The organism is Xanthomonas sp. DAR33341 (assembly GCF_003992815.1).
Classification (GTDB): domain Bacteria; phylum Pseudomonadota; class Gammaproteobacteria; order Xanthomonadales; family Xanthomonadaceae; genus Xanthomonas; species Xanthomonas cissicola.
This window is the reverse complement of record NZ_QEYV01000030.1, coordinates 114,247-171,917: the sequence shown is the minus strand read 5'-3', so window position 1 is coordinate 171,917 and position 57,671 is coordinate 114,247. Positions and strand designations below refer to the sequence as shown.

Genomic DNA, 57,671 nt, shown 5'->3' with positions numbered 1-57,671 from the left:
CCGCATGCTGCCGGGCACAGTGGTGAGCGAGCACACGCCGCCACGCAACGCGACATCAGCGCAGCGATCGGCAGCCAAAGCCGGCATTACCGGTGCAGTGTCCCCCGGCGACAAGGTCGCCGCGCGCATCGGGCCGTATGCGGTCGTACTGGATGCGCCTGCGGGTGCTGCGCGCAGTCTTGCCACCGACGCCGAACGCCCCATCGCCGCTGCGGTGAATGAGCGCAACGGTCGTGTCGTGCTGGTCAACCCGCAGGTGAAGCTCACCGGCACGACGCCCGCCGCTGCGAAATCGCTGGCTGCCAGCACCGGCGGAACCATTGCCTACGCCTCGACGGTGGACGGCAGCGCGGTGATCACCTATGCATCGGTGGAACAGGCCCAGCGTGCACTCCCCGGCCTGCAGCGCAGCAGCGGCGTCGCGCAGGCGGCGCTGGTGGTCATGCAGGCGGTCATGCAACCGATGTAAATAGACCGGCCGCAGGCTGATCCCTGCGGCCATTCCACGTCGGGCGGCATGCAGGCCCATTTGGCCGACACCTGCATCTGCGTGCGCCCCATTACCGATACCATCCCATGACAACCTCTCCCCTGCGGCGATTGCCGCTGCTGTGCGCGTGCCTACTGGCGCTCGGACCCTTCTCGCTGACCGCCGATGCTGCGGCAACCGGTGTCGATGCATCGATCAGGACGACGCAGAACACACGCAATGCCAGCGACCCGTTGTTCCGCTACCAATGGCATCTGCTCAATCAAGGCCAGCCGGTGTTTGGCGACCAACGTCCGCGGCCAGGCGTCGATCTGGATGTGGACATCCTGCACACGCTCGGCATTCGCGGAGCCGGAGTCAAGGTGGCGGTCATCGATGATGGGCTCGAGATTGCGCATGAGGATCTCGTCGACAACATCGTTGCCGGCGGCTCGCATAACTTCTTGAATGGTTCCAACGATCCGACGCCGCCTGCGGACGAAATCGACAATGACCACGGCACCGCGGTCGCCGGCATCATCGCGGCACGTGGATGGAATGGTCTGGGTGGACGCGGTGTTGCACCAGAGGCGAATGTGGCTGGCTTCAACGCACTTTCCATACTCGATGGCAGCAAGCAATACGTGGATATCCGTTACTCCTGGGGCGATGGTGCAGAAGCTCGTGCGATGGACGTGTACAACAACAGCTTCGGCATCTCGACAGCGGTCTATCCATTCAGCGATCTCGACGAGCAGCGCTCTCTGGAGAAACTGATGCGTGCCCAGCGTGGTGGCAAGGGCGGCATCTACGTCAAGGCAGCTGGCAATGATTTCAATACGCTGCTCGATGTGGATGCACAGGGCAAGCTGATCGATCGTTGCAGCGACCAGACCCGGCAACTCGGCGTCGCCTGCAGCAGCGCCAATATCGACAACCTCAACAGTCTGACCACCATGATCGTGGTGGGTGCGGTCAACGCCAACGGCGTGCGTGCGAGCTATTCATCGCCCGGATCCGCGTTGTGGGTGTCCGGTCTCTCCGGCGAATTTGGGTTCCAGCGTCGCTTCGACCCGCATCCTGAGACTTACAGTCCGTTGTATACACTGCTCGCTGCGCAGGGCCCGCAACCATTCTTCTCACCGGCGATCGTCACGACCGACCTGAGTGGATGCGCTGCAGGCAATAATCGCGATCGCACGCGCGCGCCGCAGAATGCGCTGGATACCAGCCACTCCAAAATCGATGCCTCGTGCAACTACAGCGCACGCATGAATGGCACCTCCGCCTCCGCACCAACGGTTGCAGGCGTCGCGGCGCTGATGCTGGGCGCCAACCCGCAGCTGACGCTGCGCGATGTCAAATACATCCTGGCAACGACGGCGGTGCAGGTCGATCCCCATCAGGCCAAGGCGTTCTACAAGGACGCCGTGATCGAGCCCGCCTGGATCACCAACGCGGCCGGCCACCGTTTCAGCAACTGGTATGGCTTCGGTTTGGTGGATGCAGCCGCGGCGGTGGAGCGTGCGATGCATTTCACTCCGCTGCCGGCGATGCAAGACACCGAGTGGACCGTCTATGACGGCAAGAGCAGCACCATCGGCGGTATCGGCTCGCCTGCGCGATTAGCGATCGACGTCAAGCAGTCCTTCAAGGTGGAAGGCGTACAGCTGTACTTCGCAGGGACGCACAAGCATCCTCGCCAACTGCGCGCCGTGCTGGTATCGCCCAGCGGCACCCGCAGCACCGTGATGACGCCGTTCTCCACGCTCGACCCGGGTGATGGCTTCGTGGTCTTCCTGACCTCCAGCAATGCCTTCCTTGACGAGGCGGCAGCCGGTCGCTGGACACTGGAGGTGGACGACATGCTCGCCGACAACGGCAAGGAACAACTGCAGGAATTCGAAATGCGCGTGGTGGGCCACTGACATGAAAACTTCTCTGATCACACTGCTGTGCGTCGTTGCCGCCAGCATGTCTGCACCCGTCTCGGCACAGGTGTTCGATCGCGCCCGCCTGCATGCTGCCGCAACCGGGCAGACCGTTGTGGTGGACCGGGCCAGCTTCCGGCTGATTCCAGGAGCAGTGGTACGGCTGGCCGACGCCACGCGCGGCGCTGCAGCCACGCAAACGCTAACAAGCACGCAGACACGCACCAACGCACCGGTTGCCCGCGTCGATCGCTACGCGATCTATCTCGACACCAGCGGCGCGGCGGACGCGGTCGCGCGCACCACGCGCAGCGAACCATCGGCGACCGTCGTGGCCGCGCTGGAAACGCGTAGCGGCCAGCCGGCATTGCTCGGTGCTTCGATCAAATTGTTCGATACCACGCCAGCCATCGCGCGTGCACTGGCCACGCGTACGGGCGGCAGGTTGCTCTATGCCTCCGCCACCGACGGCAGCGCGATGATCGGCTACGACTCGGCGATGACGGCATTGGACAATTGCCGCCAGCTGCAAGACAGCAACGGCGTGGGAGCGATCAAGCCGGAAGTGATCGTCCCGGCGGCACGGCCGTTGTGACGCGGCTGCTCTAGAACCGCCGCAGCCACGCGTGCCACGCTGCTGCATTGGTCGCAGCGTGGCGCGTTGGCGCAGCCCGCCTCACAGCGGCAGTGGGCTGCGTTCTGCAAACTGCCCGCGCCAATAGGGATAGTAGGGGTACGGCGGCTCCACTGCGCTGGCCTGATCCAGGCGGGCACGCTGGTCATCGGTCAACGACCAACCCACCGCACCGAGGTTTTCGCGCAGCTGCACCTCGTCGCGTGCGCCAATCAGCACTGTGCTCACGGTCGGCCGCTGCAGCAGCCAGTTGATGGCGATCTGCGGCACGCTGCGGCCGGTCTCTGCGGCAACGGCATCGAGCGCCTCGACGATGTCGAACAAGCGCGCATCGTCGATCGCCGGGCCGGCCGCGGCAGTGGCATGCAGACGGCTGTGTTGCGGCAACGGCTGGCCGCGCCGCAGCTTGCCGGTCAGCCGCCCCCAACCGAGCGGGCTCCACACCACCGCACCGATGCCTTGGTCGATACCCAGCGGCATCAGCTCCCACTCGTAGTCGCGCCCGGCCAGCGAGTAATACGTCTGGTTGGCGACGAAGCGGTTCCAGCCATGCGCATCGGCGACCGCCTGCGACTTCATCAGCTGCCAACCGGAATAATTGGAAGCGCCCAGGTAGCGCACCTTGCCCGCGCGCACCAAGCCATCGAGCGTGGACAGGGTTTCTTCCATCGGCGTCATCGCATCGAAGGCGTGCAGCTGCAGCAGATCGATGTAGTCGGTGCGCAAGCGTCGCAAGCAGGCCTCCACCGCACGCAGCAAGCGAAAGCGCGACGCGCCGGCATCGTTGGGGCCATCGCCCAGGCGCAGGCCGGTCTTGGTCGAGAGGATCACCTGATCGCGGCGGCCTTGCAGCGCCTGGCCGAGGATGTCTTCGGACGCGCCATCGGAATACACATCTGCAGTATCGAACAGGTTGAGCCCTGCATCCAGGCACAGGTCGATCATGCGCCGCGCCTGCGCCACATCGGTGTCGCCCCATGCAGAAAACAGCGGCCCCTTGCCGCCGAACGTGCCGGCACCCAGGCCAAGCACGGGCACCTTGAAACCGGAACGGCCGAGTAGACGGGTTTCCATCGAAGAAGTCCTTGCAACGTTGAATGGAAGATGCGCTGCGTTATCGTTGGCCGCTAGCGCCTGTGGCGTGTTGATGGCGAAACCAGCGTCGATGCACATCGAGAGCCGCCTGACGCGCACTGCGCCAGCGTGGCCAATGACCAGTGGGTACTCGACTCACCCCATCTGCGTACAGGCCAGTGGCGCAGCCGCGCGGCGTCGTTGCAACTGCACGCTCCACAGCGCGATACCCAGCCCGACGGCACTCAACAGCGCGGCCACCCAGGGCGTTGCGACCAGGCCCGCCTGCGTGGCGATCACCACACCACCCAGCCATGCGCCCAGCGCATTGCCCAGGTTGAAGGCGGCGATATTGAGGCTAGAGGCCAGGTTCTGGCCGGCGCCGCGCGCGTGTTCCAGCACGCGCAACTGCAGTGGCGCCACGGTGGCGAAGGCAGCCACGCCCAGTAGCCCGACAAAGGTCACCATGGCGGCCTTGCTGTGCAGGACGCATCCCAGTGCGCCCAGCACGACTACCAGGGCCGCCAGGCTGCCCAGCAGGGCCGCGGTGGGGCGACGGTCCGCCAGCCGCCCACCGAGCAGATTGCCGACGATCATGCCCACGCCGAACACCAGCAGCACCGGCGACACCGCCGATTGCGCAAAGCCGGTGACCTGCAGCAGCAGCGGCTGGATGTAGGTGAACACGGCGAACACGCCGGCGTAGCCCACCACCGTGATCGCCAGCGCCAGCAGCACCTGCCCACGCTGCAACACCGCCACTTCCTGCCGCCACGACACCGGCGTGGCAGCACCTGCCGCGGCCGGCACCCACACCGCGACCGCGGCAGTGGCCAGCGCGCCGATCGCAGCCACCGCCCAGAAGGTCGCGCGCCAACCCAGTTGCAGCCCCAGCCAGGCACCGGCCGGCACCCCGAGCAAGGTGGCCACGGTCAGCCCGGCGAACATCAGCGAGATGGCCGATGCACGGCGTTCGGCCGGCACCAGCGACGTCGCCACCACGGCGCCGACGCCGAAAAACGTGCCGTGGGCCAGCGACGTCAGCACCCGCGCAACCATCAGGCTGGTGTAGTCCGGCGCCAGCGCGCAGGCCACGTTGCCGACCGTGAAGATCAGCATCAGACCGACCAGCACCGCCTTGCGCGGCAGGCGTGCGCTGGCCAGGGTCAGCACCGGCGCACCGACGAACACACCCAGCGCATAACCGCTGATCAACAGGCCCGCCGCGCTGAGCGAAACGCCCAGATCCGCGGCTACCTGCTGCAGCAGCCCCATGATCACGAACTCGGTCGTGCCAATGCCGAAGGCACCGATGGTCAGTGCCAGCAACGCCGGCGGAAAGCGCGACGAACGCGCAGAGGTGAGGTTGGACATGGGCAGGGGCCAGGGAGGACTGCGCACAGCCTGCGCCCTGCGTTTACTTGCAAAAACCCCTGCTATGCTGATTCACTTTCAATCAATCATTGAGAATCGCATGGACCGTCTTGGCGACATTGCCCTGTTCCTGCGCGTGCTCGACCTGGGCTCGATCACCGCGGGCGCGCGCAGCCTGGATCTGTCGGTGGCGGTGGCCAGCCAGCGTCTCAAGCGCCTGGAACGCGAGCTGGGCGTGCGCCTGCTGCATCGAACCACGCGCCGCCTGCATCCCACTGCCGAAGGGCAGCGGCTGGCCGAGCGTGGCCGCGTGCTGGTGGAAGATCTGGACGCGCTGGCCGAGGATCTGCGCGAAAGCGCGCACGATGTGGGTGGCGTGCTGCGCATGACCATGTCCGCCTCATTCGGGCGGCAATACGTATCGCCGCTGCTGCCGGAATTCCAGGCCCGCCATCCGCGCCTGCGCATCAGCGCGCACCTCAGCGACGACCTGGTGGACCTGGTCAAACAGGGCTTCGATCTGGCGATCCGGATCGGCCCACTGGAGGACTCCGGGCTGGTGGCCCGGCGTATCGCCGACAACCGCCGTACCCTGGCGGCCTCGCCCGCCTATCTGCAGCGTCACGGCACGCCGCGCACGCCGGACGAGCTTGCACAGCACGCCGGCGTGTTGCTGATGGGCCGTGACGGCCGCCAGGACGTGTGGACACTGCAAACGCCCGACGGCGGGCTGGTGCGCGTGCGCATGCAGAGCCGCTTCGAAAGCAACTTCGGCGAACTGGTGCGCGACGCCGTGGTCGCCGGTCAGGGCATCGCGGTGCATTCGTATTGGCACATCGCCGACGAATTGCGCAGCGGCCGCCTGGTCCACGTCATGCCCGATTACCCGCCACCGGCCTCGCAGATCAGCGCAGTGATGCCGGCGCGCCAGTTGCAACCGCCGCGCGTGCGCGCGTTCGTGGATTTCCTGCAGGAGCGGCTAGGCGAGCAGCCGCCTTGGGAACTGGCGACATAGCGCCCGCTGCCGTGCGGATGGCCCCGCGGCGAGACGCGCGCGCCTGTGCTGGACGCCGGGGTACGTGGAGGTCTGCGGCATGCCAGCCATCATTGGAAAGACGGCATCGATGCGTTGTACGCGGCGTCTCATGCGCGCCCACTGCACGACTGGCTGGCAGCCCGAACGCGCAGCCTTCAACCGCATGACGGGCTGGCCAGCTGTTACATCGGCTCTCAGCATCACCGTGCACGACCACAAGCTGAGGCCGGCTGCGTGCGAACCGTCGAGGCAATCGCTGCCCCGGATCAACGTCCGCCGCGCAGCAGGCGTTTGTGCAGGCTACGCCGCTACGCGGCGCTCAATAGATGTCCATGCGTCCGCAACAGCCCCAGGATCTGCAGATGGGCCTGCGCGGTACGCCGTGCCAATTCGGTGGCGGCAGCGGCTTGGAGCCGCTTCCACTCGGCGGGGCTGGTCGGCGTTGGAAAGCTGGAACGTTTTGCGGGCATGGCAGCAGGCGGATGCGAGAGACCTCGCCATGATACGGCCGGTCCGTGATCGCCCTATCGGGCCGATGCGCAGTTCACGCGCAGGCGGCCACGACTGCTGCGCGCTTTCCAGCGGGCGCAAGCCCGCGACCCGCGCAGCGGACCTTGCCGCCCGTACCACCTGCACTCTTGTACGATCGGTGCCTTCGCGGCTGGACCGCATTGCACCGTCGACGGGTTTTTGCATGTCTTCGCTGACCGAGTTGAGCACGATATTGCTGCGTCATGCGCCTGGCGACGGCATGCATCCCACGCAGATCGCCGGGTTGCAGATCATGCGTAGCGCATCGCCGACCGTAGCCATGCCCACTGTCTACACACCCATGCTGTGCCTGGTGGCGCAAGGCCGCAAGCAGGCAATGCTCGGCGCGCAGGCGTACTTCTATCACCCGCAGATGTACCTGGTGGCGTCGGTGGATCTGCCCATCGTCGGCTCGGTAATCGAAGCCAGCGGCGCGCAACCGTATCTATGCTTCTGCCTGGACCTGGACACCGCGGTGCTCAGCGAGCTGGCGATCAACCATCCGGAACTGGTGGACACGCAGCGCGATGCGGCATCGGCCGGGCTGTTACTCAATCGCAGCACGCCGCAGTTGCAGGACGCGGCGCTACGGCTGGCGCGCCTGCTCGATCAACCGCATGAAATTGCCGCGCTCGCGCCCTTGATCGTGCGCGAACTGCTGTACCGCCTGATGGCCGACCCGGCCAATGCGGCGGTGCGCCAGATGGCCATCGCCGACAGCCGGCTCAACCAGATTTCCAGGGCCATCGTGTGGTTGCGCGAACACTATGCGCAGCGCTTCAGCATCGAGCAGATCGCCGATCTCTCGGCGATGAGCCGCTCCACCTTCCATGCGCATTTCAAGGCGGTGACCACGATGACGCCGCTGGACTACCGTTCGCAGCTGCGCGTGCACGAAGCACGCCGCCTGATGGTGGCCGATGCGCTGACCGCTGCCGACGCCGGCTTCCGGGTTGGTTACGAGAGCGCGTCGCAGTTCAGCCGCGACTACGCACGCATTCTCGGCATCTCGCCTGCGCGCGATGCGCAACGGCTGCGTGCCAACGCGCAGGACGCCACCGAAGCGGCGTGAGGTCTGCCATGCTCAGCACGGGCCGCACAGCGGCCCCTGCAATCCGCCGCCGCGTTCGCTCGCGCTGAGACGGCACCATCGCCGCGCCAGCATCGGCATCGGCATCGCAGCTGTCTACTCCGCTGCATACTGCGCCTCGCTCACCTGCTCCAACCAGGTGACGGGCGCACCGTCCTGCGATTCGGCGACGGCGATATGCGTCATCGCCACGTTGGCATTGGCGCCGTGCCAATGCTTGACGCCGGGCGGAATCCACACGATATCGCCCGGGCGGATCTGCTGCGCCGGCTTGCCCCACTCCTGCACGCGCCCGGCGCCGGCTGTGACGATCAGCGTCTGGCCCAGCGGATGGGTATGCCATGCGGTGCGCGCGCCCGGCTCGAAGGTGACGGTGGCGCCGCCGACGCGTGCCGGTGCGTCGGCCTGGAGCGGTGCGTCGATGCGCACCTTGCCGGTGAAATACTCGGCCGACCCCACTGCCGACGGCGCCCCACCCGCCTTGCTCACCCTGATCGGTCTCGCGGCCTCATCAGGAACCACGGCGGCCATCATCGACAACGACATTGCGGTCGCGAACAGATTCATTGCAGTGCTCCTTGATTCGAGTGTTCGAACTGTAGCGCGCTTGCCTGAGGCCACTAACCGGCTAACCGCGCATGCTCCTAGAAACACGGCGCATCAATCCCGCAGCGCCGCGGAGTGCCTGCTGCTGCATTGAAGCCATCACGCACACTCGCGCATGATGCAGCCGCATGAATGGCATGCCTGACGCGGGCATTGGTGGCAATGGCACGGGAAAATCTCAATGACCTGCAGGTGTTCGTCACGGTAGCGCGCGAAGGCAGCTTCACCCGTGCCGCCGCGCAATTGGGCCTCTCGCAGTCGGCACTCAGCCACACCGTGCGCGCACTGGAGACGCGGCTGGGCATTCGCCTGTTGACCCGCACCACGCGCAGCGTGGCGATGACCGAAGCCGGGGCACGCCTGTTCGAAACCGTGGCACCGCGCCTGGAAGAGATCGACGCGCAGTTGTCCGCGCTCACCGACTTCCGCGACAAGCCGGCCGGCACCATCCGCATCACCACCGCCGGCCATGCCGCCGATGCCTACATCTGGCCGGCATTGTCGAAGGTGCTGCCAGACTACCCGGACCTCAAGGTCGAACTGACCGTCGACTACGGCTTGGCCGACATCGTTGCCGAACGCTACGACATCGGCATCCGGCTCGGCGATCAGGTCGCCAAGGACATGATCGCGGTACCGATCAGCCCGATGCAGCGCATGGCTGTGGTGGCAGTGCCGGGGTATTTCGTGCACCACACCATCCCGGCAGTACCAGCCGATCTGGCGCAGCACAACTGCATCGGTTTACGCCTGCCCACCCACGGCGGTTTGCTGCCGTGGGATTTCGACAAGGACGGGCGCGAGGTGAAAGTGCGCGTGGACGGGCAATGGACCTTCAACGGCAGCAGCGCCATCCTGCGCGCCGCACTGGCAGGCGGCGGCCTCGCGTTTCTGCCGGAGACCATGGTGCTGGAGCACGTGGCCGCCGGCCGGCTGCGCCGCGTGCTGGAAGACTGGTGCGAGCCGTTTGCAGGCTATTACGCCTACTACCCCAGCCGCCGCCAATCCTCCAGCGCGCTCAAGGTCGTGATCGATGCATTGCGGCACGATCTGGTGCGTTGACCACGCTCGTACAGAGCCTGCCCGGGCGCGATGACGCGTGCGGCAGGCATGACCGCTGACGTTATTTGCCGACCAGTTTCTGCCGCTCCGGGCTGTAACGCGCACCGACAATCGCCACCGCATCCAGCGCCTGCTGGATACGCGCAAGCTCCTCGCTACTCAAGGTCAATGCAGCACCGCGCAGATTTTCGTCGAGGCGATGCAGCTTGGTGGTGCCGGGAATCGGCACGATCCATGGTTTGCGCGACAGCAACCACGCCAACGCCACCTGCGCCGGCGTGGCGGCCTTGTCGGCTGCAATGGCCTGGATGCGTTCGACCAGCGCCTGATTGGCCTGCCGCGCCTCGGCAGCGAACCGCGGCACCTGATTGCGGAAATCGTCGGCGGAAAATTGCGTGTCGGCCCGGATGGCACCGGTCAAAAATCCCTTGCCGAGCGGACTGAATGGCACAAAGCCGATCCCGAGTTCTTCCAGCGTTGGCAGCACACTGGTTTCCGGCTCGCGCCACCATAGCGAGTACTCGCTCTGCACTGCGGTCACCGGCTGCACCGCGTGTGCGCGCCGGATGGTATCGGCGGACGCTTCGGACAAGCCGAAATGCATCACTTTGCCTTCGGCGATCAAGTCCTTGACCGTGCTCGCCACTTCTTCGATCGGCACCGCCGGGTCCACGCGATGTTGATAGAACAGGTCGATACGGTCGGTCTTCAGACGCGTCAGGCTGGCCTCGGCCACCGCACGGATGCGTTCGGGACGGCTGTCCAGCCCGGCGTCGGCTTGCCCCTCCTTGAAGCCGAACTTGGTCGCAATCACCAGCGTCTCGCGCTGCGCCGACAGCGCTTCACCCAGCAACGTCTCGTTGGCGAAGGGCCCGTAAGCCTCGGCCGTATCGAAGAAGGTGACGCCGCGCTCCACTGCCGCATGCAGCAAGGCGACGGCCTGCTTGTGCGCAGTCGCCGGCCCGTAGCCATAACTCAGGCCCATGCAGCCCAGCCCCAGCGCAGACACACGTAATCCGCTGTTTCCCAACTGTCGTGTTTGCATCGTTTGCTCCCGCGGCAACGGCCGCATCGAATGAGTCCGCCGCAGACAACAACACCGCTGCAGCACCGATGCGCCACGATAGTCCGGTGCCGCAGGCGCATTGCACAGCGGGCGACGCTAAGCCTTATGAGCGACCCTCATCAAAGCGCAGGCTGACCGTAGGATCTGCGCACGAGACGACGACGGCGCCCTACCGACGCCAGCCATCCAGCGCGCCGCCCTGCTGCCGCAACTAGAACCCGCTGGGCACCTCACGCTTGCGATCCGCCTCAACCAGTGCAGATGCGGGACGATACGCCCGCAGGAACAATGCCACCGCGCCGCTTACATACGCATCCAGCTGCACCGATTGCGCCTCTGGCGCATCGCCGCGCGCGGCAGCGGTAGCCGGCCGCCCGGTCATCAACCCAAAGAAATGCACCGATGCATCGGGCACGTTGTCGATCACCAATGCCCCGCGTTGCACCTCGCGCGCCAACAACGTGCGCATCATGGTGTCGTAGCGCTCGAAGCACAGCGTCCACATTTCCTCGCGCATCTGGCTAGGCAGCAGTGGCGGGCGTACCAGGCCATACGCGGCATCCTCCCGCATGCTGCTGGCAGACACGCGCAGCACTGCATCGGCCACCGCAGCCAGACGTTGCTCCAACGGCCCCTGCAGCGCCAGCAGGGCCGTCCAGCGATTGGGCGAGGCCTGCGCCAGCGCTTCCAGGGTGGTGCGGAACAGCACCTCCTTGGACGCGAAATGCGCATACACCGTGGCCTTGGATACCATCGCACGCTCGGCGATGGTGTCCATGCTGGTCCTGTCGAAGCCGTGCTGTTGAAACAGCACGCGTGCCGCCGCCAGGATGGCGCCACGCTTGTCGTGTGGCGCACGTGCAATGGGCGGCGCGTCATCATCCACGCGGCGGCTCCGCTGCTGGGCTCGCGACGGCAGTGGGCGCGGCGGTTTGCAGCCAGCCACCGCCCATGGCCTTGTAGAACGTCACCAGGTTGGTGAAGCGCGACAGCTGGGTGTTGATCAAGGTCTGCTGCGCGCTGTACAGCGAACGCTGCGCATCCAGCGCCTGCAGATAGCTGTCGATGCCCCGTTCGAAACGCGCCTGCGACAGCCGGTAGCTATCGGCAGTGGCATCCACCAGCGCTTGCTGGGCCTGTAGTTGCCTGCCCAGCGTGTCGCGCTGCGCCAACGCGTCGGAGACCTCGCGGAACGCGCTTTGGATCGACTTTTCGTAGCGCGCCACTTCGATATCGCGGTTGGCCTTGGCCATGTCCAGATTGGCGCGATTGCGCCCGGCATTGAAGATCGGCAAGGTCAGCGTGGGCACGAAGCTCCAGGCACGCGTGCCGGCATCGAACAACCTGGACAGGCTACTGCTGGACGAACCGGTCGATGCGGTCAGGCTGATGCTGGGGAAGAACGCCGCCCGCGCCGCCCCGATATTGGCGTTGGCTGCACGCAAGTTGCGCTCGGCTTCCAGAATGTCGGGGCGACGTTGCAGCAACTGCGACGGCAAGCCGGCCGGCACGCTGGCCAACACATTGCCTTCCACGCTGGCGTTGTCGGGCAGTGCATGCGGCAGCAATTCCACCGGTACCGACGTGCCGACCAGCAGCACCAGGGCGTTGCGATCCTGCGCCACTTGGGCGGTGTAGCGCTCCACGTCCACGCGTGCGGTTTCCACCGTGGTCTGCGCCTGACGCAAGGTCAGTTGCGAGGCCACGCCCAGTTCGAAGCTGCGCTGCTGCAGGCGATAACTGTCGCTCTGACTAGTCAGGGTGGATTGCGCCAGCTGCAGCAACTGCTGGTCGGCCGCCAAGGTCAGATAGGCGGTGGCCACTTCTGCCACCAGACTGATATGCGTACTGCGGCGCGCCTCGGCGGTGGACAGGAATTGCTGCAATGCCTGTTCCTTCAGGCTGCGCACGCGCCCGAACAGGTCCAGCTCATAGGCACTGATGCCGATGTTGGCGCTGTAGGTGCGGAACACCTGCGGCTGGCCGGGAATGGCCAGCTCCGACGGCGTGCGCGCATTGTTGGCGGTACCGGTGCCATCGATCGCGGGCAGCAACGCGGCGCGGTCCACCCGATATTGCGCGCGTGCCACCTCGATATTGAGCGCGGCCACGCGCAGGTCGCGGTTATTGTCCAGTGCCAGCGCAATCACCTGCTGCAGCGTCGGGTCGGTGAAGACCTGGCGCCAGCCGATATCGGCAATATAGGCCGTGTCGGCGTTGTTGCCGGTATCGGCAGTGGCAGCGGCAGCCGGAGGGGCTACCGACACGTCGGTGCCGGCAAATTGCGCTGGCACCGGTGCGTCGGGCCGCGTGTAGCGCGGCATCAGCGTGCAACCGGAAAGCACGCTGGCCACGCCAAGCGCGCAGAGTGTCGTGCGAATCGTGGTCATGTCAGTGTCCTGTCGGTTGCGGTGCGGGCGAAGCAGGCTGTGGACGGCGCTGGAACAGGCCACACACCAGCACGAAGAACAGCGGCACGAAGAAGATCGCCAGCACCGTGCCGGAGACCATGCCGCCGATCACGGCCGTGCCCAGCGCGTGCTGCGCGCCGGCGCCGGCGCCACTGGTCAACACCAGCGGCACCACGCCGAGGATGAAGGCCAACGAGGTCATCAGGATCGGTCGCAAACGCATGCGCGCCGCTTCCAGTGCTGCAGCCACCAGGCTCTTGCCGCCTTCGTGCAACTCCCTTGCGAACTCCACGATCAAGATCGCGTTCTTCGATGCCAGGCCAATGGTGGTGAGCAAGCCCACCTGGAAGTACACGTCGTTCATTTTCCAGGTCAGCATGGCTGCCAGCAACGTGCCGAACACGCCCAGCGGCACCACCAGAATCACCGAGAACGGAATCGCCCAGCTTTCGTACAACGCGGCCAGGCACAGGAACACGATCAGGATCGAGACGCTGTACAACAGCCCGGTCTGGCCGGACGAGGCTTTTTCCTGCCGCGACAATCCGGTCCACTCGAAGCCGATGCCCGGGGGCAGCTTGGCGGCTGCGGCTTCGACGATCTGCATCGCCTCGCCGCTGGAGGCCGCACCCGGCAACGCCATGCCCAGGATCTCCATCGACGGCACGCTGTTGTAACGCTCCAGGCGCGGCGAACCGGATTGCCAGCTTGCCGTGGCGAAGGCGTTGAATGGCACCATGGCGCCGGCGCTGTTGCGCACGAACCAATGGTCGATGTCCTGTGGGTTCATGCGGTATGGCGCATCGGCCTGCAGCATCACCTTCTTGACCCGGCCCTTGTCGATGAAGTCGTTGACGTAGGTGCTGCCCCACGCGCTGGAGAAGGTGTCGTTGATGTCGGAGATCGACACGCCCATCGCCTGTGCCTTATGCGGGTCGATTTCCAGCTTGAATTCCGGCGTGTCTTCCTGCCCATTCGGGCGTACCGCCACCAGACGCTTGTCCTGGGACAGTTCGGCCAACAATTGATTACGCGCCTGCATCAACGCGGCGTGACCCAGATTGGCGCGGTCCTGCAGCATCAGATCGAAGCCGGTGGCATTGCCCAACTCCGACACCGCAGGCGGTGCGAACGCAAACACCTTGGCATCGCGGATACCGGAAAAAAATGCCCCGGCCTTGGCCGCCACGTCGGTGACGCTCTGGCCCTTACCGGTGCGCTCGTCCCAAGGCCGCAACTTGACGAAGGCAAAGCCCACGTTCTGGCCGCTACCGGCAAAACTGAAACCGGTCACGGCGAAGACACCGGCAACAGACTCCTTCTGATCGACCAGGAAATGATGCTCCACCTGCTTGAGCACATCGCTGGTGCGCGCATTGGTGGCACCGGGCGGCAACTGCACCAGCACGAACAAGGTGCCCTGGTCTTCGTCCGGCAGGAATCCCACCGGCAATTTCATGAACCCGAACACCACCAAGGCCAGCAACGCGGCGTAGGCGAGCATGTAGCGCCAGCCCTTGCCAAGCATGTGCCGCACCACGCCCTGGTAGCCGGTGTTGCCGCGATCGAACAGGCGGTTGAACCAACCGAAGAACCCGGTGGTCGCCAGGCCATGGCCCTTGTGGACCGGCTTGAGCAAGGTGGCGCACAAGGCCGGGGTCAGGATCATCGCCACCAGCACCGACAAGGTCATGGCCGAGACAATCGTGATCGAGAACTGCCGGTAGATCACGCCGGTGGAGCCGCTGAAAAACGCCATCGGGACGAACACCGCCGCCAGCACCAGCGCCACGCCGATCAATGCACCGGAAATCTGGTCCATCGATTTACGCGTGGCGTCCTTGGGCGATAACTGCTCCTCGCCCATCACGCGTTCGACGTTTTCCACCACCACGATCGCATCGTCCACCAGCAAACCGATCGCCAGCACCATCGCGAACATGGTCAAGGTATTGATGGTGAAGCCGAACGCCGCAAGCACACCGAAGGTGCCCAGCAGCACCACCGGCACCGCAATGGTCGGGATCAGGGTGGCGCGGAAGTTCTGCAGGAACAGGTACATCACCAGGAACACCAGCACCACCGCTTCCACCAGCGTGTGTACCACCTGCTCGATGGAGATGCGCACGAACGGGGTGGTGTCGTACGGCTTTTGCACCTTCATGCCGGGCGGGAAGAACCTTTCCTGCTCTTCCAGGCTTTTATCGATCGCGCGCACCGTATCCAGCGCATTGGCCCCGGTCGCCAGCTTGATCGCCAGACCGGCCGCCGGCTTGCCGTTGTAACGGCCCACCGTGTTGTAGCTTTCGCTGCCCAGCTCGATGCGCGCCACATCGCGCAAGCGCACCTGCGAGCCATCGGACTGCGTGCGCAGCAGGATATTCTCGAATTGCTCGGCGGTCTTCAGCCGGGTCTGGGCAGTGATGGTGGCGTTGAGCTGCTGGTTGGCCAGCGCCGGCAATGCGCCCAACTGGCCGGCGGAAATCTGCGCGTTCTGTGCCTGGATCGCGTTGCGCACATCCACGGGCGTGAGGCTGAAATTGCTCAACTTGTTGGGGTCCATCCACACCCGCATCGCGTACTGCGAACCGAACAAGGTGGTGTCGCCCACGCCTTCGAGGCGGCTGATGGTTTCCTGCACGTTGGCAGCCACGTAATCGGACAGGTCCGAATCGCTCATGCTGCCGTCTTCGGACGTAAAGGCCAGCACGTTGAGGAAGTTGGTGGCCGACTTGGTCACCGTGACGCCCTGCTGCTGCACTTCCTGCGGCAACAACGGCGTGGCCAGCGACAACTTGTTCTGCACCTGCACCTGCGCGGTGTCGGGGTCGGTGCCGTTTTCGAAAGTCAGGGTGATGGTCACCGCCCCGCTGGATTCGCTGGTGGACGCCATGTAGCTGAGGTGATCCAGCCCCTTCATCTTCTGCTCGATGACCTGGGTGACGGTGTCTTCCAGCGTCTGCGCCGAGGCGCCCGGGTAGTTGGCGGTGATGGCGACAGCCGGCGGTGCGATGGCGGGGTATTGCGCAATCGGCAAGGTGGCGATGGAGAGGATGCCGGCCAGCATCACGATGATGGCCAACACCCAGGCGAAGATCGGACGATCGATAAAGAAACGTGCCATGACGTGATCCCGCCTCTAGTTGGCCGCACGCGGTGCGGTCGGGGCGGAAGGACCGGCAGCATTCCCGGCGGCGGGCGTGGCCTTGGGCTGCCACGGCACGGTCTTGACCACGATGCCATCGCGTGCGCGCGACGCGCCTTCGACGACCACTTGCTCGCCGGGCTTCAGGCCGCTGCGCACCAGCCACTGGTCGCCCACCTCACGGTCGGTTTCCAGCGCACGCAACTGCAGCTTGTGGTTGGCGCCGACGACAAAGGCGGTGGGTTTGCCGGCGCCGTTGCGCGACACCGCCTGCTGCGGCACCAGCACGCCCTGCTCCTTGACGCCTTCCTGCAGCACCGCGCGCACGTACATGCCCGGCAACAGCTCGGCGTTCGGATTGGGGAAGACCGCGCGCAGGGTGATCGAGCCGGTGTTCTGGTCGACTGTCACGTCGGAGAACGCCAGGTGCCCCTGCAGCGGGTAGGTGCTCCCATCTTCCAGCAGCAGCGATACCTTGGCCGCACCGTCGCCGGCTTGTTCCAGATCGCCGCGTGCCATCGCCTGCCGGAGGCGCAACACCGCACTGCTGGGCTGGGTGACGTCGATGTAGATCGGGTCCAGCTGCTGGATGGTGGTCAGCGCGGTGGCCTGGTTGGCGGTCACCAGCGCACCCGGGGTCACGCTGGAGCGGCCGATGCGTCCGGAGATCGGTGCGTCAAGCCGCGCAAACGCCAGGTTGATGCGCGCGGTCTCCACGCTCGCCTTGCCGGCTGCCACGTCGGCCTTGGCCTGGCCTAGCGCGGCATCGGTGTCGTCGCCTTCCTGCTGGCTGATCGCTTTGATCTGCGCCAGCTCCTTGTAGCGCTCGGCCTTGAGCTGCGCGGTGCGCAGGGTCGCCTCGGCCTTGGCAAGGGATGCCTGCGCGCTGGCATAGCTGGCGCGGTACTGGGCCGGATCGATCTGGTACAGGGTCTGACCAGCCTTGACGTCGCCGCCTTCGGTGAACTGGCGCGACTGGACGATGCCTCCCACTTGCGGGCGAATTTCGGAGATCAGGTATGGGACGGTGCGCCCCGGCAACTCGGTAGTGAGCGTCACCGGTTGCTGCTTCACGGTCAGCACGCCCATTTCCGGGGTGCCTTCCTGTGGCGGCGGGCCTCCCGGCGGGCTGCCGCAGGCGCTGAGCAAGGCGGTGGCGGCAACGGCAACAGCAAGCAACGACAGGCGAAACGAGGCATGAGGACGCACGGGCAGTCTCCAACGGGAGGTGTGATGATTAAATCTAAACGGTACGGTTTGGTATACTAATAAGCGCATCCAGAGCCGTCAAGCATTTCTACCCAGTCGGTATACTTATGAATTATTGGGAGAACCTGATGCGGGTCAGAACAGAAGAAAAGCGCGAGGCCATCGTCCAGGCGGCCAGCGAGGTCTTCCTCGAGCTGGGCTTCGAAGGCGCGTCGATGTCGCAGATCGCCGCCCGCGTGGGCGGCTCCAAGCGCACGCTGTACGGCTATTTTCCGTCAAAGGAAGAGCTGTTCGTGGCCGTCGCCAGGGACATGTCGGACCGCTATTTCGACCCGTTGCTGCATGCGCTTTCGCAAAGCAGCGGCCCGGTCGATGAGGCGCTGCAGCGCTTCGGCGAGGATGTGCTGACGTTCCTGTGCGCCCCGCCCAATATCACCAGCTGGCAGACCATCATCGGGGTATCCGGCAGATCTGCGGTCGGCGCGCTGTATTTCAGTGCCGGCCAGGAGGAAGGCATACAACGCTTCGCCGAATACCTGCAGGCACAGGTGGACTGCGGCCTGCTCCACTGCGAAGACACCCTGCTTGCCGCCCACCAGTACGCTGGCTTGCTGGAATCGGAAACCTTGATGCCCTGCCTGTTTGGCGCACTCAAGGACCCCACGCCCGAGTTCCTGCGCGAAGCGACGCGACGTGCGGTGCAGACGTTTCTGGCCGCATACGGCGGCAAGGCAGGCAAAGCGGCGTGACGTCGGTTGCGACTTCACTGCATTGCTGCGCGACGACGCGCAGTGCGCGCGTACAGACGCCAAGCCTGCGGTCCACTCGGGCGTCTACCCTACCCCGCCGCGTCGGTGGCTTGAACGCAGCATCCTCATCACCGCATGACGCAACCAGGCAGCGATGCTGCGCTGCGCGCTCAGCGCAGGAATGCTGCTGCGGCGATTGAACGGTGTTGCGACCGCGTGTCAACACCTTGCCATCCCACGCATGCTGTCACCCGGGCATTGCGCCACGAGCGCCTTGAAACAGGTGGTGCTCTACGCACGACCTGGCAGTCGATTACTCCGCCACTGCGCATTTCGCGCACAGGCCGTGCACTTCCAGCGTCTGTGCCTGCGGCTGGAAACCGAGCGCCTTGGCGCGGGCTTCCAGTTGCGACACGACGTCGCGATCTTCCAGTTCCACCGCGCTGTGGCAACGGTCGCAGATCAGGAACGGCACAGAGTGCTGGGCGCTGTTGGGGTGGTGGCAGGCGACGAAGGCATTGACCGATTCGAGCTTGTGCACGAAGCCGTTGGCCATCAGGAAATCCAGCGCGCGATACACCGTAGGCGGTGCGTCGGCGCCGACGCCCTTGCCTTCGCGCACCCAGTCCAGCAATTCGTAGGCCTTGACCGGTTTGCCGGCGTCGGCGATCAGCCGCAGCACGTTCGCGCGGATCGGCGTCAGCCGCAGGCCGCGTTCGCTGCAGGCACGCTCCACCGCGCGCACGAAGCCGTTGGCGTCGTCGACGTGGTGATGCGGTGCAGTGCAGGCGAGGTCTGGTGCGTGGGTGTGCTTGGTCATACAGGCTCCGGCGTCAGGCCGCTCCAATCTTGATGAGTGCCGCATCGATGCGTTTCAAGGCACCCTCGCGTCCGGCCAGGTACACCGTTTGCGAAATGTCCGGGCTGACCTGGGTGCCGGTGATGGCCACGCGCAGCGGCTGGGCGACCTTGCCCATGCCCAGTTCCAGCGCGGCAGCGGCGTCGTGCAGCGCAGCCGAGACGCTCTCCACGCTCCACGCATCCACGGCAGCCAGCAGTTCGCGCGCCTTGCCCAGCGGCACCTCGGCGCCCAGCTTGAGGTGTTTCATCACCGCCGCTTCGTCATAGGTTTCCAGCGGCTGGTACCAGACCACGGCTTTTTCGGCCATTTCCTTCAAGGTCTGCACGCGCTCGCGCAACGCCACAACCACATCGGCGGCGGCCGGGCCGGCGGCGATGTCCACACCGAGCTTGGCAAGCTGGTATTCCAACTGCGGGGCGATGCTGGCCGGGTCGTCGGTCTTCAGATAATGCTGATTGACCCAGCCGAGCTTGGCCATGTCCAGGCGCGCGGCCTTGGAATTGACGTCCTTGACGTCGAACAGGTCCAGCAACTCCCGCTGGGTGAACAGCTCCTGGTCGCCATGCGACCAGCCCAGGCGGGCCAGATAATTGATCAGCGCATGCGGCAGATAGCCGGCATCCTTGTACTGCATGACGTCGGCCGCGCCGGTGCGCTTGGACAGCTTGGCGCCCTGCTCGTCGAGGATCATCGGCATGTGCGCGAACTTGGGCACCGGTGCACCCAGCGCTTCATAGATATTGATCTGGCGCGGCGTGTTGTTGATGTGGTCGTCGCCGCGGATGACCTCGGTGATGCCCATGTCCCAGTCGTCCACCACCACCGCAAAGTTGTAGGTGGGAAACCCGTCCGGGCGGAAGATCACCATGTCGTCGAGCTCGCTGTTGGCGATCTCGATGCGTCCCTTGATCAGGTCGTCGAACACCACCGTACCGCCGACGGGATTCTTGAAGCGGATCACGCGATTGGGGTCGTCGCGATACGGCAGGTTCTGCTCGCGGGCAGCGCCGTTGTAACGCGGCTTTTCCTGTTTGGCCATGGCGGCCTCGCGCATTGCGTCGAGTTCCTCGCGGGTTTCGTAGGCGTAATACGCCTTGCCCTGCGCGAGCAATTGCTCGGCGACTTCTTGATAGCGGGCAACGCGCTGGGTCTGGTAGATCGGGCCTTCGTCGTAACCCAGGCCCAGCCAGTCCATCGCTTCCAGGATGGCGTCGATCGCTTCCTGCGTGCTGCGCTCGCGGTCGGTGTCCTCGATGCGCAGCACGAACTGGCCGCCGCGGTGGCGTGCCTCCAGCCAGCAATACAAGGCGGTGCGGGCGCCGCCGATATGCAGGTAACCGGTGGGGCTGGGAGCGAAACGGGTGCGGCAGGTCATGGAGCGCTCGGCAAAACGGGAGTCGCCCGATTTTACCTTGCGCAGCGTGGCCCTGCCCGGCCCGTGGCTCAGCGGTTGCGCAGCAAGTCGCCGTACACCACGCAATCGCCGCCGCTGCGTGCCGTGCCCGGAGCGTCGTACAGCACCAGCCAGGTGGGAATCTTGCCGGCCAGGTGTCTGGGCAGGTTGCAGATGGCCTCGGCGCGGTCGCAGTCCTTGCCATGCGGCAGCACTGCCGATTCCAGCAGGTCGTGCTGAAAGCGCACCGGTGCGCGGTTGGCGGCCAGCACGGTGCGCGCATCCGGCCATTTGAACAGGCGGATTTCGCCGTTCAGGACCATCGTCGGCCCGGCCAGCAGGTACAGATCGTCGCCGGAATAATGCAGGTCGCGTACGCCCAGCCCGCCCAGTTGCAGGAAGTGCTTGCGCAGCAGGGTGCCGTCCTCGTCCAGCGGGACCAGGCGCAGGTGGTCGCCGTGGGCTTGCACCTGGATCTCCAGCAGTGCCGTCCAGCCACGCAGCACCGGCCCGCGCAGCCCCAGTAGCAAGCGCTGGCCATCGACCACGATGCCTTCGATATCGAAGCCGTTGTCCTTGCCGGGGATCTTCAGGAACGGACCGAAATGCGGGTCGTCGGCCAGCAGGTCGGTGAGCTGGTTGTGCTTGGCGTCGCCCTTGAGCCGCAGCGCACGGCGGCCGTCGGCCGCTTCGCGTACCAGCTGCGGGGTGCCGTCTTGCGCATAGTCGATGGGCAGGCAGGCCAACAGGCGGCGATTGGCATCGAGCTTCAACTTTGTCAGGCGTTTGGCGTTTTCGGCGTCGTCGCGGCCGCGCTTGGCGTTCTTGCGTTTGCTGCCGTGCGAACCGATGACCCACAAAAATCCGTCCGACAGGCCCATACCTTCCAGGTCCGCCTCCTCGCCGTCTTCTCCCGGCAGATCGAGCAGGTTCGCCAACGCAAAGCTCTGCCCCTGGCCGAAGCGCAGCGCCTCCCGCTGTACGGGGTCGAGCTTGCGCAGCCGGTCTACCGCGCAGGCTTCGTCGCCGGCCACCCACAGCCAATCGTCGGTGAAGGCGGCGCCGGACAGATTGCTGTGCACCAGCGCACCGGGCGCGAATTCAAGCCGGACGCTATGCGGAATCAGGGTTTTCTTGGCCATGGGTACCTGGGACGAGGGATCAACCGAACGCGACCAGCTTGGCATGCGTCACATCGGGCGCCAACTGCCCCGGCCAATCGCGGTCGTTGGCCACCTGCGCCTGCGCACGGCTGGCCTCGAACGCCGCGAAGTCCAACTCGGCCAGTGCCCACACTGTCTGGCCCTGCGTCTGCGCCAGCACGCCGTCGGAGGGGAAGCCGACATCCATCGGCGCAAACACCGCCGCCTCGCCGGTATTGATGTCCAACGCCGGGCTCCACGGCGCTTCGCCAGCAGTCACCGACTGCGCGACGAACACGCGATTTTCCAGCGCGCGCGCCAGGCAGCCGACACGCACGCGCATGGCGCCGGCGGCGGTGTCGGTGCAACTTGGCACGATCAACAACCGCGCACCGGCCTCGTATTGCGCACGCACCGGCAGCGGGAACTCGCTGTCGTAACAGATCGCAATCGCGGCGCGAATGCCGTCCAGTTCGAACACCTTCACTGCATCGCCCGGCTCGATCAGCCCGGTGGCTCTTTCGAAACCGGTGAGCTGCAACTTGTCCTGCCAGCCATGCAGGCCCTCCGGGGTGAACCAGTCGCTGCGGTTGCGGTAACGGCCATGGCCATGGCCAATATCCAGCAGAAAACTGCCGGCAATCAGGTGCAGCCGATGTTCCTGCGCCAAGCCGGCAAACAGCTCCAGCCACGGCGCGCGCAGCGCCTGGATGGCTGCCAGCGATTCGGGCAGGCCGGCAGAAATATGCGTGTCGAACGTTGCGCCCAGCTCCAGCGACAGATATTCGGGCAGCACCGCCACGCGCGCACCGGCTGCGGCGGCTTCGGCGATCAGGGCCGATTGGCGTGCCGCAAACGCGGCGAAATCGACAGGCTTGCCGATGGGGTATTTGGCAACGGCAATTTTCATCTGGTGGCCTTTGGATGATTGAATCGAGGTGGCGAAGCAATCAGACCGGCAAGCGAACGCATGGTGCAGCGACCTTGCAGCCTGCTCGCGACGCCTGTCAGTCGCCGTAGGGCGCTAGCCGCGCTCACTGCGGCAACACACGTGTCCACACAGACAAGCTGTGGTCGATCTCGCCATGTTGCAACTCCGCCCAGTGCAGGTGCACCCGCATGCCCAGCTGCGGGGCGTAGCCACGTTTGCGCCAGAACGCATCGTTGGGGCGGTAATCGGCTGGCTTGCGCGGGTCGTCGGGCGCCCGTTCCACCGAACAGAACGCGGTCAATGCAAAGCGGCCCCGCGCGCGTGCATGCGCTTCGCGCCGGTCGAAGAATGCATGACCGATACCTTGCCCGCGATACGCCGGCAGCAGCACCGATTCGCCGAAATAGAACACGCTGGCCGGATCGATGCCGGCCGCGCGGAACGGTGCGTGGAACGCGTCGCTGTCATCGAGCAGCGGCAACCCGGTCGATGCACCGATCACCGCATCGCCATCACGCGCCAGCACGAAGACGCTCTCCGGCGATGCCGCATAGGCCGCCAGATAGTCGCGCTCGTATGCGGCATCGCCTTGGTACAGATACGGCCAGGCGGCGAACACGCTGATGCGCAGCTGCGCCACCGCATCCAGATACGGCAGCACCTGCGTGCCGCGCACCGTTTCCATCATCAGCGAGGAGCCAGTCATGCCGGCCATGGTAAGCCAGCAAGAGGTGGCTGCAACGCCATGCTTCAACGCAGCCAATGACCGTGGTTCCAAACGCGGGTCTGCGGCTGTTGCCACAGCAACCACACCGCCGCTTCGTCGGTGGCCAGCAGTACCCCGAGCAGCGCATCGGTGCTGCGTGCCCAATAGCTGCCGTTGCTCAGCCGTTGCCACGGTCCATAGCTGCGTGCCCATGGGTTGCCGGCGCGGATGTGCTGCGCTGCCGCCTGCAAGAACGCATGCCCGCCGATGCGCAGGTGCTGCGCGGTGCGTGCGTGCAGCTGCAGGCCCACCACCCCGCCGCGCCTGTCGCGGTTCAGCGGCAAGGCCGACAGCGCCGAGCTTTCCCAAGCGTGCGGCAGCGCTGCGGGAAGCAGCGCCACCGTGTCGATGCCGGCGGGCAGCAAACGCTGCGCGCGCCTGTGCAAGTGTGCCTGCGCCAGCATGCCGGCCTCAGCGCAGGCTGTTGCCAAGCTCGTACCAATCGAGCTTGCGGGTGACCCACATGATGCTGGCCAGGATGCCGAACAGCAGCAACGATCCCATCAGCAGCGCGTTGTCCTCGGAGATCAACAGGCTGTAGAGCACCGCGTACAAAGCGGTGAGCATCACCGAAAAGCCAGCCGCACGGATCCAACTGCGCAACACGCCGGACAGATAGAAGAACTGCAGGCCGATACACGCCGCCGCCGACACCAGATAGGCCTGCCAGAACGCGATGTGTTCGGAAAGGCTGAGCAGCAGCAGGAAGAAGATCGCCAGCGCCAGGCCCACCAACAGGTACTGCAAGGGGTGGATCGGCAGGCGCTTGATCAACTCGAACAGCACGAAGGCCACGAAGGTCAGCACCACGAACAGGATGCCGTACTTGCTGGCGCGGTCGGCCTGGGTATACACGTCCACCGGGTCGACCAGGCGCACTTCCAGCGTGTCCAGCGCCGCATGGCTGGACTGCAACTGCGTCTGCGCACCGGTGGCCAGCGACGACAGCGACCAACTCGCATCGAAGCCCGTCGGTCCGATGCTCGGCGCATTCGGCAGGAAGCGGCCGCCGAAGGACGGGTGTTGCCAGGCCGAGCGCAGGGCGATCTCGTTGTTGTCGGCGATCGGCGCGATGGCCAGCCGGCGCGTGCCGTCCAGCACGAACTGCATGTCCACCACGTTGCCGTCCTGCAGCCGGCCGGCGACCGGGTCGGCCAGCGGGCCCAGTTGGGCATGGATGCCCGCCGAACGGTCGGCCAGTGCGCCTGCACCGCTCTCCAGCGCCAACGTGCGGCCATCGACCTGCAAGCGCGGCGTGCCCACCAACCCGCGCACGTCGGACATACCGATTGCCAGGTACGGCTGGCCATACGCACGGGTCGGCGCAGCCGCGTAGTCGAAGGAGTCGTATTCGGCATGCAAGGTGGCTTTCCAGGAATACACCTGCACCCGGTACAAGCCCACCTCGCGCACCGAGGGCACCATTTCGCCGCTGAGTTTCAGGCGACGCGGCGTTTGCAGCAGCGTCCCTTCGCGCTTGCGCCAGACCTTGCGCTGGTTGCCCTGCTCGTCCGGCTCGGTGACCTGCACGTCTTCGGTATACGGCAGTACCCGCACCGGCGCGATGAACTGCTGCTCGCCAGCCTTGCTCTGCGCCACCCGCTCCACCGCCTCGTCGCGGTAGCGCGCGCGGTCCTGCACCGCGCCACGGATCAGGAGCAGCGGAATCAGCAACAGCAGGATCAGCCCACCGATGGTGGCGAACCGCAATAACAGTTTCAGGGATTTCATCGGCCATCCTCATCTTGGGAGGTGGCCAGGGTGCGCTGCGCCGGTGTCGCAGGTTTGAGGCGAATTTGAAGCGAAGGTGAAGTGCGCGACCCGGTTATTCGACGACCGCCACTGTGACGCATTGACGAAATACGGTTTTCAACTCTCCAAAGTGCAACCCGTGCCCAAAACAGGCTTCCGTTTGATCGGCAGCACTTCGCCTTGCCGCCGCACGCGTCGCCTTCACGCGTAACGATGCATGGGCAGGTGCGCAGCCCCGAATCCCTCCTTTTATCTGATCGCCGCTTCCAGTTCGCTGTTCTTCGATGAGGTCTTCAGCCGCATGCGCTGCTTCGGCGCTGTCATGGCTGCATGCCGATTCGGCAGTGGTTTGGTCACTGCGCACGACTGCATTCCTCTCTTGCCTGGAGCTGTCTTCCATGAACACGCACCGTTCGCTCGCCCTTTGCCTGCTCGCCGCCCTGAGCCTGACCGCTGCCACCGCGCAGGCGGCAGTGCACGGCATGGGCCTGAAGCCTTCGTCGTTAATGCAGCCGGTCACCCCGTTGTTCGGTACCGCAAGCGTTAGCACACCGCTGCCTGCCAGTGTCGACCTGACTGCATGGGCGATCACGCCGGGCGACCAGGGCCAGATCGGAGCATGCGCGTCATGGGCGGCCGCTCACACCTTGACCGGTTGGTATGCCAACGCCAACAAACAGGCCCAGACGCGCTTTGCCCCGATGTACCTATACAGCCAGGTCAACGGCGGCGTGGATGAAGGCTCCACCCTGGAAGCGCCGCTGGAGATCGCGCTTGCGCAGGGCATCGACACCGAGCAGCACTATTCGTGGGGCAACTACGACTGGAAACACCAACCCACTACCGCCGACAAGGCCAACGCTGCCAGGAACCCGACGCCGTATCGCCATTACACCGTGCTGTATTCGGGCCGGGGGAATGGGGGAAGCGCCCTGATCCAACAGATCAAGCTCGCCCTTGCCTCTTCCACGCCGGTGGCGATCGGCTTCTATGTGCGCCAGGGCTTTGAAGACCTGACAGCCAAGAATCAGGTCGATTACGACGTCAAGACGCCAATTCTGGGTGGGCATGCCGTGATCGCGCTGGGCTACGACAGCGAAGGACTGATCGTGGAAAACAGCTGGGGCACCGCATGGGGCAACAAAGGCTTCGGCAAACTGTCCTGGTCGGTGGTCGCCAAGGATGTGATCGGGGCCGACGTGGTGTACTAGGACAGCGCGGCCACGCGCCGTACGCTGCGTGACGCAGGCGCGGCATGTGCTCTGGCGCACATGCCGCAGCCTTGAACGCAGGGCTGCCACAGGCGCCAGCCACCGCGGCAACTCAGCCGATCGGCAGGCGCAACACCGCACGCGCACCGCCACCGTGGCGATTGCCCAGCGTCACGTCCCCGCCATGCAGGCGCGCGACCTCGCGCACGAACGGCAACCCAAGACCGGAGCTGCGCTGGCCGGTCTGCGGGCGTGCCAGCGAATAGAACCGCTCGAAGACGCGCTCGAGCGCGTAATCGGGCACGCCGCTGCCACGGTCTTCGACCGCCAATTCCCAATGTCCATCGTGCAGCCGCGCATGCAGGCGCACATGGCTGTTTTGCGGCGAAAACGCGATGGCGTTTTCGAGCAGATTGATCAGTGCCTGTCGCAGCAGAAAACCATCGCCAAGTACGTGGTGACCGCCTGACGCGCCAGGCCCCGCATCCACCTCCACGGTGACGCCCGCCGCCGCGGCACGCAGCGCCACTGCGTCCGCCGCAGCCTGTAGCAGCCCATCGATACCGACGCGCTCGCGCTTCTGCAGCCAGCCGTGCTGCTCCACCTCGGCCAGTGCCAGCAGCTTGTCGATGGTTTCGGTGAGCCGGCGCTCCTGCGCGCGGATGGTGGCAACGAAATGCTGGCGGTCGGCCTCCGGCAGTGGCTCGGCCAACAACTCCGAGGCACCGCGAATCGCCGCCAGCGGGCTTTTCATCTCGTGCGTCAGCGACTGCACGTACTGCTCTACATACGCCTTGCCTTCCAGCTTGCGGCGCATGCTCTCCAGCGCCTGGCCCAGATCGCCGATCTCGTCGCCACGCGGTTCGGGCGGCGGTACCGGGATGCCGGCGCTCACCGCCTGCGCATAGCGATTGAGCCGGCCGATGCCACGCATCAACCACCAGGTCATCAAGATGCCGATCAACGCTGAAATGCCGATCAACCAGGCGCCGCGCTGCAGGATGTTGCGCTGGCTGGCCTCGATAAACGGGTCGATGCTGCGATTGGGCTGTGCCAGGGTCAGCACGCCGATCAGTTGCCCGGGGTCATCCGGTGCGTAGATCGGCGCGGCCACATGCATCACCGTGGCGGCGGGGTCGCCATCGATCTCCGGGCTGGAACGCGCGCCATATTCGCCGCGCAACGTGCGGTAGACATCGTTCCAGCGCGAGTTGTCGCGGCCCACGTCGCGGCCCAGCGAATCGAACACCACCACGCCGCGCGCGTCGGTGACGGTCACGCGGTAATCCACCGTGTTCTTGCGAAAGCGCCATACCCATGCCTTGGGGTCGCGCTGCTGGGCCCTGGCCACGTTGCGCGCGAAGCGGCCATCGGCAAGCGTGCCGGCAGCCAACTCGCTACTGGCGACTTCTGCCAGCACATTGGCCGCATCCACCAGCGTGGATTCCATCGCCTGGCGCACCCCCGGCTTGACCTCGTTGACGAACACGCGCATCACGAAGAACGCGGCCAGGCCCACGATCAGGAAGAAGCCCAGAAACAGTTTGAGACCAAGCCGCATGTCAGCCCGCGGCCTCGCTCAGTTCACCAAGGAAGTGCCGGCGCATGCCTACACTTCCAGCGCGTAGCCAAGGCCACGGTGGGTGCGGATCGGGTCGACCGGCACGCCGGCCAGGCGCAGCTTGCCGCGCAGCGTCTTGATGTGGGTGTCGACGGTGCGGTCGGCACTGTCGGCGCTGGCGTCCCAGCCGCGGTCCATCAGCTGCGCACGGCTCAGGATCGCACCAGGGCGCTGCAGCAACGCTGCCAGCAATGCGTATTCGTAGCGTGTCAGCGGCAGCAGGGTCTCGCCGTAGCGGATGCGGCTGCCCTCGCGGTCGATCGCAAACGCGCCGTGCGGCTGCCAGCCCGATTCGGCCGCCGCGCCCGCATGGCGTCGGCGCAGGCGCGCACGCACGCGCGCCACCAGCTCGCGCGGCGAGAACGGCTTGGCCATGTAATCGTCGGCGCCGAGCTCCAGGCCAAGCACGCGGTCGATCTCGTCGTTGCGCGCGGTCAGGAAGATCACCGGCACCTCGCTGAAACCGCGCAACGTGCGGCACACCTCGAACCCGTTGATGTCCGGCAGGCCCACGTCGAGGACCACCACATCGGCCGGATCGGCGCGCAGACGCGTCAGCGCATCGCGGCCCAGCAGGCAATGCTCAGGCGCGTAGCCTTCGCTGCGTAGTGCGTAGAGCACGGTATCGGCAATGGCGGCTTCGTCTTCGACGACGAGCACGCGGGCGGCAGACTCTGACATGCCGCGCAGCATACCGGCATGCGGGCACCGCCTGCAGGACGAGGTGGTCCACGCACGGCGTGGCACGACGTGACGCACACCCAGCGCTGCTCGCGGCATCGCGCAGCATCTGGATGCGGCCACCGTGCGCTTGCGCCGCGTCGCCCGGAATGGGCAGCAACAAATCGCGCCGCAGCCTCTACACTGCCGCGATGAACTATCGCCACGCCTTCCATGCCGGCAACCATGCCGACGTGCTCAAGCACATCGCCCTGCTTGCCCTGATCGACACCCTCAAGCGCAAGGACACCCCGTTCTTCGTGCTCGACACGCACGCCGGGCGCGGCCGCTACCAACTCGGTGGCGAAGAGAGCCGCAAGACCAACGAGGCCGATGCCGGCGTGATGCGGCTGATGGCAGAAGCCAGCTTGCCCGAGGTGGTCGAGCGCTATCTGCGCGCAGTGCAGGCCGACAATCAGTCCGCGGCCCGCCACGCCACGCCCGGCCAGAAGCCCACCCGCCCCACCGCCGGCATCCAGCTCAACTACTACCCCGGCTCGCCGCTGCTGGCTGCGCAAGCGCTGCGCGAGCAGGACCGCATGGCATTTTGCGAACTGCAGACCGACGAAGCCGAGGCGCTCAAGGCCCTGTTCGCCAGGGACAGCCGGGTACGCGTGCACGCCGGCGACGGCTACGCGGCAATCCGCGCCTTCCTGCCGCCGCGGGCTGGCGAAACCAAGATCGGCCGCGGGCTGGTGCTGATCGACCCGCCCTACGAATCGCAGGACGCCGAATACCCGCAGATCATCCACAGCGTGCGCGAGGCGCTGGCGCGCTGGCCGCAGGCGATCTGCATGGTGTGGTACCCGATCAAGCTGCGCCGCAGCCTGCAGCCGTTCATGCGCAAGGCCGCCGCGCTGCCGGCCAAGTCGGTGCTGGTCGCCGAGCTGCAGGTGCGCCCGGACGACTCGCCGCTGCGCCTGACCGGCAGCGGGCTGCTGATCGTCAACGCGCCCTGGCAGTTCGACCAGGTGCTGGCGCCGGCGTTGCCGGTGCTCAAGCAGCATCTCGGCGAGCCCGGCGCCTCGACCCGGCTGGAGTGGCTGCGCCAGGACGGCTGAGCCGGCAGAGGTGTGCACCTCCCCATCGTGGCGCGTAGGCCGGCGTTGTCGTTGCACCGCTGCAATGGCCAGGGCCGCGCGGGCCGCGTCGGCGACATAGCAGTTGTCGCGAGCACCTTCGGCGCAGCGCAGACAAGCGGGCGCTGCACCGGATACGCATGTCTCAGGAAGCCGGGCCGGGTGACGAAGGCCTTCCGGCGGCCCAGCTGCTTGCACTCGGCTGCCACAGTGCGCGCCACATCACGCTCACGACCGGCTCACGGCTCCGCTCGTTACAGTGGTGTGGGAAGCACTGCCACCTCCCTGTCGGCTCCCGGCGGCACACCGGATTCATTCACGGTTGCGCGCCGGGCTGGTGCCAGAATCTTCCGATCTTTAAGGAACACCGGTCATGGCCATTCGCAATCGCATGCCTCCCTGGCATGAAAACTTCAGCCTGCCCAATGGCCGCACCCTTCTGCTTCGCCCGATCCGTCCCGAGGATGGTCCGCCGCTGCAGGGAGCTTTCAGCCTGTTGGGACCGGAGGAAATTCGCGCGCGCTTTGTGCGCTCCTCTACCGAAATCACCCCGGAGATGGTGCAGCGCCTGACCCATCCCAATCCCAAGAGCGAGATCGTGCTGGTCGCCGCCGAGCAACTGCCGCCCGGCGAAGCGCTGGTCGGCGCGGTCGCGCGCGCCGCGCTGGTACCGGGCACCCGCCAGGCCGAATACACCATCCTGGTCAGCAGCTTCGTCGCCGGCCAGGGGCTGGGACGGCAGCTGATGCGCAAGCTGGTCAAGTGGGCGCGGCGCAAGTACCTGGATTGCCTGTTCGGCGATGTGCTGCAAAGCAATGTGCCGATGCTGCAGTTGGCAGAATCGCTGGGCTTCAAGCCGCAGGCGCATCCGGAGTCGCCGGAACTGGTGCGGATGGTGTTGGAGCTGGATGCTTGAGTTGCCGGGATTCGGGATTCGGGATTCGGGATTTGGGATTTGGGATTCGTAAAAGCGGTTTGGCTGGTTGTTTGCTGCGGTCCTTGCCCACTCGCCATCGCAGGAGTCGGTGCAAGTAAGTCTTCGTAGGTGCAATGCCGCTCTCCTTGGCCGCCAGCGCCCTTAAGTAGTGCGGCGTCCTCACCGATTGCGGGACCGTTGGCGGCCTGGATGCCGCCATCGCGCCTCCATGGATGGATTCACGGCGTGTCCCGCAAGCGGTGAGGGCATCGCGCACTCGATCAACGCGGCTTTTGATTTTCTAGACGCCGCACGGCTTACGTTACGGTCAACCACGGAACACCTTCCTGCGCACGCCCACCGCCTTTCACGCCAGATGGACCGGCCACGGCAGGGGCTCTGATAAAATCGCCGGCTGATGCCGTCGCCTACCTTCCCCTCTCCGCCGCTGCCCAAGTCCGGCCAGCTCCGCGCCTACTGGCGCGCGCCATCCTCACCGACTGCGCTGGCATGGTCGATTGCGCGGGCAGCCGAGGCGCATGCCGGCCCGCTGCTGGTGATCGCCCGCGATAACCAGAGCGCGCACCAGATCGAAGCCGACCTGCATGCCTTGCTCGGCGAACACTCGGCGCTGCCGGTGGTGCCGTTTCCCGATTGGGAAACCCTGCCCTACGACCAGTTCAGCCCGCACCCCGAAATCATCAGCCAGCGTCTGGCCGCCCTGCACCGCCTGCCCGGCCTGACCCGCGGCGTGGTGATCGTGCCGGTGCAGACCTTGCTGCAGCAGCTGGCTCCGCTGAGCTACATCGTCGGCGGCAGTTTCGATCTCACCGTTGGCCAGCGGCTGGATCTGGATGCGGAAAAACGCCGCCTGGAAAGCGCCGGCTACCGCAATGTCCCGCAGGTGATGGACCCGGGCGACTTTGCCGTCCGCGGCGGCCTGCTCGACGTGTTCCCGATGGGCGCGGACACGCCATTGCGCGTCGAGCTGCTGGATGAGGATATCGATTCGATCCGCGTGTTCGACCCGGAATCGCAGCGTTCGCTGGACAAGGTGGACGCGGTCAAGATGCTGCCTGGCCGCGAAGTACCGATGGACGATGCCAGCATCGAGCGCGTGCTGGCCTGCCTGCGCGAACGCTTCGACGTGGATACCCGGCGCAGCGCGCTGTACCAGGACCTGAAATCCGGGCTGGCGCCGTCGGGCATCGAGTATTACCTGCCGATGTTCTTCGCCAAGACCGCAACGCTGTTCGATTATCTGGACAAGCGGGTACTGCCGGTGATCGCCACTGGCGTGTCCAATGCCGCCGACGCATTCTGGACCCAGGCGCAGAACCGCTACGAACAGCGCCGCCACGATGTGGAACGCCCGCTGCTGCCGCCGGACGAGCTGTACCAATCGCCGGATGCGCTGCGCGAGCGGCTCAACAAGCTGGCGCGTATCGAAGTGTGGGCCAGCGATCATGCGCGCATCGACGAGGCCGCTCCGCTCGGCGACCAACCGTTGCCGCCGCTGCCGGTGGCTGCCAAAGACGCTCCCGCCGGTCAGGCGCTCGCATCGTTCCTGAGCCATTACCCGGGCCGCGTGCTGGTCGCTGCCGATTCGGCCGGCCGCCGCGAAGCCTTGATGGAAGTGCTGGCCGCCGCGCAGTTGAAGCCGGAGCTGGTCGCCGATGTGCCGGCGTTCCTGGCCGGGACGCTGCGGTTCGGCATTACCGTGGCGCCGCTGGAAGACGGCTTTGCACTGGATCAGCCGCAGATTGCGCTGCTGACCGAACGCCAGCTGTTCCCGGAACGGGCCAACCAGCCGCGCCGCGCGCGCCGGGTCGGACGCGAGCCGGAAGCGATCATCCGCGATCTGGGCGAGCTGTCCGAAGGCGCACCGATCGTGCACGAGGACCACGGCGTCGGCCGCTACCGCGGCCTGATCGTGCTCGATGCCGGCGGCATGCCCGGCGAATTCCTGGAAATCGAATACGCCAAGGGCGACCGGCTGTATGTGCCGGTGGCGCAGCTGCACCTGATCAGCCGGTATTCCGGCGCCTCGGCCGAGACCGCGCCGCTGCACTCACTGGGCGGCGAGCAATGGACCAAGGCCAAGCGCAAGGCGGCCGAAAAGGTCCGCGACGTCGCCGCCGAATTGCTGGAAATCCAGGCGCGCCGACGCGCGCGCGCGGGTCTGGCGTTGCAGGTGGACCGGGCGATGTACGAGCCGTTCGCGGCCGGATTTCCGTTCGAAGAAACCGGCGACCAGCTTGCCGCCATCGATGCGACGCTGCGCGATCTGGGCAGCAGCCAACCGATGGACCGTGTGGTGTGCGGCGACGTCGGTTTCGGCAAGACCGAGGTTGCGGTGCGCGCCGCCTTCGCCGCCGCCAGCGCCGGCAAGCAGGTCGCCGTGCTGGTGCCGACCACGTTGCTGGCCGAACAGCATTACCGCAATTTCCGCGACCGGTTCGCCGATTACCCGATGAAGGTCGAAGTGCTTTCGCGCTTCAAGAGCACCAAGGAAATCAAGGCAGAACTGGAAAAGGTCGCCAGCGGCGACATCGACGTGATCATCGGCACGCACCGGTTGTTGCAGCCGGACGTGAAGTTCAAGGATCTCGGGCTGGTGGTCGTCGACGAAGAACAACGCTTCGGCGTGCGGCAGAAAGAAGCGCTCAAGGCGATGCGTGCCAACGTGCATCTGCTCACGCTCACCGCCACACCGATCCCGCGCACGCTCAACATGGCCATGGCAGGCCTGCGCGATCTGTCGATCATCGCGACCCCGCCGCCGAACCGCCTGGCGGTGCAGACCTTCATTACCGCGTGGGACAACACACTGCTGCGCGAGGCCTTCCAGCGCGAACTCAGTCGCGGTGGTCAGCTATATTTCCTGCATAACGATGTGGAAAGCATCGTGCGCATGCAGCGTGATCTGTCCGAGCTGGTGCCGGAAGCGCGCATCGGCATCGCGCATGGGCAGATGCCCGAGCGCGAGCTGGAACGGGTGATGCTGGATTTCCAGAAGCAGCGCTTCAATGTCTTGCTGTCGACCACGATCATCGAATCGGGCATCGACATTCCCAATGCCAACACCATCATCATCAACCGCGCCGACCGCTTTGGCCTGGCGCAGCTGCATCAGTTGCGCGGCCGCGTGGGTCGCTCGCATCACCGCGCCTACGCGTACCTGGTGGTGCCTGACCGGCGCTCAATGACCTCCGATGCAGAAAAGCGCCTGGAAGCGATCGCCTCGATGGACGAGCTCGGCGCCGGCTTCACCCTGGCCACGCACGATCTGGAAATCCGCGGCGCCGGCGAATTGCTGGGCGAAGACCAGAGCGGCCAGATGGCCGAGGTCGGTTTCAGCCTGTATACCGAACTGCTCGAGCGCGCAGTGCGCAGCATCCGCCAGGGCAAGCTGCCCGACCTGGACGCCGGCGAAGAAGTGCGCGGCGCCGACGTCGAGTTGCATGTGGCCTCGCTGATTCCCGAGGATTATCTGCCCGACGTGCATACGCGCCTGACTTTGTACAAGCGCATTTCCAGCGCACGCGACCCCGATGCGCTACGCGAACTGCAGGTGGAGATGATCGACCGCTTCGGCCTGCTGCCGGACCCGGTCAAGCATCTGTTCGCCATTGCCGAGCTCAAGCTGCAGGCCAACGCGTTGGGCGTGCGCAAGCTGGATCTGGGCGAAAACGGCGGGCGGCTGGTGTTCGAGGCCAAGCCGGCGATCGACCCGATGACCATCATCCAGATGATCCAGAAACAGCCGAAGATCTACACGATGGACGGCCCGGACAAACTGCGCATCAAGCTGCCGATGCCCGAAGGCGCCGACCGTTTCAATGCGGCACGCGGCCTGTTGGCGGCGTTGTCGCCGGGCTGAAGCACTACCGCGCCGGTAAGCGGCGACCACACCGAGCGCGACCATCGCATGCGAAGAGCGACCACGCAGGCGAGCAATCCCCTGCTCGATCGCGCTTGCCCGTCATCACTACCGCAGCCAGCCCCGCGCGTGCGGCGCAGACAGAGAGCCCACCGGTGGTTTACGAGCGCGAGCAAGCCGGGACCGCACCCGCCACGCCGTGCAGGGCCGGAGCCAACTGTCCAACGGGACAGGGCTGAACATTCCCCCTGAGCCAGCTTCCGACAAAGCTGAGCAATTAATCCACAGTCGGTGACGGGTTTCGCAAATCCGTCATCGCACTGAATTTTGCCTAAATATTTCCGTAAGGCGCCGATACCTGCATAGACCGGCATGGCCCGTGTGCGGCGCTGCTCACACCCGTCCAGGCGGTCGCGACCTTCCCAGGCCATGGCACGCACCCGTGCGCCATCGCACCGCTTGAGGCACCAATGAACACGCCACTGTCCGATCTACCCGCGCCGCTGACCCTTGCCCTGGAGGGCGAGATGACCATTCGTCGCGCGGCCGAGCTCAAGCCGTTGCTGCAGCCGGCCTTGCTGCATCCGGGTGGATTGCATCTGGACTTGGCCGCCGTCAGCGAGATCGATACCACCGGTCTGCAATTGTTGCTGGCCACCAAGCAGGCGATCCAGGCCGATGGCCGCCCGTTTTCGCTGACCGATTCCAGCCGTGCGGTGGTCGATGTCATCGAGCTGCTCGGCCTGCTCGAGGCCCTGTACCCGCATGCGGTTGCAGGCCTGGGCGAACGAATTCACTAACGGACTGGCGACGCGCGCATGGACATGAACCAGCTGATGCAGACCTTCCTGGCCGAGGGCCGGGACCTGCTCGAAGACATGGAACGTCATCTGCTCGAGGCCGAGCGCGGCGAATCCTCGCCAGATGCGGTCAATGCCATCTTCCGCGCCGCGCACACCATCAAGGGCTCCGGTGGCCTGTTCGATCTGCCGCAGCTGGTCGGCTTCACCCATGTGGTGGAAAGCGTGCTGGATCTGGTACGCGACGAAGCGCTGAGCTTGAGCTCGGACCTGATCGGGCTGCTGCTGGTGTGCTGCGACCATATCCATGCCCTGGTGGAAACCGCCGCAGACCCGAGCCACGCCGACCCGGTCGCGCTGGCCGCCGAAGCCGAGCCGCTGCTGGCGCAACTGCAGACGTATCTGCAACGCAGCGCCTGCGGCGTCACTGCGGCCGCCGTTGCCCAAGGCGCACCGGAAAAGCAGAGCGGTTACTGGCGCATTACCCTGAAACTGTTTGCCGACGCACTGCGCTTCGGCAATTCGCCGCTCAAGCTGATTCGCAACCTGCGCAGCCTGGGCTCGGTCGAATCGATCAACACCGATATCAGCCAACTGCCGGCATTCGACGACCTGGATCCGGAAGCCAATTACCTGGGCTTCCAGATCCTGCTGCGCAGCGATGCCGACCGCGCCGCCATCGAAGAGGTGTTCGAATTCGTCCGCGAAGATTGCGATCTGGAGATCGTGTCGGTTCCGGCGCCATCCGATGCCGCTGACCTGCTCACCGCCGAGACGGCAGCCAGCTCCGCGCCGCCGCTTGCTGCAGTACCCAGCGCCGCCTCGGCGCCAGGCCGCGCCGCGCCAGACGCTGCAGCGCGCAACGCCGATGCGCGTTCCATCCGCGTGGATGCCGACAAGCTCGATCGCATGATCGATCTGGTCGGCGAACTCATCATTGCCGTCTCCAGCACCAACGCCAATGCGCAACGCACCGGCGATGCGCAGCTGCTGGAATCGGCCTCGATCCTGGCTGGCCTGGTCGAAGACGTGCGCGAAAGTGCGCTGCAGCTACGCATGGTCAAGATCGGCGGCACCTTCAGCCGCTTCCAGCGCGTGGTGCACGATGTGGCCCGCGAACTCGGCAAGGACATCGCGCTGGTGGTAGCCGGCGAAGACACCGAACTGGACAAGTCGGTGGTGGAAAAGATCGGCGACCCGCTCACGCACCTTGTGCGCAATGCGATGGACCACGGCATCGAGCCGGCGGACGTGCGCGTGGCGCGCGGCAAGCCTGCGCGCGGCACCGTCGGGCTCAACGCATATCACGACTCCGGCAGCATCGTCATCCAGATCACCGACGACGGCGGCGGCTTGAACCGCGACCGCATCCTGGCCAAGGCACTCGAACGCGGCCTGATCGAACCCGGCCGCCAACTCAGCGACCGCGACGTATTCGCGATGATCTTCGAACCGGGTTTTTCCACTGCGGAAAAGGTCACCAATCTGTCCGGACGCGGCGTGGGCATGGACGTGGTCAAGCGCAACATCACCGCACTGCGCGGCACGGTCGAGATCGACAGCGCCGCCGGCGTGGGCACCACCATCTCGGTGCGCCTGCCGCTGACGCTGGCGATCATCAACGGCTTCCAGGTGGGAGTGGGCAAATCGGTCTTCGTGGTGCCGCTGGATGTGGTCGAAGAGTGCGTTGAGTTCACCCCCGACTACGCCAGCGATTACATCGACCTGCGCGGCAGCGTGTTGCCGTACGTGCGCCTGCGCGAACTGTTCGCGCTGGGCGGCAAGACGCCGGCGCGCGAAAGCATCGTGGTGATCCGACAGGGCGCGCAGCGCTTCGGCCTGGTGGTGGACACCCTGCTCGGCGAATGGCAGACGGTGATCAAGCCGCTGTCCAAGGTGTTCGCGCAGGTCAAAGGCATCAGCGGCTCGAGCATTCTCGGAAGCGGCGATGTCGCACTGATTCTGGATGTGCCCAGCCTGATTCAGCAGTTGCATCCCAACCAGGACGCGCTGGCGGCCTGAACGCCCGCGCCATCGCTCCGGTCCGAACCATCGTTTGTCGTTACCTGACCCCAGGAAGCCACCGTCATGTCACACCGTCTCCCGATCGCTACGCAGTTGTGGTTCACCGCCGCGCTTGCCGTCGCCCTGCCCGTCGTCGTGGTCGTCGCCGGGGTTGCGCTGACGCTCTCGCACGCAGCCTTACTGGGCACCAGTATCGTTGCAGCATCGATCAGCGGCGCCTTGCTGGTCTGGGCAATCCGTATCGCCAGCGCGTCGCTGGAGATGGCCACCACCACGCTGGACGCGTTCTCGCGCGGCAACTTCGACGTGGCGCTGCCGCAAGGGCGCGACGACCAGGCCAGCGATGTCCTGCGCGGGCTGCGCAAGGTGCAGAGCGGCATCCGCCACGTCAACGAGGAAATCAACCGCGTTTCGCGCGAACACGATGCCGGCGAGATCGACGCGCGCATCGATGTGGCGCGCTTCGATGGCGATTTCCGCACCATGGGCGATGGCATCAACCGCATGGTGGCCAGCCATATCGCGGTGAAAAAACAGGCGATGGCGTGCGTGGCCGAGTTCGGTCGCGGCAATTTTTCCGCCGAACTGGAACGGTTGCCGGGCAAGAAGGCCTTCATCAACGAGATCGTCGACCAGATCCGCGGCAACCTCACCGGTATGGTCGCCGAGGTCAACCGCATGTCGGCCGAGCACGATGCCGGCGATATCGACGTGGTCATCGACACCCAGCGCTTCACCGGCGATTTCCGTCGCATGGCCGAGGGCATCAACGCGATGGTGGCCAGCCATATCGCGGTCAAGAAGCAGGCCATCGCCTGCGTCAGCGAATTCGGCCGCGGCAACTTCACCGCACAGCTGCCGTTGCTGCCGGGCAAGAAGCGCTTCATCAACGACACCATCGAACAGGTCCGCGGCAACCTCACCGGCCTGATCGCCGAGATCAACCACATGTCGGCCGAACATGAAGCCGGCGATATCGACGTGGTCATCGACAGCAGCCGCTTCGATGGCGATTTCCGCAGCATGGCGCTGGGCATCAACCAGATGGTGGGCGCGCATATCGCGGTCAAGAAACTGGCGATGGGCGTGGTGGCCGAATTCGGCCGCGGCAACTTCGATGCACCGCTGGCGCAGCTGCCGGGCAAGAAGGCCTTCATCAACGACACCGTGGAGCGCGCGCGCGGCAATCTGCGCAGCATTTCCGAAGTGATCCAGGTCATGGGCGCGATGGCCGAAGGCGACCTCACCCACACCGTGGAAGGCCGTTACGAAGGCGCATTCGCCGACATGCAGCGCTATGTCAACACCACCATGAGCCGCCTGACCGAGATCGTCGATGAGGTCAACCGCAACGCCGAAAACCTGGCCAGTGCCTCGGAAGAGGTCAGCGCCACCGCGCAGGCGCTGGCCCAGGCCGCCAGCGAACAGGCGGCCGGTGTGGAAGAAACCAGCGCCTCGCTGGAGCAGATGACCGCCTCCATCGCACAGAACACCGAAAACGCGCGCGTCACCGACAGCATGGCGGCCAAGGCGGCCAGCGAAGCGGCCGACGGCGGCGACACCGTGCGCGCCACCGTGGTGGCGATGAAGGAGATCGCCAAGAAGATCGGCATCATCGACGACATCGCCTATCAGACCAACCTGCTGGCGCTCAATGCCGCCATCGAAGCCGCGCGCGCCGGCGAACACGGCAAGGGCTTTGCGGTGGTGGCCGCCGAAGTGCGCAAGCTGGCCGAACGCAGCCAGATCGCTGCGCAGGAAATCGGCGAAGTGGCCGAATCCAGCGTGGAACTGGCCGAAAGCGCCGGCCGCGTACTTGGCGAGATGGTGCCTTCGATCCGCCGCACCTCCGACCTGGTGCAGGAAATCGCCGCCGCTTCCGAAGAACAGACCGCCGGCGTCAGCCAGATCAATACCGCCGTGGGCCAGTTGAACCAGACCACCCAATCGGCCGCCGCCAATGCCGAAGAACTGGCCGCCACCTCGGAAGAGATGAGCGCACAGGCCGAACAGCTGCAGCAGCTGATGGGCTTCTTCCGGCTGGGCAACGGCGGCCGCGGCGCCGTGTCGGGCAGCAGCAGGCAGGGACCGCGCAGGATCGCAGCGCATGCGCCTGCCATCGTGAGCAGCGCGCCGCCGCGACGCACCAATGTGCGCCAGATCAGTGCGGTGGCCGCCACCGCCGATGCGATCGACGAATCGCAATTCGCCAGCTTCTGAGGAGCCGACGATGCAAGCGCGCCCCGCAACCAACCACCAGATGCCGTCATCGACGGCACCGCAGCAATACCTGACCTTTCTGCTGGGCCGGGAGATGTTCGGCCTGGGCATCCTGGGCATCAAGGAAATCATCGAATACCGCGTGCCGACCGATGTGCCGATGATGCCGCCGGCGCTGCGCGGGGTGATCAATCTGCGTGGCGCGGTGGTGCCGGTGGTGGATCTGCAGCAACGCTTTGGCCGCACCGCCAGCGCGATCACCAAGCGCAGCTGCATCGTGATCGTGGAGATCGCGCATGGCGAGCTGCATCAGGTGCTTGGGCTCTTGGTGGATGCGGTCAGCGAAGTGCTGGAAATCGCGCCCTCCGACATCGTCGACACGCCCAGCTTCGGCGCCGGCATCGCGCGCGACTTCATCCACGCCATGGGCAAGATCGGCGAGCGCTTCGTGATCCTGCTCGATGCCGATGCCGTGCTGGGCAACGACACGCTCGCCCAGCTGCCAGCCGACGAGCTGGCAGCCTGACCTCACGCATGCACTCAAGGACTCCCATGCGCCCCGCCCTTCTCTCCTGCAACTGCACGCTGGCCGGCCCGGTCCTGGTCGTGGACGACAGCGTGGTCCAGCGCGAACACGCCATGGCGCTATGTCGCCAGCTCGGCGCAAGCGTGGTCGACGGTGCCGTCGACGGAAACGCGGCCCTGGAGTGGCTGACGCGCGCCCAGGCGCCATCGTTGCTGCTGGTGGATCTGGAAATGCCGGGCATGGACGGCGTCCAGTTGCTCGACGCCCTGGCGCGCGGCAAATACAGCGTGCCGGTAGTGGTGGTCTCGCAACGCGGCGGTGCCTTGATCGATGCGGTGATGCAACTCAGCCGCAGCGCCGGCGTGCGCGTGCTCGGCGGCATCGAAAAGCCGATGAACCTGCAGGATCTGGCCACCGTACTGGAGTGCGAACCGGAGCCGGCCGCCGACGCACCGGCGTTCGCGCCGGTGGCGATTTCGCCGCTGATGTCCAGCGGTGGCGCCGCCGCCTCGCGGCTGGATCGCGCCATGCGCCGCGGCGAGATCCGCGTGGCCTACCAACCCAAGCTCGATCTGAAGGACGGCCGCCTGCGTGGCGTGGAAGCGCTCGCGCGTTGGCGCCGCCCGCAAGGCGACATGATCGGCCCGGACCGTTTCATTCCGCTGGCCGAACGCGAAGGCTTGATCCACGCGTTGACGCAGCAGGTCATCGACAAGGCCATCGCGCAATTGGTGGACTGGCGCGCCGAAGGCTTCGACCTGAGCCTGGCCCTGAACCTTTCGCCCCGGCTGCTGGGCGAGGACCATTTCCTCGAAGAGCTATGCACCAAGCTGGGCGAGAACGGCCTAAGCCCGGCCGATCTGGTACTGGAGCTCACCGAAAGCGCCATCGTGGAGCCGGCCAATGCGCTGAGCATGCTGGCGCGTTTGCGCCTGCACGGGTTCGGCCTGTCCATCGACGACTACGGCACCGGCTTCTCCTCGCTGCAGCGCCTGGCCAGCATTCCCTTCACCGAACTCAAGCTGGACCGCAGCTTCGTGCATGCGGCGCATCGCAGCCGCAGCCAGCGCACCGTGCTCGAATCCACGCTGGAACTGGCGCACCGGCTCGAGCTCACTGCCGTGGCGGAAGGCGTGGAAACGCCCGACGACTGGCGGCTGCTGCGCGAACTTGGCTGCGATCTGGCACAAGGCTATCTGATGGCATCGCCGATGCCCGGGCCGATGCTGTCGGAGTGGTGGCGCGAACACGCCGTGCGTATCGCACGCCTGAGCGACAACACGTTCCACAGCGATGCGGACGTGGCCTGAGCCGATGAGCACCGCCACCGCCATCACCGAACAGGAGTTCGGCCGCTTCCAGCGCTTCATCTTCGAAGCGGCCGGCATCACCATTTCCTCCGGCAAGAAGGCGATGCTGTGCGGCCGCCTGGGCAAGCGTCTGCGCGAACATCAGTTCAGTACCTATACGCAGTACCTGCAGCTGTTGGAAAGCCGCCAGGACCGCAGGGAAATCCAGACCGCAATCGACCTGCTCACCACCAACGAAACCTATTTCTTCCGCGAGCCCAAGCATTTCGAGCTGCTGCGCAAGCTGGCCGGCGAGCACCGTGGCGGGCTGCCGTTCCGTTGCTGGAGCGCGGCCAGTTCCAGCGGCGAAGAAGCCTACAGCATGGCCATGGTGCTGGACGACACCTTGCAGGGCCGCCCGTTCGAAGTAGTCGGCAGCGACATCAGCACCCGCGTGCTGGCCAAGGCACGCACCGGCCACTACGCGCTGCAACGTATCGACGGCATCCCGCAGGCCTATCTCAAACGCTATTGCCTGCGTGGCCAGGGCGAGTACGACGGCACCTTGCTGGTGGAACGGCGGCTGCGCGAGCGCGTGCAGTTCGTGCACGCCAATCTCAATGCCGCGTTGCCGGCACTGGGCAGCTTCGATGCGATTTTCCTGCGCAATGTGATGATCTATTTCAACGGCCAGACCAAGCGCGAAGTGATCCTGCGCGTGCTGTCCAACCTCAAGTCCGGCGGGCATTTCTGCATCGGCCATTCGGAAAGCCTGAGCGAACTCGACATCGATCTGGTCCAGGTGGCACCCTCGATCTTCCGCAAGGCATGACCCAAGGATTCAACGTGTCGACAGCGCTCCATCGCCCCGCCGCCAACCCCGCTCCCATCAAGGCCATGGTGGTCGACGATTCGGCAGTGGTGCGCCAGGTGCTGGTGGGCGTGCTCAACGACGCGCCCGGCATCGACGTCATCGCTACTGCCGCCGACCCGCTGCTGGCGATCAAAAAAATGCGCCAGCACTGGCCGGATGTGATCGTGCTCGACGTGGAAATGCCGCGCATGGACGGCATCACCTTTCTGCGCAAGATCATGAGCGAGCGGCCCACGCCGGTGGTGATCTGCTCCACGCTCACCGAAAAAGGCGCGCGCGTCACCATGGATGCGCTGGCCGCCGGCGCGGTGGCGGTGGTGACCAAACCCCGCCTGGGTCTGAAGCAATTTCTCACCGACTCTGCCGACGAACTGGTGGCGACCGTGCGCAGCGCCGCGCGCGCCAACGTCAAGCGGCTGGCCGCGCGCGTGACTGCCGCGCCGCTGGAAGCGGAGGTCAAGCACACCGCCGATGTCATCCTGCCGGCGCAAAGCGGGCGTGCGCTGGCGCAGACCACCGAACGCATCGTCGCCATCGGCACCTCCACCGGCGGCACCCAGGCCCTGGAAGAAGTGCTCACCGCGCTGCCGCGCGTCTGCCCGGGCATCGTGATCGTGCAGCACATGCCGGAGAAATTCACCGCTGCCTTCGCCGCACGTCTGAACGGCCTGTGCCAGATCGCCGTCAAGGAAGCCGCCAACAACGACCGCGTGATGCCGGGCCGCGCATTGATCGCACCCGGCGGCAAACATCTGCTGCTGCGTCGCAGCGGCGCGCAGTATTTCGTCGAAGTGCTGGAAGGCCCACCGGTCAACCGGCATCGCCCGTCGGTCGACGTACTGTTCCGCTCGGCCGCGCGCGCGGCCGGCAGCAATGCGCTGGGCATCATCATGACCGGCATGGGCGACGATGGTGCCGCCGGCCTGCTGGAAATGCGCCAGGCCGGCGCACGCACGGTGGCGCAGGACGAACACACCAGCATCGTGTTCGGCATGCCCAAGGAAGCGATCAAGCGCGGCGGCGCGGACCGTATCCTGCCGCTGGGCGCGATGGCGCGCGAGATCGTGACGCAGCTGCAATAACGCGACAGACGTCCACGTCGCGCGCTGAACGTACTGACAGAACCCGCGTCTTCTTCGCGACAGACCCACTGCACTGCTCGACAGAGCCTGTGCATCTGCTGGACACAACCCTGCGCCTGTTCCAACGCAACCACTGCGCCTGCGCAGGATCGACGCGCATTTCTCCCGTCCACGAAAGACCGCCACATTCCCTTCTCCCGCCCGCGGGAGAAGGTGCCCGAAGGGCGGATGAGGGCAACACCCTGAGCAGACCTACAGCTGCGACTCCAGCGGCAACCAGCCCATCACCGCTGCTGCACCACGTCGCCACACGCTCGCGGCCGGCTCGCGCGACCACACCTCGGGCGGCTGCGCGGCATCGTCGTGCCAACGCAGTTCGCCCCGGTCCAGGGTGACGCGGTAACTCACTGGCGCACTGACCTTGTGGTTGTACAGCCGCTCCAGCTCCGCGGTGACCACACGGTCGTTGAACAACAGGCCCATTTCGGTATTGAGGTTCATCGAACGCGGGTCCAGGTTGAACGAGCCGATGAAACCGCTGCTGTCGTCCACGACAAACGCCTTGGTATGCAAGCTGGCACCGCTGGAACCGAACAGGCTGCCGTCCGGCTTGCCCATCGGCTTGAGCTCATGCAGGCGCACGCCCAGCTGCAGAAGCGGCACGCGATAGCCGGCGTAGCCGCTGTGCACTGCCACCACGTCGTTGGCTGCCAGCGAATTGGTCAGAATGCTCACGCGCACGTTGCGCTGGCGCAGATGGCCGATCCAGCGCATGCCCTCGTCGCCCGGCACGAAATACGGCGAAATCACTTTCAGCTCGCGCTGTGCGTGCGCCATTTCGCCGATCAGCACTGGCGTCATCCAATCGGCTTGCGGCGGCGCACCTTCGGCTTTTTCCGGCGGGTCGGAAACGATGCGCGCCTGCGACACCCAGTGCACCGGGCGGTCGCCCTGCATCAGTTCGCGCACGCTTGGGGAGCGCTTGAGCCGCTCCACATACGGATGCGCGCGCACCGATGCCATGCCGGCGTCCAGGCTGCCACGCAAGGCCTCCAGCGCCTGCGGTTTTGCGGTGACCAGTGCAGACAGCGGCAAGGCATTGGGGCTATTCCAGTACGCATCGAATACCTGCTCGGCCTGGCCCACCGCCGGCCCCATCAGCGCCGCATCCATATCCATGAAATTGGTGTCGCGCGCCGCATCGAAATACTCGTCGCCCACGTTGCGCCCACCCACCACCGCGATGCGGCCATCGGCAATCCAGGCCTTGTTGTGCATGCGGCGGTTGATGCTGAACATGCGCAGCACCATCTCCACGCCGCGCATCAAGGTGCCTTCGCGCGCGCGGGTCGGGTTGAACAGGCGAATCTCGATCAGCGGATGGCTATCCAGGGCGGCCAGCACCGAATCGCTGCCATGGATATTCATGTCGTCCAGCAGCAACCGCACGCGTACGCCGCGATCGGCCGCGCGCAGCAACTCGTTGTGCAGCAGGTTGCCGGTGAAATCGGCGTGCCAGATGTAGTACTGCAGATCCAGGCTGCGCCCGGCCGCACGCGCGGTGAGCGCACGTACCGCAAACGCATCGACGTTGTCCGGCAGGATCACCATCCCGGTCTGATCGGCATGCGCCTGTTGCAATGGCGCCACCACCTTGTCGATGGGCGTCGCGACCGCCGTGGCAGGCAGCACGTGACTGACCGGCCCGCGTTGGCGGTCGGCAAAGCGCCCGTAGCCGTACAGCGATAACGCACTGGCCAGCACCAGTACCAGCAGCGCAACGCCGAACCATTTGAAAAATTTCCGCTTTGTCACTGCCGATTCCGCGATGCGCAGCGCGGCAGTGTAGAGCCCACGCGGGCAGACCGGTGTGCAGACGCCGCCACAAGCAACCTCGACAATTCCCACAAGCACCAGACGGGTGTCGTGGACACAAGGACTTGCAGCACCGCGTGCCGCACACGGCGAAGGTGGTGGTTTACGCCGTCATCGGCGGTGTGGCGCGCGAGCTGGCGAAGCACCAGCGCGCGCCCACGGCGCTTACCAGATGGTCACCCGCTCCTTGTCGCCACGTACCATCGCATCGCCGGGCTTGCACTGGAAAGCCTGCGCAAACGCCGGCATGTTCGACGGCGCACCGTTGGCGCGGAAATTCGCCGGTGCGTGCGGGTCGGTGTTCAGGCGCACGCGCAATTCGCCGTCGGTGAAGTTGCGGCGCCAGACCGTGGCCCAGTTCATGAAGAACCGCTGGTCCTGCGAATCGCCATCGATCTGCTTGTTGGCGGCCGGCTGCTCCTGCAATGCCATTTGCAGGGCATCGTACGCCACGGTCAGGCCGCCCAGATCGCCGATATTCTCGCCCAGCGTCAGCTTGCCTTTGACGTGCACACCCTTGATCGCTTCATAGCCATCGAACTGGGCCACCAGCTGGTCGGTGCGCTCGGTGAACAGCTTGCGGTCTGCATCGGTCCACCAGCTGTCGAAATTGCCCTTGGCATCGAACTGGCTGCCGGAATCGTCGTAGCCGTGCATCATTTCGTGCCCGATCACCGCACCGATGCCACCGTAGTTCAAGGCCGGATCGGCCTTGGGGTCGAAGAACGGCGGCTGCAGGATCGCGGCCGGAAACACGATCTCGTTACGCGTGGCGTTGTAGTACGCATTCACCGTCTGCGGGGTCATGTGCCACTCGCGCTTGTCGACCGGCTTGCCGATCTTGTCCAGCATGTAGCGGTAATTGAATGCCTGTGCGGCCTGCATGTTGGCAAGAAAGCCGTCGCCACGCGTCTGAAGGCCCGACCAATCGCGCCACTGGTCCGGGTAACCGATCTTGGGAGTGAAGCTGGCCCATTTTTCCAATGCGCGCTGTTTGGTTTCCGCGCTCATCCAGTCGAGCTTTTCCAGCCGGGCCTTGAGCGCCGCCGACAGGTTCTGCACCAGTTGCTGCATCTGCTCCTTCGATTCGGCCGGAAATGCGGATTGCACGTATAGCTGCCCCAAGGCCTCGCCCATCGCCTCGTTGACCGCATTCAAGGTGCGCTTCCAGCGCGGCAGCATGTCCTGCTGGCCGCGCAGGGTCTTGGCGTAGAAATCGAAATTGGCCTGCTCGAACGGCTTGGCCAGGTACGGCGCCGCTTCGTCCACCGTATGGAAACGCAGATACGCCTTCCAGGTATCGACCGGCGTATCGGCCAGCATCGCATCGAGCTCGGCGAAATAGCCCGGCTGGCTCAGCGAGAAGGTGCCGGCCGGCACCTCGAGCGCCGCGAAGAACGCCTTCCAGTCGAAGTGCGGCGTGATGGCGTTGGCGCCGGCCACATCGACCGGGTTGTAGCGCTTGGCCGGGTCGCGCAGTTCGATCCGCGACAACGACGCATTGGCCAGGCGCGTCTCGAACGCCATTACCGCCTTGGCCTGGGCGGCTGCCTGCGGCGCCGGGATGCCCGACAGCTCCAGCATCCGCGCGATGTAGGCCACGTACTGCTCGCGGATCTTTGCCTGCGCCGGATCGGTGTAATAGCCCTTTTCGGGCAAGCCCAGACCGCCCTGCCCTGCGTAGGCGATCATCTGCTCGGAATTCTTGTAGTCGGCATTGGCACCGAACGAAAACACCAAGCCCTGGCCTTGCGCATAACTGTTGCGCAACCAGGCGGCGATGGCTGGCGCATCGGTCAATGCATCGATGTCCTTCAACTGCGGCTGCAACGGCGTAATGCCGGCTTTGTCGATCGCCGCTTCATCCGAGCCGGTCCGCCACAGGTCGGCGAGCTTGGCATCCACCGAACCGGCCGACAGGCTGCCGCGCGCCAGTTGCTCCACCAGCGCGTGCTGGATGGTCAGCGAGCGCTCGGCCAGCACCTCAAAGCTGCCCCAGCTGGTGCGATCGGACGGCACCGGGTTGGCCTTGAGCCACTTGGCGTTGACGAACCCGTTGAGGTCCTGACACGCAGCGATGCTCGGGTCCAGATCGCTGCTGCTGAATGCCACGATCGGCGCATCGAGCTTGGACACATCCACCTTGGTCGGTACCGCCTGCGGCGCGGCAGGCGCCACCTTGGCGGCGTCATCGGAGGCGCCGCACGCAGACAGCGCGACCACGATGGCGACTGCGAGCGATAGCGGAGCTAACTTGCGCAACTTCATTGAATTCTCCAGGGCATGACCGCGCAGGCGCGATCGAAAAAAGTCGACATCCGGTCGGCAAGCGCTGGCGAAGAACCGCGCAGCGCAGGCGCTTGCCTCTTCGTCAGTCGCTTTGCAACCGGCCAGACCACATCCGTGCAGCGGCACCGCACCATCACCTCCGATGCCGTGCCGTATGAAAGTCCATTGCATCTGTACACAACGTGCGCGTCTGTCATCGACATCGCGGCGCGCTGTTTCCACCCACACCGGCGCAGCTCGCGCCATCGCATGCGCTCAACGCCGCGCGTAGAACGGCGCCATCAACAGGTACACCGGATACGCCAACACCATCAGCACCAGGGCGACCTCGTGCCCCGACGCCGCATCGGCCCACGCTTCCATCTGTCGCGACGGCCCAGCGACGCCAAACCCCAGCAGTAGTATCCCCACGACGCAGATCAGCAGCGCCAGCCCCGCGCCGGAGATGTCGCCGGCAGCCAAGGCGGCGCCGCCGGCGACCAGCATGCCAAGCGTCACCAGATACGCGCGACAGTAAACGGCGTCATCCGCCGGGTTCCACGTTTGCGTGTGCCTGACATCGTGTCTCGCCGGCACTCGGCGGAGCGCGCATCGCACCCTCGCACCGCTTCCATTCACCACCGGACGCAGCCGCTTGCAGCTGCGTGCCGCGCAAGAACTCGCGCTGCGCGCACCGCACGCAGCGCTGCAAGCGCCAGCGGCGATTACTTCGCCTTGCCCTGATTGGCCACCGCTTCGGCCGCGCGCTTGGCCGCCTCCGGGTCGCCCAGGTAACGGAAGCTGCGCACCTGCAGGCTGTCGTCCAGCTCGAACAGCAACGGGATGCCGGTGGGGATGTTGAGCTCCAGGATCTGCTCATTGGAGACATCGTTGAGGTACTTGTAGAGCGCGCGCAGCGAATTGCCGTGCGCGGTCACCAGCACGGTCTGCCCGGCCTTCAACTGTGGCGCAATCGCGTCGTGCCAATACGGCAACACGCGCACCAGCGTGGTCGCCAGCGACTCGGTGCCTGGCAATGCATTGCGGTCCAGCGTGGCGTAGCGACGGTCGTGGCACGGGTGGCCCGGGTCGTTGACGTCCATCGCCGGCGGCGGGATGTCGTAGGAACGGCGCCAGATCTTGACCTGCTCCTCGCCGTGCTTTGCCGCGGTTTCGGCCTTGTCCAGGCCTTGCAGGCCACCGTAGTGGCGCTCGTTGAGGCGCCAGCTCTTGGACACCGGCAACCAGTCCTGGTCGAGTTCCTTCAACGCGCCCTGCAGCGTGTGGATGGCGCGCTTGAGCACCGAGGTGTGGGCGACATCGAACTGCAGCCCTTCGTCCTTCATCAGCCTGCCGGCCGCCACAGCTTCCTGGCGGCCCTGGTCGGTGAGTTCCACATCCACCCAGCCGGTGAAACGGTTGTCCAGATTCCATTGGCTCTGGCCATGGCGCAGCAGTACGAGTTTGCGGGTCACTACGGTTCTCCGATTGGGGGCCGATCAGCGTGCGATTGTAGCGGCAGCGCGTGCATCGCAGGCGTGCACGAGATCGCCACATGCAGCGCGCGATGCTTTGGCAATGCAGACCAACGACCCCGTCTTCGCCGGTTGGGACGGCAGCGTGATCCAGGCGCGACAGTTGCAACGGCAACTGGCACGCCGCGTGGTACTCGATGACGCGGCGAGCGCCACGCCGCAGTTGCTTGCAGGGTTCGATGTCGGTTTCGAAGACGATGGCCAGACCACCCGTGCGGCCGCCGTGTTGCTGGATGCGCAGACGTTGCTGCCCCTGGAAACGCACATCGCGCGCGTGCCGACCTCGATGCCGTATGTCCCCGGCCTGCTCAGTTTTCGCGAATTGCCGGCATTGCTGCAGGCCCTGGCGCTGCTGTCGCGCACGCCGGACCTGGTGTTCATCGATGGCCAGGGCATCGCGCATCCACGCAAGCTTGGCATCGCGGCGCACTTCGGCGTGGTGACCGGCCTGCCGTGCATCGGCATCGCCAAGCAGCGCCTGGCCGGCAGCTTCGCCGAGCCTGGGCCCGAGCGCGGCGACCACACGCCGATCCTGCTGGGCGGCGCGCAGATCGGCTGGGCGCTGCGCAGCAAACCGCGCTGCAATCCCTTGATCGTCTCGCCCGGCCATCGCGTGTCGATGCAAGGCGCACTCGACTGGACCCTGCGCACATTGCGCGCCTATCGCCTGCCCGAGCCCACGCGCCTAGCCGACCGGCTGGCCTCGCGCCGCGGCGAGGTGACGGTGCCGGCAGGCTATTCCGGCCACCTGCTGTGAGCAAACGTTCAAGCCGCGTCAGGCGCCGCATGCACGGGCGGAAGCACTGACGCGGCGCTGAGGCGATCAATCAGTTTTCAGTGATGGCGATGCGACCGGCACCGTCGATCCGGAAGAAAACCATGTTCTTGTTGGATGGGGGCTGGAAGTTCACGGAATACCCGACTGCGTAGGGCTGATCCCTGCATGAGGAAGACGAAGAAACCACCTGATAGTTGACCGCACTGTTGAGGGTCGGCCCTGCAACGCTCCTGTTGGCGTAGACCGCATAGCAGGCAACCGTCTTTCCATTCGCCGAGAAGGCCAGCGAGCGGACACCAGCGGCCACACTGATGATGCGGCTGGAGACGGCATGCTGGACGCTCTGGGCAGTACCAAGGGTTGGCACCGACGCCGCCATTACCAGAAGAGCAGCGATTTGGTTTTCTTTCTTGAGATCGATGAGACCATGAAGGTAATTCCTCAGATTGGGAATGAGAATCTCAAACGCAGCGAGTAAAACGTTAGAGCGCGAGCGGCTTGCCGCCAGGTGCGCACCGCGGACTCTGCGCCGCAAGCGACCGTTGCCGATCCGGCAGCCGTGGATCGTGCAAGGGCCGCCATTATTCATGGCGCGATGACACACGTGACTTGGCACCACGCATTTAGGTTGTGCGGTACGCTTCCCGCAATGCAACTTCGCTCGTGTTGAAACTTCGCCGCTGCCAGAACCTGCCAACCGATGCTTCGCGGCAGCAACGGCGGCGAGGTCTGGACACGGCCGCTTGCGGTGGAAGATCAGGCCAGCCATGCTGGCCACAAGCGCCTCCGGCCTTGCCGATTGGACATGCGGAAGGGAATGGCGCCCGCGCCTACGCCTCAATGTTGCGGCCTGCCTGATCCCGGACCGCAGCGCTGGATGAGTCGTCTTCGCTGGCAACAATGTCCACGTTGGCAACGCATCTGCCTGCAAGGGACCAGGGCGTTCTCGCCACGAACCGCTGCTACGCCATGCCATGCCATGCCATGCCCGGATGGTGTTCGCGGTGCGGTGCCAGCTCGCGCCGATCGCGCATTCCCCGACGCGCATGAAGCGCCATGACTCGGACACTGCGTTTTACGCCACGCGCCCGCCTCGGCCATCGCGCATGCCAAGCTCGTGCCTACGTCATCACTCCACGAGACCGCGCATGACCACCCTGATCGCTCCACGCGTCCATGACATCGGCGGACTGGAAGTGCGCCGCGCCGTGCCCACCCTGCAGGCGCGCAGCGTCGGTCCATTCGTGTTCGTCGACCACATGGGCCCAGCCGTACTGGAGCCGGATCACGGCATCGATGTACGCCCACATCCGCACATCGGCCTGGCCACGGTCACGTTCCTGTGGGCCGGCGAAATCGGCCACCGCGACACGCTGGGCTCGGATCAGGTGATCCGCCCAGGCGACGTCAACTGGATGACGGCCGGCCGCGGCATCGCCCATTCCGAACGCACGCCAGGCCCGGAGCGCGCACGCGAACACGCCTTGCACGGCATGCAGACCTGGATCGCCTTGCCGCGCTCGGCCGAAGAAACCGCGCCAGCCTTCCATCACCACGCGGCGGCAAGCTTGCCGCAGCAGCGCCGCGACGGCGTGTGGCTGCGCGTGATTGCCGGCCGCGCGTACGGTGAGGAATCGCCGGTGCAGGTGTTCAGCGGCACGCTGAATGTGGCGCTGGATCTGGCGCCCGACGCCGAACTCGATCTGGATACCGGGCACACCGAGCGCGCCCTGTACATCCTGGAAGGCGAAGCGCAGCTGGATGGTGCCGACGTGCCAGCTCGCCACCTGATCGTACCCTCGCCCGGCGCCCGTGGCCGCTTGCGCGCCAAGACCCCGCTCAAGGCGATGCTGCTTGGCGGCGAGCCGCTGGATGGGCCGCGTCATCTATGGTGGAACTTCGTTTCCAGTTCCAAGGAACGCATCGAGCAGGCCAAGGACGACTGGCAGGCCGGCCGCTTCGGCAGCATTCCCGGCGACGACGAGGAGTTCATTCCGCTGCCCGAGGCACCGGCTCCGAAACCGGTTAATTACCCTCGAAACCGTGCGCTGCGCGGGTGGACTGACACGCGCGATCACCAGGTCTCGTAACGGAAGTGCCAAGCTGCACATGCGATGCCAGGCACATGCGCGACATCACTTGAGCTGATTCGCAAAACTGTGGTAGTGATGGCCTTGTAGACGGAGCGCGTTGCGTGGACGGCAGTCCTTGAGCGGGGAGTTCGAGGCACTGCAACGGCACGAAATCGGCGCGCCCGCATCGTCATCCAATGCCGGGGAATCGTGTATGAAGTCTGCATCCTGCCTTGTTGGCCTGAGCTTGCTGCTGGCCGCTGCCACCGCCCACGCCCAGACCTCGCCAGTCTGCCCGCCATTGCCACCGGCTTCCGGCCTGCAATGGAACGAGCTCGCCGGTGCCGATTACCTGGTCTGCAAGGCCGTGACTGCCGATGGCCGCCAGGTGGTGGGAGTGATGCTCACGACCCGCGACCCGGCGATGACGTTGGCACGCGATCGCCGCGCCGAAAAGGGCCAGATCCAGCAGGAAGATTTCTACTGGTACAAGCTCGATCTGGGCGGCCGCGACATGCCGGGTACGGAATCGCGCCGCGTCACCGTGGTCGAACTGGGCAAGAAGCGCTACGCGCAGCTGTGGATCGATGGCGCCAGCACCGAAGAACTCGCCTCGATGCAGGCGATGGTGCAGAACATGGATCTGCAGCCGGCCAGCCTGGCGCTGCAGCGCTGACGCAGCGCGCGTCACAGCGCTGCGCACTGCTGCAACAGCATTGCAGCGCGCGGGTCTACCCGGCGCGCTGCAGACATTCGTCTGACGAGACCTGCCGCTAGCGTGTCGCCGCAGATCACCATTGCGCGCTCGATGCTTGTGCCCCACGCGTGTCACGCCGACGCGCGTGACGCGACGACCAGCGGCGTGCACATGCACCTGGCGCGCCGGATGCGTCCATCAGCTCAACGGTTTTGATTCTGGCGGACACCATGTGCGGCGGCGACGCGTGGGAGAACGCTCACGGTTGCGAACGTTGGAGCAGCGACTCCCCTCGGCGCATGCCCGGAATCGGCGCGGACCGATCGCCCGTTCCGATTCCGATTTCGTATTCCCCGCACTCAAAGACCGCCGGCAAGCGTCTGTCAGTCGTGCCGAATCGCCATGTCTCCACCGCCGCCAACCGCCTGCAACCGAGTCTCGATGCGCACCTCGCCGGTGAGCAGGCGATGGATCGGGCATTTGTCGGCCACTTCCATCAACCGTGCGCGTTGCTCGTCGTCCAGTGCCCCGTCAAGCACCACGTCGCGGGTGATCGCCGTGCCGGCAGCGCCGCGCTGCGTGTAATGCAGATGCACGTGCACCGCCGTCAGCGGCCACTGCTTGCGCGCGGCCACCATCGACACCGTGATGGCAGTGCACGCTCCCAGCGCGCCCAACACCTGCGACTCGGGATCCGGCCCGGCGTCGCTGCCACCATTGGCCAGCTGCGTATCGCCGCCCCAGGTGTGCAGCCCGTCGTGGATGCTGACCGTGTACGGCACTGCGCCGGTGCGCACGCTGACGGGCCGGTCACTCATTGCCGGCTCCTGCTGTCGGGCGCGAGCCAGTTCAAAACCGCCCTTCCTGGAAATCGACGAACGCCTGCATCAGCTCCTGCTTGGTGTTCATCACGAACGGGCCATGCCGCATCACCGGCTCGTTGAGCGGGCGGCCCGCGACCAGGATCAGTTGCGCACCATCGGCACCGGCGTGCAGGCGCAGGCGCTGCCCACCGCCCAGCACGGCTAGCTGCTGCGCCGGCAACACGCGCGCGGTGTCGCTCTCGCCCACCGTCAGTGCGCCCTCGAAGGCATACGCGAACGCGTTATGCCCGCTGGGCAGCTGATATTCCCATTCCACGTTCGGTTCCAACGCGATATCCAGGTACACCGGGCTCGTTGCAGGTTGCACGATCGGCCCGACCACCTCGCCCACCGCACCGGCAATCACCTTGACCGTCACGCCGGGTGCCGGATGCGCCACCGGAATGTGGTCGGGTGCGTACTCCTGATATTTGGGGTCGGTCATCTTGTCGCGCGCCGGCAGGTTCACCCACAACTGAAAGCCGCGCATGCGCCCGGATTCCTGCTCCGGCATTTCCGAATGGATCAGCCCGCGCCCGGCGGTCATCCACTGCACGCTGCCAGGAGTCAGCAGGCCTTCGTTGCCATGGTTGTCCTTGTGGCGCATGCGCCCGTCGAGCATGTAGGTCACGGTCTCGAAACCGCGATGCGGGTGGCTGGGAAAACCGGCCAGATAGTCTTCGGCCTTGTCGGTGCCGAATTCGTCCAGCATCAGAAACGGGTCCAGCTCCGGCAGCTGCTGCGTGCCGATGACGCGGGTCAGCTTGACCCCGGCCCCGTCGGAGGTCGGCATGCCGCGAATGGTGCGCAGCACGTGCGCTGCTGTGGTGGTCGTGGTGCTCATCGCTTGTCCCTGTGCTTTGTGGCGAAGCGCCAATGATGGGTGCGCGCGGGCCGCCGCCCAACCGCAACCATTGCAACCGATCGTTCCAGACGCCACCAGCGCGGCAGCGCCCTAACCGATCTGTGACCGTAGCACCCTACGACCAAAGTTTTACCCCCTTGCATCCGGCTGGCATTGACCGCGGCCGGGCGTGGGTGGACCCTTGAACGAATCGTTCCTGAGGGGCATGCATGAAAGGGTTCTCGAAGCTGGCCTGGGGCGCGTTGGCGCTGCTGGCCGCGTTCTGCCTGGGTACCGTTGCGCTGCGGCGTGGCGAGCACATCAACGCGTTGTGGATCGTGGTGGCGGCGGTATCGATCTACCTGATCGCCTACCGGTTCTACAGCCTGTTCATCGCCGACAAGGTGATGCAGCTGGACATCACCCGCGCCACCCCGGCAGTCGCCAACAACGACGGCCTGGATTACGTGCCCACCAACAAGCACGTGCTGTTCGGCCACCACTTTGCTGCCATCGCCGGCGCCGGCCCCCTGGTCGGCCCGGTACTTGCCGCGCAGATGGGCTACCTGCCCGGCCTGCTGTGGCTGGTGGTCGGCGTGGTGTTCGCCGGTGCGGTGCAGGACTTCGTGGTGCTGTTCCTGTCCAGCCGTCGCAACGGCCGCTCGCTAGGCGACCTGGTGCGCGAGGAGATGGGCCAGGTGCCCGGCACCATCGCCCTGTTCGGCGCATTCCTGATCATGATCATCATCCTTGCCGTGCTGGCGATGGTGGTGGTCAAGGCGCTGGCGGAAAGCCCGTGGGGCATGTTCACCGTCATCGCCACAATGCCCATCGCGCTCATGATGGGCGTGTACATGCGCTACATCCGCGTCGGCAAGATCGGCGAGATCTCGGTGGTGGGGTTGATCCTGCTGCTGGGCGCGATCTGGCTGGGCGGCAAGGTGGCGGCGGACCCGACCTGGGGCCCGGCCTTCACCTTCACTGCCAAGCAGATCACCTGGATGCTGATCGGCTACGGCTTCGTCGCATCGGTACTGCCGGTGTGGCTGCTGTTGGCACCGCGCGACTACCTGTCCACCTTCCTCAAGATCGGTACCATCCTGGCGCTGGCGATCGGCATCCTGGTTGTCATGCCGGACCTGAAAATGCCGGCGCTCACGCAATTCGCCTCCACCGGCGATGGCCCGGTCTGGAAGGGCGGCATCTTCCCGTTCCTGTTCATCACCATTGCCTGCGGCGCGGTCTCCGGCTTCCATGCGTTGATCGCTTCCGGCACGACGCCCAAGCTGCTCGCCAATGAAGGCCACATGCGCTACATCGGCTATGGCGGCATGCTGATGGAATCGTTCGTGGCGATCATGGCGCTGGTGGCCGCGTCGATCATCGAGCCGGGCATCTACTTCGCCATGAACAGTCCCGCCTCACTGGTCGGCAGCGACACTGTCGCAGTGGCTGCCAAGATCAGCGAGTGGGGCTTTTCGATCACACCGCAGGTGCTCGAGGCCACGGCACGCGATATCGGCGAGCAAAGCATCCTGGCGCGCGCCGGCGGGGCACCTACGCTGGCGGTGGGCATCGCGCAGATCCTGCACCAGTTGCTGCCGGGCGAAGACACCATGGCGTTCTGGTATCACTTCGCCATCCTGTTCGAAGCACTGTTCATCCTGACCGCGGTGGACGCCGGCACGCGCGCCGGCCGCTTCATGCTGCAGGACCTGCTGGGCAACTTCATCCCGGCGTTGAAGAAGACCGAGTCGTGGACCGCCAATATCATCGCCACCGCCGGCTGCGTGGCGCTGTGGGGCTATCTGCTCTACACCGGCGTGATCGATCCGTTCGGCGGCATCCAGACCTTGTGGCCGTTGTTCGGCATCTCCAACCAGATGCTGGCCGGGATCGCGTTGATGCTGGGCACGGTGGTGCTGTTCAAGATGAAGCGCGACCGCTATGCGTGGGTCACCATCGTGCCGGCGCTGTGGCTGTTGCTGTGCACCACCTATGCGGGGCTGATCAAGATCTTCGACAGCAACCCGGCGCAGGGCTTCCTGGCACAGGCCCACAAGTTCCAGGCGGCCATCGCCAGCAACACCATCACTGCGCCGGCCAAGACGGTGCCGCAGATGCAGCAGATCGTCACCAATGCCTACGTCAACACCGGGCTGACCGTACTGTTCCTGTTCGTGGTCGGCTCGATCCTGATCTATTCGATCAAGACGATCGTGGCGGCACGCCGCAACCCGCAGCGCACTGACCGCGAAACCCCGTACGTGGCGTTGCAGCCGCATCAGATGGCAGACCTGTAATGGGCACGCAACTCGTCCTGGCCGGTCACTATCAGGCGCATCGCCGCATCTGGCGGCGCCTGATCCAGACCGCGCGGCTGTGCTGCGGCATCCCCGACTACGACAACTACGTGCGCCACATGCTGGAAAAACATCCCGACAAACCGGTGATGGACTACCCCGCCTTCTTCCGCGAGCGCCAGGATGCGCGCTATGGCGGCAAGAGTGGGTTTCGGTGTTGTTGAATGGCTGATTGATTGATGGGTGATCGATTGATCAAGAGGTAGAAACGCAACAGGGCGCGATGCGAATCGCGCCCTGTTGCGTTGATGTGGCCGAAGGCAACTGGGCGGGCTAGGCGCTATTGATAAAAGCGTTTCTTGGCGTGCTGAAGCACTGCGATAGATCGGTTACACAGCGGCTGATCTGAGGTCTTGCTGCAGGGCCCTTGCCCGCCCACCAGCGCGGGACACGCCGTGAATCCATCCATGGAGGCGCTTACGCGGCATCCATGCCGCGCAAGGTCCCGCGCCGGTGGGCGGGCAAGGACCAGTCGAGTTGGTCGGTATCCTTGGCGCAAGCAGCGCATCGCACGATCAATCAACGAGATTGCGTGTTAAGTCGGTCGATGTCTGTCGCCGCGCTTATCGGATGTCGTGGCCAATAGATCCTCAGCAGCCCAATCGGGCCATGCAGCATTTGTTCGTCGCAGTGAACTGCTTTTCGTTAGCTGTCAGCCAACTCGCTGGTGCGGTGTCCTCACCGATTGTGGGACCGTTGGCGGCATGGATGCCGCCATCGAGCCCCCAGGGACGGGTTCACGGCGTGTCCCGCAAGGGGTGAGGGCACCGCGCACTCGACTAGCCGAGCTTTCGACTGCATCTAAACCGGACCATGATTCGAATCACTGTTACTTGACATGATCGGACAGTGCAGCAGATCCACAGCTGAGTTACGGCTCTGCGCGCTTCTGCAGCG

The 57,671-nt window shown here is 65.5% G+C and carries 47 protein-coding genes and 2 pseudogenes (1 of these 49 running past the window's edge); 23 read left to right on the top strand and 26 right to left on the bottom strand.

Annotated elements, in window-relative coordinates:
* The 3 genes from EO156_RS15445 to EO156_RS15435 all read left to right on the top strand — a co-directional run.
* Positions 1–469, top strand: partial view of a hypothetical protein gene (locus EO156_RS15445; RefSeq protein WP_026006885.1) — the 3' portion only. The gene continues 140 nt to the left of window position 1, outside the view; the window shows 469 of its 609 coding nt (coding positions 141–609); its start codon lies beyond the left edge, outside the window; its stop codon occupies positions 467–469.
* 107 nt (positions 470–576) lie between these two features.
* A complete protein-coding gene (locus EO156_RS15440; protein ID WP_016849316.1) occupies positions 577–2,397 on the top strand; it encodes a S8 family serine peptidase in 1,821 nt (606 codons plus the stop codon).
* A 1-nt stretch (position 2,398) separates the two neighbouring features.
* Positions 2,399–2,995 carry a hypothetical protein gene (locus tag EO156_RS15435; protein ID WP_016849315.1) on the top strand — a complete coding sequence of 199 codons (597 nt, stop codon included), beginning with the start codon at positions 2,399–2,401 and terminating at the stop codon, positions 2,993–2,995.
* 81 nt (positions 2,996–3,076) lie between these two features.
* Here the strand turns inward: EO156_RS15435 and EO156_RS15430 are convergent, their stop codons facing one another.
* Positions 3,077–4,108 carry an aldo/keto reductase gene (locus EO156_RS15430; RefSeq protein ID WP_016849314.1) on the bottom strand — a complete coding sequence of 344 codons (1,032 nt, stop codon included), beginning with the start codon at positions 4,106–4,108 and terminating at the stop codon, positions 3,077–3,079.
* Positions 4,109–4,264: 156 nt separating this feature from the next.
* Positions 4,265–5,482 (bottom strand): MFS transporter, encoded by a 1,218-nt coding sequence (locus EO156_RS15425; protein ID WP_029829243.1) that lies wholly within the window; start codon positions 5,480–5,482, stop codon positions 4,265–4,267.
* A gap of 100 nt (positions 5,483–5,582) precedes the next feature.
* Between EO156_RS15425 and EO156_RS15420 the strand changes: the two genes are divergently transcribed.
* Positions 5,583–6,497 carry a LysR family transcriptional regulator gene (locus EO156_RS15420; RefSeq protein WP_003488572.1) on the top strand — a complete coding sequence of 305 codons (915 nt, stop codon included), beginning with the start codon at positions 5,583–5,585 and terminating at the stop codon, positions 6,495–6,497.
* 329 nt (positions 6,498–6,826) lie between these two features.
* On the opposite strand, the gene EO156_RS23990 is transcribed toward EO156_RS15420, so the two are convergent.
* A complete protein-coding gene (locus EO156_RS23990) occupies positions 6,827–6,988 on the bottom strand; it encodes a hypothetical protein (RefSeq protein ID WP_016849209.1) in 162 nt (53 codons plus the stop codon).
* A 224-nt stretch (positions 6,989–7,212) separates the two neighbouring features.
* On the opposite strand from EO156_RS23990, the gene EO156_RS15415 reads away from it, so the two are divergent.
* Positions 7,213–8,121 (top strand): AraC family transcriptional regulator, encoded by a 909-nt coding sequence (locus tag EO156_RS15415; RefSeq protein WP_003488568.1) that lies wholly within the window; start codon positions 7,213–7,215, stop codon positions 8,119–8,121.
* Between the two features lie 114 nt (positions 8,122–8,235).
* On the opposite strand, the gene EO156_RS15410 is transcribed toward EO156_RS15415, so the two are convergent.
* Entirely contained in the window at positions 8,236–8,706 is a 471-nt protein-coding gene (locus EO156_RS15410; protein WP_016849210.1) for a cupin domain-containing protein, read from the bottom strand.
* Positions 8,707–8,907: 201 nt separating this feature from the next.
* On the opposite strand from EO156_RS15410, the gene EO156_RS15405 reads away from it, so the two are divergent.
* Positions 8,908–9,807 (top strand): LysR family transcriptional regulator, encoded by a 900-nt coding sequence (locus EO156_RS15405; protein ID WP_005919295.1) that lies wholly within the window; start codon positions 8,908–8,910, stop codon positions 9,805–9,807.
* A gap of 61 nt (positions 9,808–9,868) precedes the next feature.
* Here EO156_RS15405 and EO156_RS15400 read toward each other — a convergent pair whose 3' ends face one another.
* The 5 genes from EO156_RS15400 to EO156_RS15380 all read right to left on the bottom strand — a co-directional run bounded on the left by EO156_RS15400 (position 9,869) and on the right by EO156_RS15380 (position 17,638).
* Complete coding sequence (locus EO156_RS15400) at positions 9,869–10,852, bottom strand: aldo/keto reductase (RefSeq protein ID WP_005912842.1); 984 nt, start codon at positions 10,850–10,852, stop codon at positions 9,869–9,871.
* 232 nt (positions 10,853–11,084) lie between these two features.
* The gene (locus tag EO156_RS15395) at positions 11,085–11,759 is read right to left on the bottom strand and encodes a TetR/AcrR family transcriptional regulator (RefSeq protein ID WP_016849213.1); all 675 of its coding nucleotides are present in this window, start codon (positions 11,757–11,759) and stop codon (positions 11,085–11,087) included.
* Positions 11,752–13,263 carry an efflux transporter outer membrane subunit gene (locus EO156_RS15390; RefSeq protein WP_016849214.1) on the bottom strand — a complete coding sequence of 504 codons (1,512 nt, stop codon included), beginning with the start codon at positions 13,261–13,263 and terminating at the stop codon, positions 11,752–11,754. The genes EO156_RS15395 and EO156_RS15390 overlap by 8 nt, the downstream gene beginning before the upstream one ends.
* Position 13,264: 1 nt before the next feature.
* Positions 13,265–16,408, bottom strand: a complete 3,144-nt coding sequence (locus EO156_RS15385; protein ID WP_016849215.1) for an efflux RND transporter permease subunit — start codon at positions 16,406–16,408, stop codon at positions 13,265–13,267.
* A gap of 15 nt (positions 16,409–16,423) precedes the next feature.
* The gene (locus EO156_RS15380; RefSeq protein ID WP_016849216.1) at positions 16,424–17,638 is read right to left on the bottom strand and encodes an efflux RND transporter periplasmic adaptor subunit; all 1,215 of its coding nucleotides are present in this window, start codon (positions 17,636–17,638) and stop codon (positions 16,424–16,426) included.
* Between the two features lie 107 nt (positions 17,639–17,745).
* Here EO156_RS15380 and EO156_RS15375 point away from each other — a divergent pair, with 107 nt between their 5' ends.
* Positions 17,746–18,387: a TetR/AcrR family transcriptional regulator gene (locus EO156_RS15375; protein WP_016849217.1), complete on the top strand. Its 642-nt coding sequence runs from the start codon at positions 17,746–17,748 to the stop codon at positions 18,385–18,387.
* Positions 18,388–18,700: 313 nt separating this feature from the next.
* Here EO156_RS15375 and EO156_RS15370 read toward each other — a convergent pair whose 3' ends face one another.
* The 8 genes from EO156_RS15370 to EO156_RS15335 all read right to left on the bottom strand — a co-directional run bounded on the left by EO156_RS15370 (position 18,701) and on the right by EO156_RS15335 (position 25,633).
* Positions 18,701–19,207, bottom strand: a complete 507-nt coding sequence (locus tag EO156_RS15370; protein ID WP_005912830.1) for a transcriptional repressor — start codon at positions 19,205–19,207, stop codon at positions 18,701–18,703.
* 13 nt (positions 19,208–19,220) lie between these two features.
* Positions 19,221–20,624, bottom strand: coding sequence for a glutamate--tRNA ligase (gene gltX, locus EO156_RS15365; RefSeq protein ID WP_016849218.1), 1,404 nt, complete (start codon positions 20,622–20,624; stop codon positions 19,221–19,223).
* A 68-nt stretch (positions 20,625–20,692) separates the two neighbouring features.
* Positions 20,693–21,784: a DUF3616 domain-containing protein gene (locus tag EO156_RS15360; RefSeq protein ID WP_005912826.1), complete on the bottom strand. Its 1,092-nt coding sequence runs from the start codon at positions 21,782–21,784 to the stop codon at positions 20,693–20,695.
* A gap of 19 nt (positions 21,785–21,803) precedes the next feature.
* The gene (locus EO156_RS15355; protein WP_016849219.1) at positions 21,804–22,694 is read right to left on the bottom strand and encodes a carbon-nitrogen hydrolase family protein; all 891 of its coding nucleotides are present in this window, start codon (positions 22,692–22,694) and stop codon (positions 21,804–21,806) included.
* A gap of 124 nt (positions 22,695–22,818) precedes the next feature.
* The gene (locus tag EO156_RS15350; protein WP_026006872.1) at positions 22,819–23,469 is read right to left on the bottom strand and encodes a GNAT family N-acetyltransferase; all 651 of its coding nucleotides are present in this window, start codon (positions 23,467–23,469) and stop codon (positions 22,819–22,821) included.
* Positions 23,466–23,885, bottom strand: a complete 420-nt coding sequence (locus EO156_RS15345; RefSeq protein WP_003488546.1) for a hypothetical protein — start codon at positions 23,883–23,885, stop codon at positions 23,466–23,468. Before EO156_RS15345 ends, EO156_RS15350 begins: the two co-directional genes overlap by 4 nt.
* Before the next feature lie 7 nt (positions 23,886–23,892).
* Positions 23,893–25,212 carry a cell envelope integrity protein CreD gene (gene creD / locus EO156_RS15340; protein WP_005919283.1) on the bottom strand — a complete coding sequence of 440 codons (1,320 nt, stop codon included), beginning with the start codon at positions 25,210–25,212 and terminating at the stop codon, positions 23,893–23,895.
* A gap of 94 nt (positions 25,213–25,306) precedes the next feature.
* Positions 25,307–25,633, bottom strand: coding sequence for a hypothetical protein (locus EO156_RS15335; RefSeq protein ID WP_003488542.1), 327 nt, complete (start codon positions 25,631–25,633; stop codon positions 25,307–25,309).
* On the opposite strand from EO156_RS15335, the gene EO156_RS15330 reads away from it, so the two are divergent.
* Entirely contained in the window at positions 25,632–26,444 is an 813-nt protein-coding gene (locus EO156_RS15330; protein WP_029829246.1) for a C1 family peptidase, read from the top strand. The genes EO156_RS15335 and EO156_RS15330 overlap by 2 nt on opposite strands.
* A gap of 112 nt (positions 26,445–26,556) precedes the next feature.
* Here the strand turns inward: EO156_RS15330 and creC are convergent, their stop codons facing one another.
* A complete protein-coding gene (creC, locus tag EO156_RS15325; protein ID WP_016849233.1) occupies positions 26,557–28,005 on the bottom strand; it encodes a two-component system sensor histidine kinase CreC in 1,449 nt (482 codons plus the stop codon).
* A gap of 48 nt (positions 28,006–28,053) precedes the next feature.
* Entirely contained in the window at positions 28,054–28,758 is a 705-nt protein-coding gene (creB, locus tag EO156_RS15320) for a two-component system response regulator CreB (RefSeq protein ID WP_170828813.1), read from the bottom strand.
* Positions 28,759–28,937: 179 nt separating this feature from the next.
* Between creB and rlmJ the strand changes: the two genes are divergently transcribed.
* The 10 genes from rlmJ to EO156_RS15265 all read left to right on the top strand — a co-directional run bounded on the left by rlmJ (position 28,938) and on the right by EO156_RS15265 (position 43,479).
* Positions 28,938–29,846 carry a 23S rRNA (adenine(2030)-N(6))-methyltransferase RlmJ gene (gene rlmJ / locus EO156_RS15315; RefSeq protein WP_022558908.1) on the top strand — a complete coding sequence of 303 codons (909 nt, stop codon included), beginning with the start codon at positions 28,938–28,940 and terminating at the stop codon, positions 29,844–29,846.
* Between the two features lie 391 nt (positions 29,847–30,237).
* On the top strand, positions 30,238–30,780 hold the full coding sequence (locus EO156_RS15310) for a GNAT family N-acetyltransferase (protein WP_003488532.1): 543 nt from the start codon (positions 30,238–30,240) through the stop codon (positions 30,778–30,780).
* A gap of 418 nt (positions 30,781–31,198) precedes the next feature.
* Entirely contained in the window at positions 31,199–34,663 is a 3,465-nt protein-coding gene (gene mfd, locus EO156_RS15300; RefSeq protein WP_016849445.1) for a transcription-repair coupling factor, read from the top strand.
* Between the two features lie 470 nt (positions 34,664–35,133).
* Entirely contained in the window at positions 35,134–35,463 is a 330-nt protein-coding gene (locus EO156_RS15295) for an STAS domain-containing protein (protein ID WP_003488096.1), read from the top strand.
* Positions 35,464–35,481: 18 nt separating this feature from the next.
* Positions 35,482–37,485, top strand: coding sequence for a chemotaxis protein CheA (locus EO156_RS15290; protein WP_016849446.1), 2,004 nt, complete (start codon positions 35,482–35,484; stop codon positions 37,483–37,485).
* A 66-nt stretch (positions 37,486–37,551) separates the two neighbouring features.
* A complete protein-coding gene (locus tag EO156_RS15285; RefSeq protein WP_005913226.1) occupies positions 37,552–39,708 on the top strand; it encodes a methyl-accepting chemotaxis protein in 2,157 nt (718 codons plus the stop codon).
* Between the two features lie 10 nt (positions 39,709–39,718).
* Positions 39,719–40,234: a chemotaxis protein CheW gene (locus tag EO156_RS15280; protein ID WP_016849447.1), complete on the top strand. Its 516-nt coding sequence runs from the start codon at positions 39,719–39,721 to the stop codon at positions 40,232–40,234.
* Positions 40,235–40,260: 26 nt separating this feature from the next.
* Entirely contained in the window at positions 40,261–41,544 is a 1,284-nt protein-coding gene (locus tag EO156_RS15275) for an EAL domain-containing response regulator (RefSeq protein ID WP_016849448.1), read from the top strand.
* A 4-nt stretch (positions 41,545–41,548) separates the two neighbouring features.
* Complete coding sequence (locus EO156_RS15270) at positions 41,549–42,355, top strand: protein-glutamate O-methyltransferase CheR (RefSeq protein ID WP_003488107.1); 807 nt, start codon at positions 41,549–41,551, stop codon at positions 42,353–42,355.
* Complete coding sequence (locus EO156_RS15265) at positions 42,352–43,479, top strand: chemotaxis response regulator protein-glutamate methylesterase (protein WP_016849449.1); 1,128 nt, start codon at positions 42,352–42,354, stop codon at positions 43,477–43,479. Before EO156_RS15270 ends, EO156_RS15265 begins: the two co-directional genes overlap by 4 nt.
* Positions 43,480–43,731: 252 nt before the next feature.
* Here the strand turns inward: EO156_RS15265 and EO156_RS15260 are convergent, their stop codons facing one another.
* The 4 genes and pseudogenes from EO156_RS15260 to gpmA all read right to left on the bottom strand — a co-directional run bounded on the left by EO156_RS15260 (position 43,732) and on the right by gpmA (position 49,097).
* Positions 43,732–45,294, bottom strand: a complete 1,563-nt coding sequence (locus tag EO156_RS15260; protein WP_005913235.1) for a phospholipase D family protein — start codon at positions 45,292–45,294, stop codon at positions 43,732–43,734.
* 225 nt (positions 45,295–45,519) lie between these two features.
* Positions 45,520–47,622 carry a M13-type metalloendopeptidase gene (locus tag EO156_RS15255; RefSeq protein ID WP_016849450.1) on the bottom strand — a complete coding sequence of 701 codons (2,103 nt, stop codon included), beginning with the start codon at positions 47,620–47,622 and terminating at the stop codon, positions 45,520–45,522.
* A gap of 276 nt (positions 47,623–47,898) precedes the next feature.
* A pseudogene (locus tag EO156_RS15250) lies at positions 47,899–48,203 on the bottom strand (hypothetical protein).
* Between the two features lie 144 nt (positions 48,204–48,347).
* Complete coding sequence (gene gpmA, locus EO156_RS15245; RefSeq protein ID WP_005913239.1) at positions 48,348–49,097, bottom strand: 2,3-diphosphoglycerate-dependent phosphoglycerate mutase; 750 nt, start codon at positions 49,095–49,097, stop codon at positions 48,348–48,350.
* Positions 49,098–49,200: 103 nt separating this feature from the next.
* Between gpmA and nfi the strand changes: the two genes are divergently transcribed.
* On the top strand, positions 49,201–49,914 hold the full coding sequence (gene nfi / locus EO156_RS15240; RefSeq protein ID WP_016849451.1) for a deoxyribonuclease V: 714 nt from the start codon (positions 49,201–49,203) through the stop codon (positions 49,912–49,914).
* Positions 49,915–49,984: 70 nt separating this feature from the next.
* Here nfi and EO156_RS15235 read toward each other — a convergent pair.
* Positions 49,985–50,364: pseudogene (locus tag EO156_RS15235) on the bottom strand (hypothetical protein).
* A gap of 719 nt (positions 50,365–51,083) precedes the next feature.
* Here EO156_RS15235 and EO156_RS15230 point away from each other — a divergent pair.
* Positions 51,084–52,025 (top strand): pirin family protein, encoded by a 942-nt coding sequence (locus tag EO156_RS15230; protein WP_016849453.1) that lies wholly within the window; start codon positions 51,084–51,086, stop codon positions 52,023–52,025.
* Between the two features lie 196 nt (positions 52,026–52,221).
* Positions 52,222–52,683, top strand: coding sequence for a hypothetical protein (locus tag EO156_RS15225; RefSeq protein ID WP_003488124.1), 462 nt, complete (start codon positions 52,222–52,224; stop codon positions 52,681–52,683).
* Positions 52,684–53,087: 404 nt separating this feature from the next.
* Here the strand turns inward: EO156_RS15225 and EO156_RS15220 are convergent, their stop codons facing one another.
* Together EO156_RS15220 and EO156_RS15215 are read right to left on the bottom strand one after the other, a co-directional pair.
* A complete protein-coding gene (locus EO156_RS15220) occupies positions 53,088–53,522 on the bottom strand; it encodes an OsmC family protein (protein ID WP_005913243.1) in 435 nt (144 codons plus the stop codon).
* A 31-nt stretch (positions 53,523–53,553) separates the two neighbouring features.
* A complete protein-coding gene (locus EO156_RS15215; protein ID WP_003488129.1) occupies positions 53,554–54,411 on the bottom strand; it encodes a pirin family protein in 858 nt (285 codons plus the stop codon).
* A gap of 230 nt (positions 54,412–54,641) precedes the next feature.
* Here EO156_RS15215 and EO156_RS15210 point away from each other — a divergent pair, with 230 nt between their 5' ends.
* Both EO156_RS15210 and EO156_RS15205 read left to right on the top strand, forming a co-directional pair.
* On the top strand, positions 54,642–56,714 hold the full coding sequence (locus tag EO156_RS15210; protein ID WP_016849454.1) for a carbon starvation CstA family protein: 2,073 nt from the start codon (positions 54,642–54,644) through the stop codon (positions 56,712–56,714).
* Entirely contained in the window at positions 56,714–56,938 is a 225-nt protein-coding gene (locus EO156_RS15205) for a CstA-like transporter-associated (seleno)protein (RefSeq protein ID WP_016849455.1), read from the top strand. Before EO156_RS15210 ends, EO156_RS15205 begins: the two co-directional genes overlap by 1 nt.
* Positions 56,939–57,671 lie beyond the last annotated feature (733 nt).

Coding starts and splice junctions, on each gene's coding strand:
- EO156_RS15375 (WP_016849217.1), top strand. CDS start 17,746: ATGAATTATTGGGAGAACCTGATGCGGGTCAGAACAGAAGAAAAGCGC.
- EO156_RS15435 (WP_016849315.1), top strand. CDS start 2,399: ATGAAAACTTCTCTGATCACACTGCTGTGCGTCGTTGCCGCCAGCATG.
- EO156_RS15420 (WP_003488572.1), top strand. CDS start 5,583: ATGGACCGTCTTGGCGACATTGCCCTGTTCCTGCGCGTGCTCGACCTG.
- EO156_RS15230 (WP_016849453.1), top strand. CDS start 51,084: ATGACCACCCTGATCGCTCCACGCGTCCATGACATCGGCGGACTGGAA.
- creC (WP_016849233.1), bottom strand. CDS start 28,005: ATGCGGCTTGGTCTCAAACTGTTTCTGGGCTTCTTCCTGATCGTGGGC.
- EO156_RS15290 (WP_016849446.1), top strand. CDS start 35,482: ATGGACATGAACCAGCTGATGCAGACCTTCCTGGCCGAGGGCCGGGAC.
- EO156_RS15390 (WP_016849214.1), bottom strand. CDS start 13,263: ATGACCACGATTCGCACGACACTCTGCGCGCTTGGCGTGGCCAGCGTG.
- EO156_RS15310 (WP_003488532.1), top strand. CDS start 30,238: ATGGCCATTCGCAATCGCATGCCTCCCTGGCATGAAAACTTCAGCCTG.
- EO156_RS15370 (WP_005912830.1), bottom strand. CDS start 19,207: ATGACCAAGCACACCCACGCACCAGACCTCGCCTGCACTGCACCGCAT.
- EO156_RS15270 (WP_003488107.1), top strand. CDS start 41,549: ATGAGCACCGCCACCGCCATCACCGAACAGGAGTTCGGCCGCTTCCAG.
- rlmJ (WP_022558908.1), top strand. CDS start 28,938: ATGAACTATCGCCACGCCTTCCATGCCGGCAACCATGCCGACGTGCTC.
- EO156_RS15355 (WP_016849219.1), bottom strand. CDS start 22,694: ATGAAAATTGCCGTTGCCAAATACCCCATCGGCAAGCCTGTCGATTTC.
- creD (WP_005919283.1), bottom strand. CDS start 25,212: ATGAAATCCCTGAAACTGTTATTGCGGTTCGCCACCATCGGTGGGCTG.
- EO156_RS15415 (WP_003488568.1), top strand. CDS start 7,213: ATGTCTTCGCTGACCGAGTTGAGCACGATATTGCTGCGTCATGCGCCT.
- EO156_RS15210 (WP_016849454.1), top strand. CDS start 54,642: ATGAAAGGGTTCTCGAAGCTGGCCTGGGGCGCGTTGGCGCTGCTGGCC.
- EO156_RS15430 (WP_016849314.1), bottom strand. CDS start 4,108: ATGGAAACCCGTCTACTCGGCCGTTCCGGTTTCAAGGTGCCCGTGCTT.
- EO156_RS15220 (WP_005913243.1), bottom strand. CDS start 53,522: ATGAGTGACCGGCCCGTCAGCGTGCGCACCGGCGCAGTGCCGTACACG.
- EO156_RS23990 (WP_016849209.1), bottom strand. CDS start 6,988: ATGCCCGCAAAACGTTCCAGCTTTCCAACGCCGACCAGCCCCGCCGAG.
- gltX (WP_016849218.1), bottom strand. CDS start 20,624: ATGACCTGCCGCACCCGTTTCGCTCCCAGCCCCACCGGTTACCTGCAT.
- EO156_RS15410 (WP_016849210.1), bottom strand. CDS start 8,706: ATGAATCTGTTCGCGACCGCAATGTCGTTGTCGATGATGGCCGCCGTG.
- EO156_RS15295 (WP_003488096.1), top strand. CDS start 35,134: ATGAACACGCCACTGTCCGATCTACCCGCGCCGCTGACCCTTGCCCTG.
- mfd (WP_016849445.1), top strand. CDS start 31,199: ATGCCGTCGCCTACCTTCCCCTCTCCGCCGCTGCCCAAGTCCGGCCAG.
- EO156_RS15385 (WP_016849215.1), bottom strand. CDS start 16,408: ATGGCACGTTTCTTTATCGATCGTCCGATCTTCGCCTGGGTGTTGGCC.
- creB (WP_170828813.1), bottom strand. CDS start 28,758: ATGCTGCGCGGCATGTCAGAGTCTGCCGCCCGCGTGCTCGTCGTCGAA.
- EO156_RS15275 (WP_016849448.1), top strand. CDS start 40,261: ATGCGCCCCGCCCTTCTCTCCTGCAACTGCACGCTGGCCGGCCCGGTC.
- EO156_RS15345 (WP_003488546.1), bottom strand. CDS start 23,885: ATGCTGGCGCAGGCACACTTGCACAGGCGCGCGCAGCGTTTGCTGCCC.
- EO156_RS15440 (WP_016849316.1), top strand. CDS start 577: ATGACAACCTCTCCCCTGCGGCGATTGCCGCTGCTGTGCGCGTGCCTA.
- EO156_RS15205 (WP_016849455.1), top strand. CDS start 56,714: ATGGGCACGCAACTCGTCCTGGCCGGTCACTATCAGGCGCATCGCCGC.
- nfi (WP_016849451.1), top strand. CDS start 49,201: ATGCAGACCAACGACCCCGTCTTCGCCGGTTGGGACGGCAGCGTGATC.
- EO156_RS15225 (WP_003488124.1), top strand. CDS start 52,222: ATGAAGTCTGCATCCTGCCTTGTTGGCCTGAGCTTGCTGCTGGCCGCT.
- EO156_RS15285 (WP_005913226.1), top strand. CDS start 37,552: ATGTCACACCGTCTCCCGATCGCTACGCAGTTGTGGTTCACCGCCGCG.
- EO156_RS15335 (WP_003488542.1), bottom strand. CDS start 25,633: ATGGAAGACAGCTCCAGGCAAGAGAGGAATGCAGTCGTGCGCAGTGAC.
- EO156_RS15360 (WP_005912826.1), bottom strand. CDS start 21,784: ATGGCCAAGAAAACCCTGATTCCGCATAGCGTCCGGCTTGAATTCGCG.
- EO156_RS15330 (WP_029829246.1), top strand. CDS start 25,632: ATGAACACGCACCGTTCGCTCGCCCTTTGCCTGCTCGCCGCCCTGAGC.
- EO156_RS15255 (WP_016849450.1), bottom strand. CDS start 47,622: ATGAAGTTGCGCAAGTTAGCTCCGCTATCGCTCGCAGTCGCCATCGTG.
- EO156_RS15265 (WP_016849449.1), top strand. CDS start 42,352: ATGACCCAAGGATTCAACGTGTCGACAGCGCTCCATCGCCCCGCCGCC.
- EO156_RS15405 (WP_005919295.1), top strand. CDS start 8,908: ATGGCACGGGAAAATCTCAATGACCTGCAGGTGTTCGTCACGGTAGCG.
- EO156_RS15400 (WP_005912842.1), bottom strand. CDS start 10,852: ATGCAAACACGACAGTTGGGAAACAGCGGATTACGTGTGTCTGCGCTG.
- EO156_RS15425 (WP_029829243.1), bottom strand. CDS start 5,482: ATGTCCAACCTCACCTCTGCGCGTTCGTCGCGCTTTCCGCCGGCGTTG.
- EO156_RS15280 (WP_016849447.1), top strand. CDS start 39,719: ATGCAAGCGCGCCCCGCAACCAACCACCAGATGCCGTCATCGACGGCA.
- EO156_RS15215 (WP_003488129.1), bottom strand. CDS start 54,411: ATGAGCACCACGACCACCACAGCAGCGCACGTGCTGCGCACCATTCGC.